Raw genomic sequence first — 56,452 nt, 5'->3', positions numbered from 1 at the left:
ACCAAGGATAGACCATGAAGGAAATCGTCAATCTGCGTCATCTGGGGATGAAGGCCCTTGTCGGCGTATGCTGGCTCATCACTATTCTGGTGCTGATCGGCAGCATGATCGCCGGTTCGGGCTTTGCCCCGGTGCTGCTGGCGCTGGCGCTGGTTGCGGTGCCGACGCTGCTGATGATGGCGGGCAAGGATGACGGCGTGGCGCGCATCGCGATCGGCGCCACGCTGCCCCTGTTCAGCGCGGTGCTGCTCTATCAATGGAGCGACGCCACATGGCAGGTCGATCTGCACATGACCTTCTTTGCGCTGATCGCCATGCTGCCCATGCTGGTCGACTGGCGCCCGATTGTCGCTGCCACGGTGGTCACCGCGCTCCACCATCTGCTGCTCAGCTATATCGCGCCTTCGCTGGTGTTTGGCGCGACGGGCGATCTCTTTCGCGTGGTGCTCCATGCGGTGATCCTGCTGGTGGAAACCGGGGTGCTGATCGCGCTTGTGCATAAATTGTCGCAGGTGATGATCCAGCAGGAGGCCGCGCAGGAGGAAAAGGAACGCGTCACCCTTGCCGCCGAGCGCGAGCGCGAAAGCGCCGAAGCCGAGCGGCGCGAGGTGGTCGAGGAAATCGGCACCGCGATGCAGGCGCTGGCACGCGGCGATCTGGGCCACCGGCTCAACCGCCGTTTCCCGCCGCAGTTCGAGGAATTGCGCGAGGACTTCAACCGTTCGGTGGGCGATCTGGCCGCGCTGGTCAGCCAGGTCTCGCGCGCATCGAGCGTCATTCAGGCAGGATCGGCCGAAATGCGCACCGCCAGCAACGATCTGGCCATGCGCACCGAGCAGCAAGCCGCCCGCGTCGAACAGGCAGGTTCGACCATGCAGCGCCTTGTCGAGGCCGCGCGCAACACCGCGCATAACGCCGCCTCGGTCAATGCCGCGCTGGATCATGCCCAGCAAAGCGCCAATGACGGCCAGCATGTCGTCAGCCGCGCCATGGCGACGATGGAACTGGTCGAAAAATCCGCGCAGGAGATTCGCCAGATCATCACCCTGATCGACGGCATCGCGTTTCAGACCAATCTGCTGGCCCTGAACGCCGGGGTCGAGGCCGCGCGTGCGGGCGATGCGGGCAAGGGCTTTGCCGTGGTCGCCAATGAAGTGCGCGCTCTGGCCCAGCGCAGCGCGGATGCGGCCAACGGCATCAAGCAATTGATCGACACATCCACCCATCAGGTTTCCGAAGGCGTGGCGCAGGTGCTGCAGACCGGCGAGGCGCTGCAGGGCATCATCGGCCAGATCGGCCAGATCGCCCAGGCGGTGGGCGCGATTGCCGATGCGGCCTACAGCAATGCCGAGGATCTTTCGGCCGTGGGCGACACGTTCCGCATCCTTGACCAGTCGACCCAGCAGAACGCCGCCATGGTCGAGGAAAGCAACGCGGCGCTGCAGGCGCTCTCGGGCGAAACCAACGTGCTGATCAACGCCGTGGGCCGGTTCAGCGGGGAGAGTTCGGAAGGGCAATCCGGAGGCCGCATGGGGCTGGCGGCGTAACGGTCGCCTGTGGAAAACTTTGAAAAGCCGGGATTTCTGCGGTTTTTTGAAAAAATGCATCGGTTTTTGAAAAAACTTGCCACTTGCCGCTTGCCAAGGTGAATACCCCCCTATATAGGCGCGCTCCTGCCCAGCGGCGCTCTTAGAGAGCCGCACCGGTCGGGGAATAGCTCAGCCTGGTAGAGCACTGTCTTCGGGAGGCAGGGGCCGGAGGTTCGAATCCTCTTTCCCCGACCATTTTCTCTCTTTTGGAGAGATACAGGATAAGGCGGCCTTCGGGCCGCCTTTTTCTTTGCGTGCAAGATATTTGCCCCGGCCACCGCACCGCCCACCTAGGCCCACCGCGACAATTATTAACGCAAATTTCACAACCTGATCCTAACTTTCATCCAATTTCGCGCTTCAGGGGCAAGCCATATCCATGTCCGTCATTGCCAAGATCCAGCGGGCCAGTTCACAACCAGACGCTCGGCCCGCCCGGTCCGCGCGCAATGACATGCTCGCGCTGGCCATTGCGGTGACGGCGACATGCATGGTCGCGGCCATCGGCGGCAAGGCGCTCTCGCAGGTCTGGGCGCGGGCCAGCGGCATCGGGCTTGGCCCGGATCAGCTTTTGACCAACGCGCTTTTGCTGAACATCGCGCTCGTCATCTTTGGCTGGCGCCGTTATCAGGATCTGCACGGCGAGGTCATGGCCCGCCGTCAGGCCGAGGATCTGGCCCGCCAGATGGAGCAGTCCGATCCGCTGACCGGCTGCCTCAATCGCCATTCCTTTGCCCCGCGCGCCAATCAACTGCTGGCCTCCTTGCGTGAGCGGGGCGAGACGGCGGCGCTGGTGATGCTCGACATCAACGACTTCAAGGTCATCAATGACAAGATCGGCACTGCCGGCGGCGACCTGCTGCTGACCGACACGGCGCGGCGGATCGAGGCGCTTTTGCCGCCCGAGGCCTTGCTGGCGCGTCTGGGCGGCGATGAATTTGCCTGCGTCATTCCCTTTGCGCCCGGTCATCCCGAGCGCGTGGACCATATTGCCGACGCCATGCTGGCCGCGATGGACCGCAAGCTGGAAAATCACCGGCTGAGCGCCAGCGTGGGGCTGGCCAGCGGCGACCGCCAGAACCGGCTGGGCAATGGGCCGATCGACGCCAATGGCCTGCTCCATCTGGCCGAGGTTGCGCTGTTCCATGCCAAGAAGCAGACGCGCCCTGCCCCGCTGTGGTTCGAGGAATCGCTGGAAACCGAATTGCGCTATCGCTGCGAACTGGAACTGGCGATCCGCGAGGCGATTCCGGCGGGCGAATTCGTGCCCTATTATGAACAACAGGTCGATCTGGCCACCGGCGAGGTCTTGGGCTTTGAAATGCTGGCGCGCTGGCATTCGCCCACTTTTGGCCTGATCGGGCCGGATGTGTTCATCCCGATTGCCGAGGAAATCGGCGTCATTGCCGACATGTCCGAATCGCTGATCCGTCAGGCCCTGCGCGATGCGCGCGAATGGGACCCGCGCCTCACGCTCTCGGTCAATATCTCGCCGCTGCAATTGCGCGATCCGTGGTTTGCGCAAAAACTGCTCAAGCTGCTGGTCGAGGCGCAATTCCCGCCCCAGCGTCTGGAGGTGGAAATCACCGAGACCAGTCTGCACCAGAACATCGCCGTGGTGCAGGCGCTCGTCACCTCGCTGCGCAATCAGGGCATCACGATCAGCCTCGATGATTTCGGCACCGGCTATTCCTCCTTTGCGCAACTGCGCAAACTGCCCTTTGATCGGATCAAGATCGACCGCAGTTTCGTATTGGCCATGCAGGAGGATTCCGACAGCCGCACGATTGTGGAAACCATCGCGCTGCTGGGCAAGGGCCTTGGCCTGCCGGTCACGGCCGAAGGGGTCGAATCGGCCGAATTGCTCGAAAGCCTGCAATCCCTGGGCAGCTTCAAGGGTCAGGGCTATCTCTACGGCAAGCCCCAGCCCGCCCAGGCCACGCGCGAATTTCTGGCGGAACGTGACCTGCTGGCACCCCACGCCCATGACGTTTCGCTAGCCGGCAGCCGCCCGGACGCCCCCGAAAGCGAAAGTGCCGATCCTGTCATGCCGCAAGAGTGGCGCCGCACCGCCTAAAAGGGTGGACCTGAGACGCCAACAGGCATAGAGCGCGGCCCATGCGCATAGGTTTTGTCAAGATGCACGGGCTGGGCAATGATTTCGTCGTCCTTGATGGGCGCAGCGAAGCCCTGCCCGAAATCACCACCACGCTGGCCGCCGCGCTGGCCAACCGCCACACCGGCATCGGCTGCGACCAGCTGGTCGTGCTGGACGGGTCGGATGTGGCCGATTTCCGCATGCGGTTTTTCAACGCCGACGGCAGCGAAAGCGGCGCCTGCGGCAATGCCAGTCGCGCCGTGGGCCTGCTGCATGGCCGCCTCGCCCGGATCGAAACACAGGGCGGCATCCTGACCACTGAGCCTAGCGAGGCGGGGATCAGCGTCGACATGGGCGTGCCGCGCTTTGACTGGGATGCGATTCCGCTGGGCTTTGCCATGGATACGCTGACCATGCCGGTGGGCTGGGAAGATTTGCAGGACCCCACGGCGGTCAATGTCGGCAATCCGCATGTGATCTTCTTTACCCCCGACACCGATGCCGTCGATCTGGCCCGCATCGGCCCGATCATCGAGCATGATCCGCTGTTTCCCGAGCGCATCAACGTCAATGTCGCCACCATCGTCTCGCGCAGCGCCATCCGCCTGCGCGTATGGGAGCGCGGCTCGGGCATTACGCTGGCCTGCGGCACGGGGGCCTGCGCAACGGCGGTGGGTGCGATGCGCCGGGGCCTTGTGGACCGCCGGGTCGAGGTCACGCTGCCGGGCGGCCGCCTGATCATCGAGTGGAATGCCGATGGCCGCATCATCATGACCGGCCCTGCCACCGAAGCCTTTCGCGGCAGCTTCGAGCTTTCCGATTTCCCTGCATGAGCGTTGAGGTCGTCTCGCGCGTTGAAGTCGTCTCCTTGGGCTGCCGGATGAATCTGGCCGAAAGCGAGCGGATGCAGGCGATGCTGGCGGGTGAAACCGATCTGGTGGTCATCAATTCCTGCGCCGTGACGGCCGAGGCGCTGCGCCAGACGCGGCAGGCCATCCGCCGCGCGCGCCGTCATCGCCCAGACGCGCGCCTGATGGTGACGGGCTGCGCCGCCGAAATCGAGCGTGAGGCGATTGCCGCCATGCCCGAGGTGGACGGTTTGATCGCCAATGCGGCCAAGCTGGATGCGCGGGCGTGGAATGTGCCCGATCTGGCCCCGGTGGCGGCGCGCTCGGCGGGCCATACGCGGGCCTTTGTCGCGGTGCAGAACGGCTGCGATCACGCCTGCACCTTCTGCGTGATCCCGCAAGGGCGCGGGCCTTCGCGTTCGCGCCTGGCGACCGATGTAATTGCCGAGGTGCGCGAACATGTCGCGGGGGGGGTTGGCGAAGTGGTGCTGACGGGGGTGGACCTCACCTCTTGGGGACAGGATTTCGGACTGCGTCTGGGCGCGCTGGTTTCCGCCATCCTGCGCGAGGTTCCCGAACTGGCGCGCCTGCGCCTGTCCTCGGTCGATGGGGTGGAGATCGACCCGGAACTCTTCGACCTGCTGGCCGGGGAAGCGCGGCTGATGCCTCATCTGCACCTCTCGCTGCAACATGGCGATGATCTGATCCTGAAACGCATGAAGCGCCGCCACAGCCGCGCCGACGCGCTCGATCTGGTGGCGCGGTTGAAGGCTCTGCGCCCCGATATGGCGATCGGGGCCGACATCATCGCCGGTTTCCCCACCGAGGATGAGGCCGCCCATCAGGCGAACCTGTCGGTCATTGTCGAACTTGCCATCGTCCATGGCCATATCTTCCCCTATTCCCCCCGCCCCGGCACGCCCGCCGCGCGTATGCCGCAGGTGGAGCGCGAGGTGGTCCAGGAGCGCGCCGCCGCCCTGCGCACAGCCGTGGCGGCCCAGCGGCAGGCATGGCAGGAAAGCCTGATCGGGCGCCCTCAAACGATTCTGGTCGAACGCGACGGCACAGGTCATGCGGAAAATTTCGCCTCCATTCGCGCGCCTGCGGGCGCACGGCGCGGGGCCATCATCACCATCACACCCACATTTTTGCTTGAAGGAATGCTGGCATGAGTGCCGATAGCTGGTCCGACCGTTTGCTGGGCGGTTTTGCCAAGACGACCGACCGCCTGACGGGCAATATCGCCGGTCTGCTGGGCGGGGCTTCGCGCCTGTCCGAGGATCAGCTCGACGATCTGGAAGATGCGCTGATCCTGTCCGACCTCGGCCCGCGCGCGGCCGCCCGCATCCGCGAGCGTCTGGCCGCCACGCGGTTTGAAAATGGCGTCGATGAAACCGCGATCCGCGAGGCCGTGGCCCAGGAAATCGCCGCAATCCTGCGCCCGGTGGCCAAGCCGCTGGATGTGACCGCCTTTCCGCGCCCGCATGTCGTGCTGGTCATCGGCGTCAATGGCAGCGGCAAAACCACGACCATCGCCAAGCTCGCCCATCTGTTTCAGGAGCAGGATTACGCGGTGATGCTGGCGGCGGGCGATACGTTCCGCGCGGCGGCCATCGGGCAGTTGGGCGTCTGGGCGGATCGTCTGGGCGTGCCCATCGTCAAGGGCCCCGAGGGCGGCGATCCGGCCAGCGTGGTGTTCGACGCGGTGAAGGCCGCGACCGACAAGGGCACCGATGCGCTGATCGTCGACACCGCAGGCCGGTTGCAGAACAAGCGCGAATTGATGGACGAACTGGCCAAGATCCGCCGCGTTCTGGGCCGGTTGAACCCGGCCGCGCCGCATGACGTGGTGCTGGTGCTGGATGCCACCAACGGCCAGAACGCCTTGGCCCAGATCGAGGTGTTCCGCGAGGTGGCGGGCGTGACCGGGCTGGTGATGACCAAGCTGGACGGCACCGCACGCGGCGGCGTTCTGGTGGCGGCGGCCGAGCAATATGGCCTGCCGATCCATGCCATTGGCGTGGGCGAAACCATCGACGATCTGCGCCCCTTCGACCCGGACCTTGTAGCCCGTGTGATCGCCGGGGTTGCGGCATGAGCGCGACGAAGAAGAAGTCAGGCTGGCTCAATATCCTTATCGATTATGGGCCGATGCTGGCCTTTTTCCTCGCCTATCGCGCGTGGCGTCCGGCGGGCAGCGAGGCGGGGATCGGCGATGTCGTGGCCATCACCAAGAGCACCGTGGTTTTTATCGGCGCCACGCTGGTCGCGCTGATCGTATCGAAATGGCGGCTGGGGCGGATCGCGCCGATGCTGTGGCTCTCCTCGGGCCTCGTCGTGTTCTTCGGCGGGCTGACAGTGCTGCTGCATGACGCCACATGGGTGCAGATCAAGCCGACCGCGATCTATGTCGCCAGCGGGCTGGCCTTGCTGATCGGGCTGATGCGCGGCCATGCGCTGCTGAAAATCCTGCTGGAGGATGCCTTTGCGGGCCTGTCCGACGAAGGATGGATGAAGCTGTCGCGCAACTGGGGCTGGTTCTTCCTCTTCCTCGCCGTGCTGAACGAGGGGCTGCGCCATTTCTACAATCAGGCGAATCACAATTTTGACACATGGCTGGCGATGAAGATCTGGCTGTTCATGCCGCTGTCCTTCCTCTTCACCTTTGCCCAGATGCCGATGCTGTTGAAGCATGGGCTGGGGGCGGAAGAGGATTCCAGAGAGGATTGAATGCGAGGGACTCGTCCCTCGCGCTCCCGCCAATGTCTGCGCGGCGCCAAGGGTTCGGCGTTAGGTGTCGGACGCGGCATTGAAAATTAAAAGGCCTGCGGCGCTGGTTGAAGGCGCCTCAGGCCTTTTTATGAAAATGGTCCCAAAGCGCGAGGCTTCAGGACCACTCCAAAATCAGTAATGGGGGTGCAGGGGGACAAGTCCCCCTGCAAAAATCCATCGCGAAGCGAAGTGATTAACCCTGCTGATCCGCGCGCGAAGCGCCTTCACCGTCGAGGTTGGCTTCGACGAACGCCCAGTTCACATGGTCGAGCAGCGCGTCGAGATAGCTGGGACGCAGATTGCGATAGTCGACGTAATAGGCGTGTTCCCAGACGTCGAGCGTGAAGAGCGGCTTGACGCCTTCATAGGCCACCGGGGTGTCGGCATCGTGATAGCTCGTCACCTTCAGCTTGCCGTCTTCGAGCACCAGCCAGCCCCAGCCGCTGGCGAAGTGGCCGGCGCTTTCCGCCTTGATCGCGGCCTTGAACGCGTCCAGCCCGCCCAGATCGGCATCGATCTTGGCCAGCAGTTCAGCGCTGGGAGCGGTCTTTTCCGGGCTCAGGCCCAGCCAGTAGAAGGTGTGGTTCCAGATCTGGGCCGAAGCGTTGAACAGCTTCTTGTTACCCGCAGCCTTGGCGGCCGCGATCACTTCGAGCAGGCTCTTGCCTTCCAGATCGGTGCCCTTGATCTGGTCGTTGGCCTGCGTGACATAGGCATTGTGGTGCTTGCCATGGTGATAATCAAAGGTTTCGGCCGAGAGGACGGTGCCAAAGGCATCCTTGGCATAGGGCAGTTCGGGAAGAGTGAAGGCCATGACTTTCTCCTGTGTTATCGCGAATCCCCGGCCCGGGGCTTGATCTGTGATATGGGCATCAAAGCGCGGATCGGCCACCGTGCAGAACGAAAAATTCTGTAGGACGGGAAAGTTTCCCCTTCCCGCCCCTTTATTTAGATCTCGACCTGGCTGCCCAGCTCGACCACGCGGTTGACGGGCAGGCGGAAGAATTCCATCGCGGAGGCCGCATTGCGCATCATCCACGCAAACAGCTTTTCGCGCCAGATCGCCATGCCCGGCTTGGACGAAGCGATCAAAGTCTGGCGCGAGAGGAAGAAGCTGGTCTTCATCATGTCGATCGGTTCGCCGTCCAGCGTCACGCCTTTAAGCGCGGAGGGCACATCGGTGTCCTCAAGGAAGCCGAACTTGATCGCCATTTTATAGAAGCCCTGACCGAAATTCTTCATCTCAATCCGCTCGCCATCCTCCAGCACCGGCACGTCCTGAATGGCGATGGTCAACACGACCACGCGCTCATGCAAGACCTTGTTGTGCTTGATATTATGCAGCAACGCCGAAGGCACCCCGCCCCGCGTCGACGACATGAAAATCGCCGTACCCGCCACGCGCTGGGCGCTGGAATGGGCGCTCTTGGCAAAGACCTCGAAGGGGATCGTGCCCTCGGCCATGCTGGCCCGCATCAGCGCGCGTCCCTTGGACCATGTGGTCAGCAGGGTGAAAATCGCCAGCCCCATCACCAGCGGCACCCAGCCGCCATCCGGGATCTTCGTCAGATTGGCCGAGAGATAGCCGAAGTCGAGCAACGTAAAGACTACCAGCAGGGGGATCGCCAGCCACTTGGCCCATTTCCAGACCACGAACAGCATCACCGCCAGCAGGAAATTGTCGATCATCATCGCGCCCGTCACCGCGATGCCATAGGCCGCCGTCAGGTTGGACGATTCCTTGAACACGAACACCAGCAGGATCACCGCGATCATCAGCGCCCAGTTGATGACGGGAATATAGATCTGCCCGGCATTCACACTGGTGTATTTGATCGACATGCGGGGGATAAAGCCCAGCTGGATCGCCTGCTGCGTGACCGAAAAAGCCCCGGTGATAACCGCCTGCGACGCAATGATCGCGGCCAGACTGGCCAGACCCAGCAAGGGCCATTGGAACCATTCGGGCGCGAGGAAATAGAACGGGCTGGCCAGAGCAGGCGCACCCACGCGCACCAGCAAGGAGGCCTGCCCCAGATAATTGAGCACCAGCGAGGGCAGCACGATGGCCAGCCACGACAAACGAATCGGCGGGCGCCCAAAATGGCCCATATCGGCATAAAGCGCCTCGGCGCCCGTCACAGCCAGCACCGCCGAACCCATCGCCAGAAACCCGCGCATCGGATCGGCCACGAACATCGCGGCGGCAAAATGGGGGGAAAGCGCGGCCATCACGCCAGGATGCTCCAGAATGCTCATCACGCCCAAGACCGCGATCACCGCGAAATAGACCAGCATGACCGGGCCGAAAAAGGCCGCAACCTTGGCCGTGCCCCGGCTCTGGATCAGGAACAGGCCGATCAGGATCACCACCACCATCGGCACGACCGCGCCATGCATCCCCGGTTCGTAAACGGCCAGACCCTCGATCGCGCCCATTACCGAAACGGCGGGGGTAATCATCGAATCGCCATAAAACAGCGAGGTGGCAAACACGCCCAGCAGCACGATGCCCGCCGACCAGCGCTTGCCCGAAATATGCTGGTTGACCAAAGCCAGCAGGGCCAGCGAACCGCCCTCGCCCCGGTTGTCCGCGCGCATGATGATCGAGACATATTTCAGCGTCACAATCACCATCATCGACCAGAACATCAGGCTGATGATGCCGTAAATATGCAATTGATCGAGAGGCAGGCGGTGATGACCGGCAAAAGTGTCGCGCATCGCGTAAAGCGGGCTGGTGCCGATATCGCCAAACACCACGCCCATCGCCCCCAGCGCCAGCTTGGGCAGGCTGCCATGCGATCCGTGATGGTTGGAAGAGTGTTCGACCTTATCGGTCTCGCCCGGCTGCGCCACTGGCTGCATCATGCCTATGCCCCTGAGTCGCCGCGAAAAGCGGCAAGGCCCGGCGATTAGCAGCGCGGCAATGCCCCGGCAACAGCCGTTTGCATCCCCGCCGCGCTGCCTGATCGCTTATTGCGGTGCGGCCATAGGAGCGGCCATGGGAGGCGCCATCGGCGCGCCTTGCGGGGCGGCGGCCTCGGCCTGCGCGCGCTGGCGCAGCATAGCCATCAATTCGTCCAAGCGCTTCAAACGCATGGCAATATCATCGCGCCACGGAGCATCGGCAGGCGCCTTGGCCACCAGATCGGCCCAAAGACTGCGCGTTTCATCAAAACGCCCCGCCCGCGCCATCGCCAGTCCAAGGAAGAAGGATGGCCCGGGCGCCTTGGGATCGGCGTTCTGCGCCTGGCGGAAGGCATAGAGCGCGGCCGGGGAGAGATTGCCCTCGGCATGGCTGACCAGCGCATTGGCAATCGCCAGCCACGCATCGCCATTCTTCGGATCGGCCTCAACCGCCCCGCGCAAAACCGTTGCCGCCTCGGCATATTGGCCATGCATCGCCAGCGCATCGCCCGGCACGACCCAGCGGTTTTTGGTCGGGTCCACGCCGGACAGCTTCTGCCGCTCCTCAACCAAGGCCTTGCCATTGCCGGCCGCCGGGTTGCTCGGCGCCTTCATGGCCGAGGGCATCGTCGGCTGTCCCTGCAGCGCGTAACCGGCAAGGCCCACCATCAGCGCGGCGGCCACCGCCTCCCAGCCCTCACGCCGCCCACGCATCAACATGAGCAAAACCGCCAGCACCAGCACCACCAGCGCGATCAACACCACCCAGGTCATGCCTCATTCTCCTGCCCGCCGGTAAATCTTTTGCGGAGCAAAAACGCCGCGAGCGCCACCAGCAGCAGAGGCGCGGCAAACAGCGGCCATGTCGCGGCGCTGACGCGCGGCTCATAGCTGACATAATCGCCATAGCGCTGGATCAGCCAAGCGCGAATCGCCTCGGGGTCCTCGCCCGCCGCGATGCGCTCGCGCACTTGGCTGCGCATATCGCCCGCGATCGAGGCATCCGAATCGGCAATCGACTGGCTCTGGCAAACCAGACAGCGCAGCGTTTCCATCAACGCCTTGGCCTTGGCCTCCTGCGCCGGGTCGGGCAATTGGCGATAGGCCCAGGGCGCTGGCGGCATCGAATCGTCGGCCCATGCGGGAGCCGCGAACATCAGCACCAAAGCAGCAAAGAACGCGCGGATCATCACTGCGCCTCCTTGAGCAGACGGATGATGTCGGGGATCTGCTCGGGGCGGATATCGCCGATATGCTGGTAACGGATCACGCCCTTGCCATCGATGACAAAGGTTTCCGGCACGCCGCTCGACCCGATGGCCAATTGCACCGCCGACACGTCATCCGCGCCGATGCGGGCATAGGGATTGCCATATTGCCCCAGGAACGCCGCCAGATCGGCCTTGTGATCGCGGATGGCGATGGCGTTGATTGTCACGCCCTGACGGCGCAATTCCTCCAGCACCGGCGCCTCGGCGCGGCATGGGATGCACCAACTGGCAAAGATGTTCAGCAACTGCGGCTTGCCGGTCTGAAAATCACCCGTGGCCAGACCGGGCCGCTCATCGGCCGCCGCGCGCAGGGTGAAGGCGGGCAAAGGCTTGCCCACCATCTGGCTGGCGATATCGGTGTTCTTGGGCTTGACCAGCCCGACCACCACCAGCGCCACGAAACCGGCAAACAGCACCAAAGGCAACCACAGCGCCCAGCGCGGGGCCTTGGCGGGACTGTCCTTACTCATGCCGCATCTCCCTTGGCCGCATCTCCATGGGCCAAAGCCGCCACTTCATCGCGGCGGTTTCCGCCCTTGGCCCGCGCCATGCGGCGCTTCAGGTCCTGCGCCACGCGGCTGAGCAAAGCCAGACCGCCGCCAAGCGCCACCAACAAGCCGCCGATCCAGATCAGCGGCACATAGGGCTTCCACCAGAGGCGCAATTGCCAGCGGCTCTCGCCCTTGTCCGACAGGGTTTCATCACCCAGCACCGTGTAAAGCTGACCATTCCAGCGGCCCTTCAGCGCCGAAACCGCATTGGTCTGCAGCGGCGCCCAGAAAGTGCGCGATTGTGGGCGCAGCGTCACCTCGGCCCCGCCATCATAGCGCGCCTTCAGAACGCCTTCCATCGCCGTCCAGTTCGGCCCGGCAATGGGCGCCACCTCGGCCAGGCGGATGCTCCACGGGCCAACCTGATTGACTTCACCCACCTTGGCGGCGACGAGCTTTTCGACCGTAAAGGCGCTGTCCGAGGCCATGCCGAACAGGGCCACGCCGATCCCGGCATGGGCAATCACCATGCCCCACAGGCTGAGCGGCGCGCGCAGCACCGAACGGCCCCGCAGCGGCAGAAAGGAAGCCACGACCAACGCAGGCCCCAGCGCCAGCCCCAGCAGCGGCAGCACATGGCGCACGCCCACCGCAAAGGCCCAGCCCCCCGCCGCAATCGCCACCACCAAAGGCAGCGCCAGCAGCGGCGAGATGCGCGAGAACTTGTCCCGCCGCCAGCGCAGCATCGGCCCAAAGATCAGCACGACAAACATCGGCACCGCAAACATCGCCGAAACCGGCGTGAAATAGGGCGGGCCAACCGAAACCTTGGTCCCCATCGCCTCCGTGAACAGCGGATAGAGCGTGCCGATCAGCGTGATGCCAAGGATCGAGGAGAGCATGACATTGTTGAACACCAGCGCGCCCTCGCGGCTGGTGATGGCAAAACGCTCACCCTCGGTCACGGTGGCGGCGCGCAGGGCGAAGAGCAACAGGGCCCCGCCGATATAGATCGCCAGCAGCGCCAGAATGAACCCACCTCGCCGCGGATCGACCGCAAACGCGTGAACCGAGGTAAGAATGCCCGAGCGCACAAGGAAGGTGCCGACCATCGACATCGAGAACGCCACCACGCCCAGCATCACCGTCCACGCCCGCAGCGCATTGCGCGCGGCCAGCACAGAGGCGCTGTGCAGCAAAGCGGTCGCGGCCAGCCACGGCATCAGCGAGGCATTCTCGACCGGGTCCCAGAACCACCAGCCGCCCCAGCCCAGCACGTAATAGGCCCAATAGCTGCCCGCCGTGATGCCCACGGTCAGGAAGATCCACGCGCCCAGCACCCAAGGCCGCATCGCACGGGCAAAATCCGGCCCGACCTGACGCGTGATCAGCGCGCCAATGGCAAAGGAGAAAGCGATCGAAAGCCCGACATAGCCCAGATAGAGCGTGGGCGGATGAAACGCGAGGCCGGGATCCTGCAGCAGCGGGTTAAGCCCATTGCCATCCTCGGGCGCCGGATAGAGGCGGGCAAAGGGATTGGAGGCAAACAGCAGGAAGGCATAGAAGCCAAGGCTGACAAAGGCCTGCCCCGCCAGCGTCGCCATCATCGTGGGTTCGGGCAGGCGGCGCTCAACCGCGGCGACAAACGCCCCGCCCAGCCCCATCACCGTCACCCAGAGCAGCATCGAGCCCTCGTGATTGCCCCAAGTGCCCGCGATCTTGAACATCAACGGCTTGGCCGAATGGCTGTTTTCCGCCACCAGCTTGACCGACAGATCGGTCTGCACAAACAGCCAGATCAGGATACCCAGCGCGGCGGCGGCCAGCACCCCCTGCACCATGGCCACCGGGCGCACGATGCCCGCCATCCCCTTGCCATTGGCCGTCAGCGACAGGCCGCCCGCCAGCAATTGCAGGCCGGCCAAAGCCGCCGCCAGCCACAACAGGCCCAAACCGATTTCAGGAAGCACGGGGGGAAATCCTCACTTGGTGTTTTCGATGGCTTTGCGGGCCTGCTGCATATCTTTCATCTCGCGCGGCACGTATTTCTCATCGTGCTTGGCCAGCAGATTGTCGGCCACGAAAGTGCCGTCGCGCCCCAGCTTGCCCTCGGCCACAACGCCGCTGCCCTCGACGAACAGGGCGGGACGGATCCCTGCAAAGCGCACCGGAATGCGCGCCTTGCCGTCGGTGACGATGAAATTGACCGTGACGCCATCGGGCGCATTCTTCATGCTGCCGCGCTCGACCATGCCGCCCAGACGCACGGCCCGATCCGCTTCCGGCGGATTGGCGGCCATATCGGCGGGCACATAGAAATAGCTGGCCTGACTGCGCAGCGCCCATGTCGCCAGCAGACCCGCCCCGATCAGCGCCACCAGCGCGATGCCCAGCAAAACCAGACGTTGATGTTTGGCCCGAACCGCCATTTAACCCTCGCGTACCTTGTCGCGGCGTGCCTCGGCCCGGCGCATTGCCAGCCAGCTATAGACCGCCAGACCCAATGTTGTCGCGCCCCCTAATGCATAGGCGGCGATCACGAATTGCCATTGGTCAAATGTCTCGGTCATTACCAAGCCTCCCCGGCGACCGGGGCCTGCGCCCGCATGGCTTTGCGGCGCAAACGCGCCTCTGCCTGTTCATCGGCCAGAATGGTGCGCATACGCGCCATCACGATGCCGCCAAAGATCAGAGAAAACCCGACCGTGGCGATCAGCAGCGGCACGAGGAAATCAGCCGCCATGGCCGACTTGCCCATCGTGATACTGGGCGGCTGATGCAGGCTGTTCCACCAGGTGACCGAATAATGGATCACCGGGATGTTAACCGCCCCCACAAGGCCGAAAATGGCGGTGATGCGGCTCTGCCCCTGCCTGGCCTGCTGGCTGCCGCGCGCGGCGGCGTCGAGCGCCATATAGCCGAAATAAAGGAACAGCAGCACCAGCATCGAGGTCAGCCGACCATCCCACACCCACCATGTGCCCCATGCCGGACGGCCCCAGATCGAACCGGTAATCAGGCACAGCGCGGTAAACACCGCGCCGGGCAGCGCCACCGCCCGAGCGGCAATCCCGGCCAGCGGATGGCGCCAGACGATTTCGGTAAAGCTGGCAATCGCAATCGCGCTCCACCCGCCCATACCCAGCCAGGCGGTGGGCACATGAAGGTAAACGATTCGCACCGTATCGCCCTGAAGCGCATCGGCGGGGGCAAAGAACACGCCCCACACCAAGGCCCCCGCAGCCAGCGCAAAGCCCAGCAACAGGCACAGCGGCGTGGCCCAGCGGGCAATACGCAGGAAACGGGCGGGATTGGCAAAACCGTGCATGACCGATCAATAACCGCAAAAGCGCCGACCCTTTCGGCGCGCGCCCTTGCTTTGGCAGGCCGCATCGCGCGCGGCAAGGGGGCCATGGGGCCAGCACCATGGTTTTTACGCGTATAGGAACGGCGGCAAAAAGCAGAAAGGGCAATAAAAAAGCGGCCCGCAAAGGCCGCTGCTGCTTGTAAAAATGGGGCGATTAATGGGGCTCGAACCCACGACCTCCGGTACCACAAACCGGCGCTCTAACCAACTGAGCTATAATCGCCACACAATTTTTGCGGGGTTTTTCAACCGCGCCGTCCCTGCCGGGAGCGGCCCTTTGCACCAGCTTGGCGAAGATGGAAAGAGTTATTTTCACTTTTCCGTGAAAATTTTTCCCACACCGCCCATTTCGCTCATACCCCAAGGCAGAGCAGGCGCGCGACAGGCCGGTGCAGGCCCGCCGCGCCCCATAAAACGCTTACTTCTTGGTGAGCGAAAGCCCGCCAAAGCGCTTGTTGAACTGCGCCACGCGGCCGCCCTGATCCAGCAGACGGGCGTTGCCGCCGGTCCATGCCGGGTGCGAGGTCGGGTCGATGTCCAGCGCCAGCGTGTCGCCTTCCTTGCCCCAGGTCGAGCGGGTCTGGAAGGTCGTGCCGTCGGTCATCTGCACGGTGATGAAGTGATAATCGGGATGGATGTTAGCCTTGGCCATGGCATTCGCTTTCACAAAAAACGACCGGTTCCGACCGGCCTGAATGAGAAGCGGCGCGCATAGCCGCGCACCGCCTGCTTGTCCAGTTGAATCAATCCTTGGGCGGGTCGGCGATCATCGCGGTAAAGTTGACCTCGCAGGTCACCTTGCCGTCAATCTCGGCCTTGCCCCAGAATTTGCACACACGCGCGCGCTTCTGGATAAAGCCCACCTTGAGATCGAGCAGCACGCCCGGCTCAACCGGAGCGCGGAACTTGGCGTCCTCGATGCTCATGAAATAGACCAGCTTGTTACTGCCGGCCAGTTCCAGAGTTTCAATGGCCAGAATGGCCGCCGCCTGCGCCAGCGCCTCGATCTGAAGCACGCCGGGCATGATCGGGCGGCCGGGAAAATGGCCCTGAAAGAACGCCTCGTTGAAAGAGACGGCCTTCACCGCATGGATGTCCTCGCCGATGTTCAGCGCGGCAACCCGATCCACCAGAAGCAAGGGGTAACGATGAGGCAGCGCCGCCAGAACCTTGCGAATATCATATGTCAGCGGCGCCGCGGCTGCGGCAATATCGTCGCTCATCCTATCCCCCTCGTCTCTTCTCAGCGGCTCTCGTTGGCCGGAGCCTGCTGCTGCTGTTGAGCGGCAGCTTCACGCGCTTCGCGCGGCTGCCAACCGGCGGGCGGCACGATCTGAACGGTGGGCAGAGCCGTGTTCAGCTCGGTCAGGATCTGCTGGTTGAGGTTATAGGCATTGGTCGCGGCCAGAATGGCTTCGGGGTTGAGCAGCAGCGTGACACCCGCCTTGCTCATCGCGGTCTGAACGGCGGCGGCGCGCTTGTCCATGATCTGCTCAAGCACATAGGCGTCCGACAGGCGAACCGGTTCGACGATCTTTTCGATCTCGGCCTTGCCCTGTTCCTGGATCTGCTGAACCTGCTGCTGGGCAGCGGCCGCCAGAGCGTTCACATTGGCGCCGGGCGCGGCGCGATCCTTCTGGAACTTGTCCACGATCGGCTTGATCTGGGCGTTGAGCGCGGCTTCCTTGGCCTTGGCGGCGTCAAGCTGCGCCTTGTAGGTCACTTCGCGGTCCGCCTGCGCCTTCTTGAAGGCCAGCGAATTGGCGACGACCGCGTCGAGGTTGGCAACCGCCACGCCGTTGACGCCGGCCGAAGCGGTCGCAGCCGGAGCGGCAGCGGCGGGCTTGGCAGCCGGAGCGGCCAGAGCAGCCTGCGAAATACCAGCCAGCGCGGCCAGAGCGATAATCTTGGCAAAAGTTTTCATCAGAACTGGGTTCCCACGTTAAATTGGAAGGTCTTGGTATCGTCGCCCACTTCGTGCAGCAGCGACTTGGCAATATCGATGCGGAACGGGCCAAAGGGCGAATTCCAGTTAAAGCCAACGCCGATCGCGATACGCGGACGCGGGCTGTCGCCGTAATAGAATTCCTTGAACGGGCTGATGTTGCTGCCGATCGCGGTATTGGCCGCACCTGTTGCAGTGTTGGTCTTGCTGGTGGTCGTGACCACGCTGCCGTCGGTGTTGGTTTGGGAATAAAGCGCGTTGCCGCTGGAATCGCGCGAAGGCACAAAGATCGAGCAGCCCACATAGCCGCAAATCGCGGTCGAATCCTGCAGATTGGGCTTGGTAATGCCCCAGACCGCGCCGGCATCCAGGAAGATCGAGGGGCGGATGCCCATTTCCTTGGCGCCCGAACCCAGCGGAATTTCCACTTCGGCGTGGAACAGATAATAATATTTGCCGCCGACCGAATCCTGCGTCCAGGAATTCTTGTCCGTGGTCAGGACATAGGTGCCCGTGCTGTCGGTGGTATAGGGCTTGCGCACCACGCGCGGACCGATGCCGCGAATGTCGAAACCGCGCATCTGCGGTTCGCCCAGATAGAAGCGGTCGGTCAGGAACACGTCGTCCACGCCGTCAATGTGGCGGCTGCTCAGCGCCTTGATCGCCCCGGCCTCGCCCTTCAGCGAGAAGATGAAGCCCTTGCCCAGCGGGTAGAACTGCGAGGCATTGGCGCGGATACGCGCATAGCGCACATCGCCGCCCAACCCGGCGAAATCGACGCCCAGCGAGCCGGAGCGGCCGCGCGTGGGACGCACGCGATTGTCCAGATTGTCATAGATCAGCGAGGCGCCGACGATCGAGGACAAACGCTTGCCTTCCGCGTCGCACAGATAGCGGCCCGCCAGCAGCGGATTACAAGCCAGAACGCCGGCCGTATTCTGCGTGTAGAATTGCGTCTTGTCCAACGACACATTGTCATAGTTGAGCGTATAACGCCCCACCAACGACATGAATTCGGTCACCGGGAAGCCAAGGCGGGCCTGAAAACCGGTGGTCGAATTGCGATACAGCGAATTCGAGTTCGAGCTGTAATAATTGTAGTTGTTATAATCGCGCCGATAGATGTCGATGCCCATCGAGACATTCTTGTCCATCAGATAAGGCTCGGTAAACGACAGCACGAGGCTCTTCGAATAGCGCGAGACCGAGCCCGACAGGCCGATCGTCTGACCGCGGCCACGGAAGTTGTTCTGGCGGATCGAAGCCTGGAAAATGAAGCTTTCAAGGCTGGAATAACCGGCTGAAAGCTGCAGTTCGCCGGTCGGCTTCTCCTCGACGTTCGCTTCCAGAATGATGCGGTCGCGCGCCGATCCGTTGACCTGCTTGACCTCGAACTTTTCCTGGAAATAGCCGAGGCTCTTGATGCGGTTGGTCGAGCGCTTCACCTGCACCGAGTTGAACGCGTCGCCCTCGGCCAGACGGAATTCGCGGCGCACCACCTTGTCCTGCGTCAGCGTGTTGCCGTTCACGTCGATCCGCTCGACATACACGCGCGGCGCTTCCTGAAGGTTGAAGGTGACGCCCATTTCCAGGTTCTTGGCGTCGCGCTGATAATCGGGGCGCGCGTCGGCAAAGGCATAGCCGAACACACCGACCGTCTCGTTCATCTTGTCGATCGTGTCTTCGACCAGCTTGGCATTGTACCACTGGCCCTTCTTCATCGGCAATTGCTTGGCCAATTGCGCGCCGTCGAAATCGCGAAGCTGGCTTTCCACCTTCACATCGCCGAACTTATAGCGCTGCCCTTCTTCGACCACATAGGTGATGATAAAGTCGCGCTTGTCCGGCGTCAGCTCGGCCACGGCGGAAACTACGCGGAAATCGGCATAGCCCTGCGTCAGGTAGAACTGGCGCAGCTTCTGCTGGTCATAGGCCAGCTTGTCCGGATCATAGGACGTGTTCGAACGGAAAATATGCAGCGGGCGCGCGGTCTTGGTGATCATCGCGGCCTCAATTTCCTTGAGGCTGAAATGCTCATTGCCGATCACGTTGATCTGGCGGACCTTGGACTTGGGCCCTTCGTTGATTTCAAAGACGATATCGACACGGTTCTGATCCAGCCGCACCATCTTGGGCTCCACCGTCGCGGCGAAACGGCCCTGACGCTTGTAGAGCTCGATGATGCGCGACACGTCCGCGCGAACCTTGGACCGGGTAAAGATCTGGCGCGGGGCCAGCTTGATTTCCGGGTTGATCTTGTCTTCTTTCAGGTGCTTGTTGCCCTCAAGCACGATGCGGTTGATGACCGGGTTTTCCTTGACCGTAATCACCACGCGGCCGCCATCATTGCGCACTGACACGTCGGCAAACAGTTCGGTGGCGTAAAGATCCTTGAGCGCCTGGTCGGCGGCGGCCTCGCTGTAGGGCTGGCCCGCGCGCATCTGGATATAGGACAGGACCGTATCGGGCTCGAGACGCTGCGCACCTTCGACCGTCAGCGACAGGATCGGCTCGGCCGCAACCGTGGCCACCGGCTGGGCAGCAATCGCCGGGGTTGCCGCAGGAGTAGCAGCAGGCTTGGCCGCCGGAGCAGCAGCCGTGGCCGCAGGGGCGGACTTTTGCGCCGGACGTTCGGCCGCAACGGCCATCTGGGGCACGCCCGCCAGGATCGTCGTGCCCAGCAAGGCCATGCCGATCTGGCCCAGGCGCGTCATCTTATCCGTATTTGCCTGCCCGAAAGCCATATTCCGATCCATCTTCGACACGGTACTTCCCATCCTTAGCAACCGTCGGTCACCCGATCGGTCAATGCGCCCCCGACAATCGACCCCCATCAGGCGGCCAGCTGCACGGTCCCCGTGTTTGCCCGTTTCATGCGCCGGACGAACCGGCCGAAACAGCATCCCTTTTTGCGCGTCATGCGCCCTCTGCCCGATGCGGGCCCAGCTTTCAAGGCATCTTGCGCCATCCGGCGATGCGGGCCGGGCAAAACCGCCCCGTCAAAGGCCGAACAGATCCGCCGGCACCAGATCGTTGATGGTGACGAACACCATCAACGCCAGCACAAAGGCAATCCCGGTGCGAAAGGCCCATTCCTGGCTCTTTGCATCCAAGGGTTTGCGCCGCACCGCTTCGGCCACGTAAAATGCCAGATGTCCACCATCCAGCGCCGGGATTGGCAGCAGATTGATGAATGCCAAATTAATTGAAATGAAAGCCGCAAAGTACACAAACGGCAACCAACCCGATTGCAGGGTCTGGCCCGAATATTGCGCCATTTTAATCGGCCCGCTCATCTCGCGCACGCTGCGCTGGCCGGTCACGATCTGTTTCAGGCCCGTGGCGATCAGCCCCATCAGATGCAGCGACTGGTCGCCCGCTGTCACAAAGGATTCGACCACGCCCATCCGGATATGGGTCACTTCCGTATCGCCCAAAGGCCGCCCCACGCCCAGCCGCCCGATCCGCGCGCTGTTGCCCAGCCCGTCCTTCATCATTTCGGCGGCCAGCGTGACCGGGATCGTCAGGCGATGGCCCGAACGTTCGACCTGCAATTGCACGGTTTCGCCCGGAAAGGGCTTTACGGCATCGGGAATCTGCTCAAACCCCGCAATCGCCTTGCCATCGATGGCCACGATCCGGTCGCCCAACTGAACGCCCGCCGCCTGCGCGGCCGAATTCTCGCTGAAGCGCCCTACCACAGGCGGCACCGTCAAACGCCCATAGGCCATATTGAAAGCGGCAAACACCAGCACGGCCACGATCAGATTGGTCGCCGGCCCCGCCAGCACGATCAGGAAACGCTGCCACAGCGGCTTGAAATGGAACCAGCCCTCGCGCTCCTTGATGTCGAGCGGAATCTTGTCAACCCCCGCCGAGGCCGGGTTCATGTCGCCTGCAAATTGCACATAGCCGCCCAGCGGCAGCATCGAGAGCTTCCAGCGCGTACCGCGCCGGTCGGTCCAGCCCGCGATTTCCCGGCCAAACCCGATCGAAAAGGCCACCACCCTCACCCCGCACCAGCGGCCCACCAGATAGTGGCCCAGCTCATGCACCAGCACCAGCGGCCCCAGCATCAGGGCAAAGGCAAGAATCGTCATCAAGATCGTCGGCTGCGCCATGGTTCAGGCCATCTCCAGCAAGGCGGCGGCGCGGCGGCGGGCCTGCGCATCCACCTCATGCACCTCGTCAATAGCAGCCGGAGGGGGCGGCGCATAGGCATTGAGCACATCCTCGACCATCGCCGGAATGCGGGTAAAGCCGATCCGCCCGTTGAGGAAGGCATCGACCGCCACCTCATTGGCCGCATTCAGCACCGCCGGAATGCCGCCACCCGCATGAGCCGCCTGCCGCGCCAGTTTCGTGGCGGGGAAACGCACCTCATCGGGCGCGCGGAAGGTCAATTCGCCGATCGCGGCCAGATCAAGCTGGCTCGAGAGCGGCGTCTCCATCCGTTCCGGCCAGGCGAGGCACGAGGCGATCGGCACGCGCATGTCGGACGGCCCCAATTGGGCCAGCGTCGAGCCATCGTGATATTCGACCATCGAATGGATGATCGATTGGGGATGCACGATGATGCGCAGCCGGTCGAGGCCCACGGGAAACAGATGATAGGCCTCGATAAATTCGAGACCCTTGTTCATCATGCTGGCCGAATCGACGCTGATCTTGGCGCCCATGCTCCAGTTGGGATGCTTGATCGCCTGCGCCGGGGTGGCGCTCTGCAATTGCTCAAGGCTCCAGTCGCGGAACGGGCCGCCGCTGGCCGTCAGCGTTATCCAGCGGACATGATCGACCTTATTGCCCGACAGGCATTGAAAGATCGCATTATGCTCGGAATCGACCGGCAACAGCGTGGTGCCATGCCGCGCCACCGCCGCGATCATCAACTCGCCCGCCGAAACCAGCGCTTCCTTATTGGCCAGCGCCACGGTGCGGCCCTGCTCGATGGCGGCCATCGTGGGCGCCAATCCGGCGCAACCGACAATCGAGGCCATCACGATATCAGCCGGGCGCCGCGCCGCATCGACCAGAGCCTCCGCCCCCGCCGTCGCTTCGATATTGGTCCCGGCCAAAGCCTCACGCAATGCAGGAAGCGCAGCGGCATCGGCGCACACCGCCACCTCGGCCTCAAACTCACGCGCCAGCGCGGCCAGAGCCTGCGCATTGCCATTGGCCGTCAGCGCGACAACCCGCCAATCCCCACGATTGCGGCGGATCAGATCCAGCGTGGAGGCGCCAATAGAACCGGTGGCGCCAAGAACGGATATTGATCGCACTTAGAATCTTCCTATTGCGCCGAATATTCCGGCAACGAACAGCACCGCGAGCAAACCGTCAACCCTGTCGAACAGTCCGCCGTGGCCCGGAATGAGATGGCCGGAATCCTTCACGCCCGCGCGGCGCTTCATCCAGCTTTCGAAAAAGTCGCCGGTCTGGGCGATGATGGCGGCCAGCACACCTGCAACGACCACCTCCAACCAGTTGATGGCCAAAGGCGATGTCGTGCTTGTAAGATGCAGTGCAGTCATTTCGCGAGCGGCCCGCCAAAGCGCATAGGCCTGAACCCCGCCCACCGCCAGGCTGGCCCCGATCGTACCACCGACCAATCCGCTCCATGTCTTGCTGGGGCTGATTTTCGGCGCGATCTTTGGTCCGCCAAAAGTGCGTCCCGCAAAATAAGCGCCAATATCGGTCGCGATCACCGCCAGCACCGGAATCAGCACAGACACCGTATCTTCAGCACGCAGCACGATCAGCATCTCGGCCGCCAGCCCGACATAGGCCACACCCGCCACCAGCCAGATCAACCGCGCCCACCAGCTTGCCGCAATCGCGCGTGAGAGCTTGCTCCATTCCCACAACACGCCCGTGGCGATCAGCAGCACGAACACCATCCAAGGCAAACCGCCCAACCAGAGCGCCCCACCCGCCACCGCCACCATCACGATGGCCGAAAGCGTGCGGGCCTTGAGATCGGAGTTTTTCTTGGGAGCCGCAGCCCCCTCGCCTTCAGCGGCCGCCAAAACGACGCTCCCGCTGGCCAAAGGCGCCAAGCGCGTGGGCCAGGTGGTCAGGCGTGAAATCAGGCCACAGGACGTCGGTGAACCACATTTCGGCATAGGCCGCCTGCCACAGCAGGAAGTTCGACAGGCGCACCTCGCCGCTGGTGCGCACCACCAGATCGAGCGGCGGCAGACAGGCGGTGTCGAGCTCGGCCTCAATGCTCTCGGCCGTGATCTCGCCCTTGGCCGCCGCTGCCGCTGCCGCGCGGGCGATTTCCTGCTGGCTGCCGTAATTCAGGGCGATGGCCAGAGTCAGCTCGCGATTGCCTGCCGTGCGCGCCATCGCACCTTCAAGCAATTCGACAATATCATTCGACAAGGCCTTGTAATCGCCGATGATTTTCAATCGCACCCCATTGGCCGCGATTTCATCGATGTCGCTGATGATAAAGCGCTTGAGCAGCCCCATCAGGTCGGACACTTCCTGTTCCGGGCGGCGCCAGTTTTCCGACGAAAACGCATAAAGCGTCACCGCCTCCAGCCCCATGCCGCGCACCCCGCGGATCAGGCGGCGCACCGCCTCGACCCCGCGCTGGTGCCCCAGCACGCGGGGCAAATGGCGCTTCTTGGCCCAGCGGCCATTTCCATCCATGATGATGGCCACATGGCGGACCCCGTGTTCGGGCCCGCCAGAAGCAGGAAGCAGCGCAGCGGTCACTTGCCCAGGATTTCCTTTTCCTTGGCCGCGGCGGCTTCGTCGGCGCCCTTGATCGCCTCGTCGGTCAGCTTCTGCACTTCGGTTTCAAAGCGCTTGCGCTCGTCTTCCGAGATCAGCTTCTTGTTCTCGTCGGCCTTGAGCGCCTCCATGCCGTCGCGGCGGACATTGCGGATCGCGATGCGCGCGCCTTCGGCATATTTGCTGGCGAGCTTCGCCAGTTCCTTGCGGCGTTCCTCGGTCAGATCGGGAATCGGCAGACGGATCGTATTACCATCGGTGATCGGGTTCAGGCCCAGACCCGCCGAACGGATCGCCTTTTCCACCGGGGTCACGCTCGAACGATCCCACACGGTTACGGTCAGCATGCGCGATTCGGGCGCGGCCACAGTGGCGCAGGCGTTGAGCGGCATGTGGCTGCCATAGATTTCGACCGTGATCGGATCGAGCAGCGCGGTATTGGCGCGGCCCGTGCGCAGACCCGACAGATCGCCCTTCAGCGATTCCACCGCGCCCTTCATCCGGCGCTCAAGATCAGCCTTGTCATATTTGGGAGCAGCCATTGGTATTCTCCTGAATTACTGCACAATCGTCTGAACGCCCTGTCCGGCCAGCACGCGGGCCAGATTGCCACGTTCGCGGATGGAAAAGACGACGATCGGAATCTTGTTGTCACGGCACAGCGCGACCGCGCTGGCATCCATTACCTTGAGGTTGTCGGCCAGAACAGTGTCATAGTCGATCGTATCGTAACGCTTCGCCGCAGGATCCTGCTTGGGATCGGCATTATAGACGCCGTCCACACTGGTGCCCTTGAACAGCGCATCGCAACGCATTTCGGCCGCGCGCAGGGCCGCGCCCGAATCCGTCGTGAAATAGGGCGCGCCAACGCCTGCGGCAAAGATCACCACGCGGCCCTTTTCCAGATGGCGCTCGGCGCGGCGGCGGATGACCGGCTCGCACACCTTGTCCATCTCGATCGCGCTTTGCACGCGGGTGGGCACGCCCAGTTGCTCGAGCGCATTCTGCATCGCCAGCGCATTCATCACTGTGGCCAGCATGCCCATATAGTCGGCCTGCGCGCGGTCCATGCCCTTGGCGGCGCCCGCCATGCCGCGGAAGATGTTGCCTCCGCCGATCACCAGACAGATTTCCAGACCGCTTTCCTTGGCCGCCTTCACCTCTGCGGCCATTTCGGCCACGAATTCCGGGTCGATGCCGAAAGGCTGGCTTCCCATCAACACTTCGCCCGAAAGTTTCAGCAAAACGCGCTTATATTGGGGCTGAGCCATGGTTTCGATCTATCCTTATGCTTCGCAAGCGCCCTTATACCGTGGCGCTGCCTGTGCCAAGGGCGCGAAAAAACTAATGTACACAGCGATAGAGAAAACAGCCGGAAGGGCCAAACAAAAAGGCCCGCCGTTTCCGACGAGCCTTCATGCTTTCCCTGAGGGAAAAGAAACTTACTTCAGGCCGGCGGCAGCAGCCACTTCGGCAGCGAAGTCGGTTTCTTCCTTTTCGATGCCCTCGCCCAGCTGGAAGCGGACATAGTCCACCAGCTTGATCGTGGCGCCGGCAGCCTTGGCGGCAGCGGCAACAACGTCGGAGACGGGGGTCTTGCCGTCCATCACGAACAGCTGCGACAGAAGGGCGTTTTCCTTGGCATACTTGGCCACGGCGCCTTCGATCATCTTGGCCTGAACGGCTTCGGGCTTACCCGATTCAGCGGCCTTTTCAGCGGCGATCTTGCGCTCACGCTCGATCAGCGAAGCGTCGAGACCTTCAGCCGACAGGGCCAGCGGAAAAGCGGCGGCAATGTGCATGCCGATCTGCTTGCCCAGCGGCTCCAGAACGTCAGCCGGAGCATTGCCTTCCAGAGCGACCAGCACGCCGATCTTGCCCAGGTTGGGGGCAGCAGCATTGTGCATGTAAGCCACGACCACGCCCTCGGAAACCGAAACGGCCTTGATGCGGCGGACCTGCTGGTTTTCACCGATGGTGGCAACATTGCTGGTCAGCTTTTCGCCAACCGTGCCGCCGTCGGGATAGGCAGCGCCTTTGAGCGCTTCGACGTCGGTGATCTCGCCGTTCAGGGCAACTTCGGTGGTCTTGCGCACGAAGTCCTGGAACTGGTCGTTCTTGGCGACGAAGTCGGTTTCCGAGTTCACTTCGACCGCGATGCCCTTGGTGCCGGCAATCGCCAGACCCACCAGACCTTCGGCAGCCGTACGGCTCGACTTCTTGGCAGCGGCAGCCAGACCCTTGGCGCGCAGCGCGTCAACGGCAGCTTCCATGTCGCCATTGGCTTCCTTGAGCGCCTTCTGGCAATCCATCATGCCAGCGCCAGTGCGTTCGCGCAGGTTCTTCACGTCGGCGGCAGTAAAGGCCATGTCCGATAGTCCTTAGACAAGAGTTTTATACAGTTGCGCCGGGCCACATGGACCCGGCGCGTTCCAATTTTGTGACGGGGCCATTTTCAGACCCCGTTCCAAAGGCTTATCAGCCTTCGATCACTTCTTCGGCAACCGGCTCGGCCATCGCGCCGATGTCCGCGCCCGAAGCGACCACAGCAGCGCGGTTGCCCTTGGTGGCAGCAGCGGCAACAGCATCGCAATACAGGCGGATGGCGCGCGAGGCGTCATCGTTGGCGGGGATCGGGAAAGCGATACCTTCGGGCGAAACGTTCGAGTCGAGGATGGCGACGACCGGGATACCCAGCACGTTGGCTTCCTTGATCGCCAGCTCTTCCTTGTTGGCGTCGATCACGAACATCACGTCGGGGATGCCGCCCATGTCGCGGATACCGCCCAGCGACAGTTCAAGCTTGTCGCGCTCGCGGGTCAACTGAAGGATTTCCTTCTTGGTCAGACCCGAAGTGGCGCTCGACAGGCGCTCTTCCAGCGTCTTGAGGCGCTTGATCGACTGGCTGATCGTCTTCCAGTTGGTGAGCATGCCGCCCAGCCAGCGGTGGTTGACGAAGTGCTGACCGGCAGCGCGAGCAGCTTCAGCGATGGGCTCCTGGGCCTGACGCTTGGTGCCGACGAACAGAACCTTGCCACCGGCCTGAACGGTCGCCGAGATGAACTCCAGAGCGCGGCTGAAGAGCGGCACGGTCTGCGACAGGTCGAGGATGTGGATGCCGTTGCGCGCGCCGAAGATATACGGCTTCATGCGCGGGTTCCAACGGTGGGTCTGGTGGCCGAAGTGGGCACCGGCTTCGATGAGCTGCTGAATCGTAACGACGGGAGCCGCCATAAATATGTCCTTCCGGTTGTTCCTCTGAGACGCTGGAACCGTGCGGCCAAGGCCATGATGGCCCGAATTCCCGCTGCGGCACCGGTGAAGATGCGTCCCATGTGGGTTGGCCCGACCTTTGTGAAACCCGCAAAGCGCGAATCCCTCCATAGATCAGGTGCCGCGCCCTTAGCCCCAGTTCGAGAAATAATCCAGCGCCATTTTGGAGGGGACCGGGCGCAATCTTCGCAAAGAATCCTCGGTTCATCGCAAAAAGCGCTTGACCGAACGGAACAGGTATGGAACAAATTGCCAACAGAACGGAACTAGGGAACATCCAGAGAGGAACCGTTCAAACTCCTACTGGTTATCCACATGTTGTACGCAAGGCCGGTCGTCAACGCAATCGACGATCCCGCCCGATGGACAAAGGACTATACCGCGATGCTGACTCTTGCGATCAATGGTATGACCGGCCTGATAGCCGCCCTCGTTATCGCCTCCCTGATCCAGAGTGCGCGGTCCTTCATGCCCGCGTGGCGTCAGCTCAGCGCCGAGGTAAAGCGGCTCGAAGCGGGTAGCGTGCTGCGCGTCACCCTGAGAGAGGCCGACGCGGCCGATTGGGAAAGACTGGCGGCCCCTGCGCAAACTGCGGCAACCCCGATCCCGGCGACGCAGGGCGAGCGCCCCGCCGTCGCACCGATCGCGCTTATTCCCCAGCCTCGCCGCGCACTTCATGCGCCTTTGCGCCACGCGGCCGCCTGACCCGCATATACATCACCAGCCCGACCGGTATCAGCATCAGATAAACAACACAGATCCCCACCAGCGTAAACCACGGCTCGCTGAGCAAAGCGGCAAAGACGATGCCGAACAGGGCAATGAGTTCAAGGCGCACCGATCGACGCGGACGCAGCGATTTCCAGCTGAGCGTGGGGATGGCCGAAATCAGCAGGAAGGCGTTGAAGGCCAACCAGACGCCAACGATACGCGGATCGCGGAAAATCGGATCGCCCGAAGCTTCGCCGCCGCTGGCAATCCAAAGATAGATCGGCAAAAAGGCCAGCCCTGCCCCCACCGGCGCGGGAACGCCAGTCAGAAAACCGGCCTGCTTGCGCGGCTCATCGGGCAGGTCGATGCGGGCGTTGAAACGGGCAAGGCGCAAGGCCATGCAGATCGCGAAAGCCAGCGCGGCAAACCAGCCAAGGCGCGGCACATCCTTGAGCGACCACAGAAATACGATCAGCGCGGGCGCCACGCCAAAGGAAATGGCATCGGCCAGACTGTCAAGTTCCGCGCCAAAGCGCGACTGTGCCTTGAGCAGGCGAGCAATACGGCCATCAATGCCGTCAAGCACCCCGGCCAGAATCACCGCCAGCACCGACTTTTCCCACTCCCCCTGAATGGCAAAGCGGATGCCGGTCAAACCGCAGCACAGCGCCGCCGAGGTAATCGCATTGGGCGCCAGCGCCCGCAACGTCAGCCCGCCGGGCATCCGCTTTTGCCGACGCTCGTCACCGCTCACTGGCCCATCGCTCACTGGCTGACGCCCTCGATCAGGCCAACGTCGCCGATTTCGGCCAGAATTGTTTCCCCGGCCACCGTGCGCTGGCCCAGCAGAACCTTGGGCTCGGTGCCTTCGGGCAGATAAACGTCAACGCGGCTGCCGAAACGAATCAGGCCGACGCGCTGGCCCGCCCCGATAATGTCGCCGGGCTTGACGAAAGGCACGATGCGACGGGCAACAAGGCCCGCGATCTGGGTAAAGCCGATCATCGTGCCATTGCCGCGATCGATCAGGATATGCTGACGCTCATTCTCTTCGCTCGCCTTGTCGAGGTCGGCGTTCAGGAACTTGCCCGGAATGTAGATGACGCGCGAAACGGTGCCGTTGATGGGCGCGCGGTTGATATGAACGTCAAACACGCTCATGAAAATCGACACGCGGGTAACCAGGGCATCGGGCAGTCCTGGCGTTCCGGTGCCGTCCTCCATCACCAGTTCACGCGGCGGGGCCACCTTCTGGATCAGCGTGATGAGGCCATCGGCGGGCGCTACGACATAGCGGTCGCCGCGCGGCGTCACGCGCAGGGGATCGCGGAAAAACGCGCAAATCCCATAGGTTAAAATACCGAGCGGCCATGCCAGCAAGCTCCACCCCATCAGCGCCGCCATCAGGCAGGCAAGGGCAGAAACCGCAGCGAATTTGCGCGCTTCGGGGTGTACGGCGGGCCAGTGCCATCCGGCAGTGCCACGCCCCTGGTTATCAAGAATTTCTCCGGGCATAGCCTGTGTCTCTAGGCGCAGGAAGGCGGCGCTGCAAGCATCGCGTCGCGCCTACCCCCAGTTGTCTGCCCCGGCTGCACTATTCGCCCACCGGTTCCTCGACCAGTTCGGCGATTTCGAACACATAGCTTTTCCAGCCCCGCATCCGCGCCCCATCGCCCGCCGCCGCCTTCAGCCGCGTGGCATCGCCCAGCGAGCGCGTATGGCCCCAGAACACCTCGGTCTTGCCATTGGCCAGCTCGGCCACGATGCGCCAGTAATGGGTAAAGCGGTCGCTGGTCGGACCGATCCGCTTGACATAGCCGTCGGGCATGGTGGCGGTCAGATATCGCTTTTTCTTGGCCATGCCTGCGCGCCTAGAGCGTTTTCGAACCAGATGAAACATCTGGTGCCTTGCGAAAACGCGCCAAAACAGAAGTCGAGATCAATCAGTCCTCGTCATCGCCAATCCACAGGTGATGGCTGTCGATACGCAGCCGGGTAATGGCGGCATGGGCGTCACCGCGCGCGATGCTTTCGGCCCGCGCGGCGTCCTGCGTCTGACGCTCGGCCAGCAGCAGTTCGGACAGGTCGAGCGCGCCCGCCTGAAACCCGCGGCGCACCTTGACCAGCGCGGCCTCCTGCGCACGGCGGCTCGCATCAGCGCGCTCCCATGCGTGCAAAGCGGCCTGCGCGGCGGCCAGATCGGAATCGGCGGTTTCCTGCAAAGTCCGGCGCACAGCCTGCAGATCGGCCCCGGCGGCGGCGGCATTGGCCCCGGCCTGATCGGCCAGAGCGCTGCGCCGCCCATTGCCAAAGGGCATGATGAAAATCAGCCCTGCCCCGCGCTCGATCCCGCCCTTGTCGGAAAAGACGCGCACGCCCACCTGCGGATCGGCAATCCGGTCGGCGCGGGCGCGTTCGGCGCTGGCGTCTGCCATATGGGCGGTTGCCTCGGCGGCGGCGATCTCATGGCTGCGCGCAAAGACCAGATCCCGCAGATGCGTCAGCCCTCCATCAGGCTCATGGGGTACCGGTATTGCCTCGGCATGGTCGGGCAGCGTCATGGCGGGAAACTGGGCCTGCAACCGGCTGCGCGCGACCTTCTCACGCCCGCTCGACCTTTCGGCGGCCAGCCGCGCCGCTTCCAGCGCCGCCACCGTCTGATCTGCCTCCAGCACCGAGGCATCGCGCAATTCCACCCGGCGCTTCACCGCCGACAGCAGCGTCTGGTAATTGGCCACGCTCTGCCGGTCCACCTCGGCCTCGCCCGCGGCCGAGAGCCACGCCCACCAGTAATCGGCCAGCATCAGCGCGGTCTGGTGGCGGGTATCCTCGGCGCGATTCTTTTGCGCGGTCAGGCCATATTGGCCGATCTCGCGGTCCAGCCGCACCTTGCCCGGCCAGCGCACGCCTTTGGTCAATTGGGCCTCAAACTCGTCATAGACGCTTTCCTGAACAATCGAGCGCCTATTGTACGAAGTCTGCAGATTGTAATCATAAGGCCCGCGCTCCAGCACGCGCAATTCGGCCTCGGCGGCGCGGGTGCGGGCATTGGCGGCCTCGACGCCGGGGTGGCTGGCTAGAGCCTGCGCCACGGCGGCCGGATCGGGCAGGCCCGGTTCCGGCGCCGCCGCCAGCACGGGAAGCGGCATCAGGCAAAGGGCGAGAGAGAAAAACTTACGCATCGGCTTTCTCCGCGCGGGTTTCGCCAAACCGTTCATACAGGATCGGCAGCAGCACCAGCGTGAGCAGAGTGGAGGTGATCAGCCCGCCGATCACCACGATGGCCAGCGGCTTTTGAATTTCCGAGCCCGGCCCGGTGGCGAACAGCAAGGGCACAAGGCCAAAGGCGGCAATCGTGGCGGTCATCATCACCGGGCGCAGGCGGCGCTTTGCCCCCACCCGCACCGCCTGGGCCAGATCGAGACCGCCATCGCGCAATTGGCGAAAATAGCTGACCATCACCAGGCCGTTGAGCACGGCGATGCCCAACAGCGCGATGAAGCCGACCGAGGCGGGCACCGAGAGATACTCGCCCGAGGCAGCCAGCGAAACCATGCCGCCCACCAGCGCAAAAGGAATGTTGACCAGAATGAGCAACGAGGCCCGCACCGAGGCCAAAGTCGCGTAAAGCACGACAAAGATCATCAGCAAGGCAATCGGCAGCACCACCATCAGCCGGGCCGAGGCGCGCTGCTGGTTTTCAAACTGTCCGCCCCAGACGATGCGATAGCCCTGCGGCAGTTTCACATTGGCGCCGATATCGGCCTTGGCCTGCTGCACATAGCCCACCAGATCGCGCCCACCGACAAAGGCCTGCACCATGGCAAAGCGCGAGCCGTTTTCATGCTCGACCTTGACCGGGCCTTCAGTGCGCTCAACCTTGGCCACGTCGCTGGCGCGCACCAGTTGGCCGGTGGGGCTGCGATAGAGGCGGTCGGCAAAGCCGGCGGGATTGGCAGCCTCGCCCTCGCCCCGGATCAGGATCGGCACCCGGCGCAGCCCTTCGGCCACCACGCCCGAACGCACACCCTCCAGTTCGGAACGCATCGCGTCCTGAAGCGTGTCGATGGGCATGCCCACGCGGCCCGCCGCCGTGCGGTCGATGTCGATCTGCAGATAGTCCACCTTGTCATTGGCCACGGTCAGCGCCTCGCTGGTGCCGGGAATGGCGCGGAGCCGCCGCTGGACCTCACCCGCAAGGCGGCCCAGTTCGGCGCTGTCGGGACCAAAGATCTTAATCGCCAGATCGCCGCGCGCGCCCGTCAGCATTTCGGAAATGCGCATCTCGATGGGCTGGGTAAAGCTGGTCTGGACGCCGGGCAGATTGGCCACCGCCTTGCGGATCTCATTGACCACCCATTCCTTGTCGCCCACACGCCATTCGCTGCGCGGTTTCAGGGTGATGAAACTGTCCGTCTCGTTCAGCCCCATCGGGTCGAGGCCCAGTTCGTCCGACCCCGTGCGCGAGATGACATTGGTCACCTCGGGCACTTTGGACATGATCGCCTTTTGCGCGGCATGGTCGATTTCCATACTGTGCCGCAGCGAGATCGAGGGCAGCTTGGTGAGCTGAACAATGGCCGAGCCTTCGTCCATCGTCGGCAAAAAGGTCTTGCCGGTCGATTGATAGGCCACCACCGCCAGCACCAGCGACAGGCCCGCCGTGATGAACACCGGCAACCGATGCGCAAAGGCCCAGTCGAGCAGCCGCCCATAACGCGGCGACAATTGCCGCATCAGCCAAGGTTCATGATGGGCATCCCCCGGTTTCAAACCAAAGAAAGACAGCACCGGCACCAGGGTCAGCGCCAGCAGCAACGCCGAGAGCAGCGCCAGCACGATGGTCAGCGCCACAGGGGCAAACAGCTTGCCTTCCAGCCCTTCCAGCGTCAGCAGCGGCAGGAACACCAGCGCGATGATGGCAAGGCCGCTGGCAACAGGCGTGGCGACCTCGGCGGCGGCGACGAACACATTGTGCAGGCGCCCCGCCCCGGCATGGCGCGGATCATTCATCCGCTCCACCACATTTTCGACCACCACGACCGCGCCATCGACCAGCATACCCACCGCAATGGCAAGGCCGCCAAGGCTCATCAGATTGGCAGTCAGCCCCACCGCGCGCATCGCGATAAAGGTCAGCAGCACCGCCATGGGCAGCGCCAGCGCCACGATCACCGAGGCGCGCACATCGCCAAGGAACAGCAGCAGCAGCACGACCACCAGCAAGGTCGCCTCGATCAGCGCCTCTTCGACCGTGCCCACTGCGCGCTCGATCAGGTCGGACCGGTCATAGAAGGTTGCGATCTTCATGCCCTTGGGCAGGCTGGGTTTCAATTCCTCGATCCGCGCCTTCACGCCATCGACGATCTTGGCCGCATCCACGCCGCGCAGGCCGATGACAATGCCCTCGACCGCCTCGCCGCGCGCGCCCTGGCTGACCGCGCCATAGCGGGTGAGCGCGCCGATCCGCACCTTGGCAACGTCTCCCACGCGCACCACGCGGCCCGTCGAACTCTTAACCACCACCGCCGAGAGATCCGCCACATTGCGGATCGCGCCAGAAGAACGCACGATCAGGGCCTCCTCGCCCGCGACCAGACGCCCCGCGCCATCATTGCGATTCGACGTGTTGATGGCGGCCGACAGATCGCTGACCGTCAGGCCCGCCGCGGCCAGCGCCTGATTGTCGGGCACCACCTCATAGCTTTCGGCCAGACCGCCCAGCGCGTTCACATCGGCCACCCCCGGCACCGTGCGCAGCGCAGGCCGGATCACCCAGTCCAGCACCCGGCGCTTTTCGGCCAGATCCTGCGGACCTTCGATAGTAAACATGAACATGTCGGTCAAAGGCGTGGCAATCGGGGCCAGACCGCCGCTGACCGTCGAGGGCAGATTGCCCATCACGCCCGTCAGCCGCTCGTTTACCTGATTGCGCGCCCAGTAAATATCGGTGCTGTCGTCGAAATTGATCGTGACGTCGGCAATCGCATATTTGGCCACAGAGCGCAGCACGGTCTGATGCGGAATGCCCAGCATTTCCATTTCGATGGGGGCCACCACGCGGCTCTCCACCTCTTCGGGCGTCATGCCGGGGGCCTTCAGGATCACCTTGACCTGGGTTGAGGAAATATCGGGAAAGGCGTCAATCGGCAGGTTGAGAAAGGACCAGATGCCCGTTCCCGCCAGCGCCAGCGCGATCGCCAGCACCGCCATCCGCGCAGTCAGCGCCCGTTCGACCAGTTTGCGCAGCATGGATCAGGCCCCTGCGAAAATGGCTTTGAGTTCGGCCACGCCCTTGGTGACCACCTGCGCATGGGCGTCGAGCCCGCTGCCGATCACCATCCGCCCGCTGCTTTCGCCCGCGACCTTGACCACCTGACGGCGGAAATTCTTGCCGTCGCGGACAAAGACCACATCTTTGCCATCGACATTGGCCACCGCCGTGCGCGGAACGCTGACGCCCTTGGTCGTTTCGCCTGCTGCCTCGATGATCGCCGTCACGCCCTTGCCCGGCACCAGCCCCGCATCGCCCGCCACGCTGGCCCGCGCGACCAGAGAACGCGTGACCGGGTCGAGCGAGGCGCCCACGGAGAGCAATTTGCCCGTCACGCGCCGCCCGTCCTGCTCCACCGCCACCGGCATGCCGGGGCGCAATTGCCCCGCCAGCCTTTGCGGCAATTGCAGATCGAGCCGCAGCGCCGCGATATTTTCCACCACAAAGGGCGCGCCATCGGTGCTGACCGCGCCGCCGGTTTCCACGCTGACGCTGGCCACGCGGCCCGCGATGGGCGAGCGCAAAGTCACCGTGCCGTCGCGCGAGGCGCCGCCCAGCGCCAGCAGACGCCGGTTTTCCGCCAAGGTCGCCTGAACCGCGCGCAGGTTCGCCACCGCTTCCTCGGCGCGCGAGGGGGCGATCACGCCCTCCTTGGCCAATTGGCTGAGGCGGGCGGCATTGGCCTGCGCCACGGGCAATTCGGCCTGCGAACGCGCCATCGCCCCGCTGAACTGCACCGATTCGGCCGCCTTGACCACGCCCAGCACCGCGCCGCGCGCCACCTCCTGCCCCGGAATCACCAGCACCTTGACCGCCGTGCCGCCAAAGGGAGACGTCACCGCCACCCGCGCCTCAGGCGGAAGGGACACCGTGCCCGGCACGCTGGCCAGCGGGATCGGCGCATCGCCCTGCGCGGGCTCGACCGTAATGCCCAGTTCCTTGACCTGCGCATCGCTGAGCGCGACCAGATCGCCCTTGGGGCTGGGCGCTTCGGGCGCGGCCTCTTCGGCGCTACGCGAACAGGCGGAAAGCAGGGCGAGTGCGGCACCAGCGGCCAACAGGGAGTTTTTGCGCATCATGGCCGCCGCCATGGCGCACAAAGCTGACAGGAACTTGTCAGTTTCGTGTGGCAGGTCCAATAGTCATGAAACATACAGACATGGGGACTCGCGGCTTGCGGCTGTTGTTGATCGAGGATGACGGCGAATTGGCAAGCCGCCTGAGCAATCGCCTGCGCGATGCGGGCTTTGCCGTGGATGTCGCCGGGTCGCAGGCCGATGGCGAAGGCTGGCCCGATCTGGACAAGATCGCCGCGATCATCCTCGACCTTGGCCTGCCCGACGGCAACGGGCTGGATCTGCTGCGCTATTGGCGGGGGCGGCGGGTCGATTGCCCGGTGCTGATCCTGACCGCGCGCGGCAGTTGGCAGGACAAGGTGGAGGGGTTGAACGCCGGGGCCGACGATTTCGTGGTGAAACCGGTGCGGTTCGAGGAATTGCTGGCGCGGCTCCATGCGCTGCTGCGCCGCCACAGCGGCCAGCGCGCGCAATGGATCGAGGCAGGCGGCGTGCGGCTCGATCCGGTGGGGCGCAATGCCGAGGTGGATGGGGAAGCTCTAGCGCTGTCCAAACAGGAATTCCGCCTGCTGCAACTCTTTGTCCGCCGCCCCGGACAGGTGCTCTCGCAAGGCGACATTCTCGAACATCTCTATGACCTTGACGCCCAGCGCGACCTGAACGCCATCGAGGTCTTGGTCAGCCGTTTGCGGCGCAAGGTGGGCACGGCGCGGATCAAGACCCTGCGCGGGCTTGGCTACAGGTTTGAGGCATGAAGCGCGTGCTGATCCCCGCCCGCTTTGCCGCGCACAGTCTGCGGCTGCGGTTTCTTTTGGCGATCCTGCTGTGGGTGGCGCTGGGCATCGGCGGTATCTGGTATTCGGCCACGCGCGTGTTCACCCGCCATATCGAGGCACAATATCATGACGAACTCTATGGCCATGTGCGCGAACTGGCCGGATTGGTGAACATTTCAAAGGACAGCCATCTCTCGCTCTCGCGCCCGCTGTCCGATCCGCGCTATCTGGAGCCCATGTCCGGCTATTACTGGCAGGTTTCGGTGCATAAGGGCGACCGCATCCATTCGGCCTCGATGGTGCGCGGCGTGATTGACGAGGACATCGCCCATTCGCCGGAGATTTTCCATTCCATCGACAATGGCCCCACCGGCAAGACCATCGCCTATGGCTTTACCGGGTTCACCCCCGACGGGCGGATCGTCCATTACGTCATCGCGGTCGACAAGCGCTATCTGGATCAGGCCATCGCCAGTTTCACCCGCGAGCTGACGCTGTGGCTGACCGCGCTGGCGGCTGCATTGTTGATCACCGGCTATGCGGTGGTGATGTTCGGCCTGCGCCCGCTCAACCGTCTGGCCACGGCCATCGGTCAATTGCGCGAAGGCACCAGTGCCCGGCTTGAAGGCGCCTATCCTTCGGAAATCGCGCCTCTGGTCGAGGATCTCAACGCCTATATCGCGGGCAATGAGGCGGTGATCGAACGCGCGCGGGTCGAGGCGGGCAATCTGGCCCATGGGCTGCGCACGCCGCTGGCCGTCATCACCGACGAGGCCGAAAGGCTCGCCCGCCAGCCCGAGAGCGCCAGAGCCGCGCGCGCGCTGCTCGATCAGGCGCATGTGATGGTGCAGCAGATCGACTTTCGCCTGGCGCGCACGCGTTCGGCGGCGGGCGCCCGCGCCTCGCTGCGGGTCAGCCATTTGCCCGAGGCGGTGCTGCCCATTCTCTCGGCCATGCGCAAATTGCATCCGGACTGCGCCTTTGACCTGTCGGCCCCCGCGCCCGTGCGTATGGCGATCGACCCGGTGGACCTGTCCGAACTGGTATCCAACCTGCTGGACAATGCCGGGAAATGGGCTCGGCGCCGCGTGGTGCTGACCATCGCCGAAGGGCCGCGCATCCGCGTGGAAGACGACGGCCCCGGGATGAGCGAGGAGCAGATCGCCCGCGCCTGCGAGATCGGCAGCCGGTTCGACGCCGATATGCCGGGCAGCGGCCTTGGCCTTGCCATCGCCCGCGACATTGCCGAAGCCTATGGATTGCGGCTCAGGCTTTCTTCGCCGCCCGGCGGCGGCCTGGTGGCAGAACTGACATGAGGACTATCTGGCAAATTGCTCTGATCATGGCTTTTTATGGCGCTGGCGAATTCACCGCCCGCCTGACCCATGCCCCCCTGCCCGCCAGTGTGATCGGTCTGGCGCTGATCCTGATCGCGCTGCATCGGCGCTGGATCAAACCGGGGCAGTTGCGCGATGGGGCGCAAGGCCTGCTGGGGCGGATGCTGTTGTTTTTCGTACCCGCCGTGCCGGTTCTGATCGAGCATCGCGAATTTGTCAGCATGTTGGGGGTCCGCCTGATGCTGGCAGTGGCCATTGGCACCGTTTTGGTGATGGTCGTGACCGGCGCGGTGGTGCAGATGGTGGCACGCGCCGATGATTGATTGGGCCGCAACTGCCCTGTGGTCAGCCATCACGCTGGCCAGTTTTGCGGTAACCCGCGCCGTGCATCGGCGGCGGCCGCGCTGGTGGCTGATGCCGCTGATCACGGCGCCGCTGGGGATCGCGCTGATTTTGCTGGTGTTTCATGTGCCCTATTCCACTTACCGCGCCGGAGCGGGATGGCTGTTGTGGATGCTGGGCCCGGCGGTCACGGCCTTTGCGGTGCCGATCTATGACCAGCGCGCGATGATCCGCCGCTATTGGCGTTCATTGCTGGCCGGGATGATTACGGGCAGCGCTACATCGTTCATCTCGGGCTGGGCGCTGGCGGGCGTGTTGGGCATTGATGGGCCGCTGCGCCTCTCGCTGCTGCCCCGCTCGGTCAGCACGCCTTTTGCCATGGCGATTTCGGCGGAAATCGGCGGCATGCCGGATATCACCGCCGTTTTTGTGATCGCCACCGGCATCCTCGGCGCGCTGTTGGGCGAAGCAGCGGTGAAGCGCGGCATCCCCTCGGGGCGAACGGCACAAGGGGCCATGATCGGCGTGGCCGCCCATGCCATCGGCACCGCACAGGTCCAACCGCTCAACCCGCGCGTGGGGGCCGTGGCGGGGCTGGCGATGGTGTTGACCGGACTGCTCAATCTGGCGCTCGCGCCATTGGCTCTTTGGTTTCTGCGTGGTTAATTTTTTCCCGGCAGTTGCTGCCAAAACCGAGGCGAACCGAGCGGGCGCGCGGTAAAACTTTCCGCCCTATTAACTTATTACGCCTATCATCCGGCGCGCGATGGAGGCTGATTTTCGTGAATAGACAAGGTTATCATAATTTTGGAAAATCGGATTCCGGCGGCAAGGGCGGCCGCGGAGACAATCAGCGCGTCGATTTGACCGCCGTTTGCGAAGTGCGACAGGGCATGGCCGAATGGCGCCGTGTTACGCTGGACGAACTGTCACCGGGTGGCTTTCGCATTAACCGTTTTGGCGAGGCGGACCCCAGTCAGCCCCTGCGCATCCGCATTCCCGGCCTGCAAATGCTCTCGGCGCGGATCGTCTGGCAAAAGGATGGCGCGATCGGCTGCGCCTTTGCCGCGCCGCTGCACGAGGCGGTGTTCGCCCATGTCACGCGCAGCCTGACGCGCTGAATTATCGGGTCTTGCGGCCAAATCGGCGCGTCGGAAGCGGGTGTCGCACCGCGCGAGGCACCGCCACCGGCCGCGGCATCATACTGGAACGGCGCGCCAGATGGCAGGCGATGATCTGATCCGGGTCCCAATCGCCTGCCTCATCGGCCCTGCTCTGCGATGCCGCCGCCCTGTGGCGCCCGCGATCGCGCAGATGCAGGATCAGCGCGACAAAGCCGACGAACAGCCCGGCCCCCACCAGCCCCAGAACCAGCAGCATTCCCCCCGTCGAGGCCCAGGCCATATCCGCAATCTGTTTGAGATCGAACATCATCGAAGAGATGCCCCAGAACGCGGCAAAGCCCAGCGCAAACAGATTGCGCAGCATCGAACCCACAGTATCGAACAGGCTGAACATCACTAGCACCTCGCCCGCAAGGTCTAACAAGGCTTGGTTAATGACGCGCTAACCCTAAACGGCAAACCTCGTAAAAATACGGTGAGCAACAAAAAAGGGGCAGAAAGCCTTCGCTTCCCGCCCCTTTTGCCAATGGTGATGCCCGCGATCAGATATGCAGCGCCCGGCCATAGGCGGCCAGCGTCGCCTCATGCATCATTTCCGACAGGGTCGGATGCGGGAAGACGGTGTTCATCAATTCCTGCTCGGTGGTTTCCAGCGTCTTGCCGACCACATAGCCCTGAATCAACTCGGTCACTTCCGCGCCGATCATATGCGCGCCCAGCAATTCGCCGGTCTTGGCATCGAACACGGTCTTGATGAAGCCTTCCGGCTCACCCAGGGCGATGGCCTTGCCATTGCCGATGAAGGGGAAATTGCCGACCTTGAGCGTGTAACCGGCTTCCTTGGCCTTGGCCTCGGTCAGGCCGACGCTGGCCACCTGCGGGTGGCAATAGGTGCAGCCCGGAATGTTGCGGCGGTCAAGACCATGCGGATGCACGTCCTTGTTGCCCAGTTCCTGCGCGATGGCTTCGGCCGCCGTCACGCCCTCGTGGCTGGCCTTGTGCGCCAGCCAGGGACCGGGCGTTACGTCGCCGATCGCCCAAACGCCCTTGACGCCGGTGCGGCCATAGGGGTCGGTGGAAATGATGCCGCGGTCGGTCTTGATGCCCAGCGTTTCCAGACCGATGTTCTCGGTATTGGCGACAACGCCCACGGCCACGATCACATGGCTGAACTCTTCCTCGGTCACCTTGCCGTCGGGGGCCTTGATCTTGGCCTTCACGCCCTTGGCGTCGGCGACCAGACCTTCCAGACCCGTCTTGGTGCGGATCTTGAAGCCCTGCTTGGTCAGCGACTTTTCAAGGAAGGCCGAGACATCGGCGTCCTCGGCCGGAACAATGCGGTCGGCCATTTCGACCACCGTGACGTCCGCGCCCAGATCATTGTAGAAGCTGGCAAATTCGATGCCGATCGCGCCCGAACCGATGACCAGCAGCTTGGTCGGCATTTCCTTGGGCGTCATCGCATGGCGATAGGTCCAGATGCGATTGCCGTCGGCAGGCGCAAAGGGCAGATCGCGCGCACGCGCGCCGGTCGCCACGATGATATGCTTGGCGGTCAGCGTCTCGGCGCCCTTCTCGCCGGTCACTTCCAGCTTGCCGGGGGCCAGCAGCTTGCCGGTCCCCATGTGGACGGCAACCTTGTTCTTCTTCATCAGATGCGTGACGCCCTGATTGAGCTGCTTGGCCACACCGCGCGAACGGGCCACCACAGCGGCCAGATCGGCGGCAACGCCCGTGGCCGATAGGCCATAAGCCTTGGCATGCTGCATCTGGTGAAACACCTCGGCGCTGCGCAGCAGAGCCTTGGTCGGGATACAGCCCCAGTTGAGGCAGATGCCGCCCAGATTTTCGCGTTCCACAATCGCGGTCTTGAGGCCCAGTTGCGCGCAGCGGATCGCCGCGACATAGCCACCGGGGCCCGAACCCAGAACAATCACATCATACGCTTCAGCCACGTTGTTTACTCCTGAACCACCGGGCGGGGCCGCCCGGCGTCATCGACAGCCACAAAGGTGAAGCTCGCTTCGGTCACCTTTTGCGCCTCGTGTTGAAAACGGTCGCGCCGCCATGCCTCGATGGCAATCGTCATCGAGGAGCGGCCCACCTTGCGGATTTCACCATAGACCGAAACCTCATCGCCGACCTTGACCGGCTTGAGGAATTGCACGCCATTCATGGCGATGGTCACGGCCCGGCCGCGCGAATGCCGCGCGGCCAGCAGCCCTGCCCCCATATCCATCTGACACAGCAGCCACCCGCCGAAAATATCGCCATAGGCGTTGGCATCGGCGGGCATCGCGGTGACCCGGATTACCGGTTCAGTGGCGGGGCGCAGGGTCAAGGCCTCCATCTCAGGCCAGCAGGCCCAGCGGATTTTCGACCAGTTCGCGGAAGGCGGCCATCAGTTGCGCGCCATCGGCGCCGTCAATGGCGCGGTGGTCAAAGCTGCCCGTGGCGCACATCGCCGTGGCCACGCCCAGGCTGCCGTCTTCCAGCACCCAGGGGCGCTTTTCACCGGCGCCAATGGCCATGATCATGCCCTGCGGCGGGTTGATGACGGCTTCGAACTGCTTGATGCCCATCATGCCCATGTTCGACAGGCTGGCGGTGCCGCCGATGAACTCGGTCGGGGCCAGCTTGCCTTCCTTGGCGCGCTTGGCCAGATCGGCCATGCCGGTGCTGATCGCGGCCAGACCCTTGCCCGAAGCGTCGGTGATGATCGGCGTGATCAGGCCATTGGGGATCGAGACCGCCACCGACACGTCGGCGCGGGCATATTGGCGCAGCGTGTCGCCCGCAAAGGCCACGTTGCACTGGGGCACCTGCGTCAGGGCAACGCCCAGCGCCTTGATCAGCATGTCATTGACCGACAGCTTGACCCCGCGCGCGGCCAGCGCCGCATTCAGTTCGCCGCGCAGCTTGAGCAGAGCATCTAGGCGGATATCCACGGTCAGGTAGATATGCGGCACCTGCTGCTTCGATTCCGTCAGGCGGCGCGCAATGGTCTTGCGCATGGTCGAGAGCGGCAGATCCTCATGCGGGATGCCAAAGTCGGGCAGGGCAGCGGGCGCCGAGGGAGCCGGAGCCGCCACAGGCGCGGGAGCAGCAGCCGGAGCCGCCGCCGCAACAGGCGCCGCCGCGCCGGGCTGCGCGCCCTCGACGTCGGCCTTGACGATGCGACCATTGGGGCCGGTGCCCTTGACGGCGGCCAGATCGACGCCCTTCTGTGCGGCAATCCGCTTGGCCAGCGGCGAGGCGATCACGCGGTCGCCGCTCTTGACCGGAGCAGCAGCCGGGGCCGGGGCGGCCGCGACCGGTGCGGGCGCCGCAGCAGCGGGAGCCGCCGGAGCAGCAGCAGCAGGCTTGGCCACCGGAGCCGAGGCATCTTCGCCTTCACCGGCCAGCTGGGCGATCACGGTGCCGACCTTAACATTGTCGGTGCCTTCGGGGATTTCGATGGCGACAATCGTGCCTTCGTCCACCGCTTCGAATTCCATCGTAGCCTTATCGGTTTCAATCTCGGCCATGATATCGCCAGCGCTAACCGTATCACCAACTTTAACCAGCCAGCGGGCCAGTTTCCCCTGCTCCATCGTGGGAGACAGAGCGGGCATCTTGATCGAGATCGGCATGAGGGCTTCTCGTCCTTATGGCTAATTTTAGAATCGGTCTGCTTCTGCCGGGGATTGCACCAATCGGCAAGATGCTTAGGCCGAATAGGAATGTGCTTGATGGCTTAACCCACAAAACTTATGCCCTGCAGGCCCCCGGCGACAAGCCCAAAAGCGACCCTTCGCGCTTCCTGCGCGGTCAAATTGCGTCGCGCGCGCGTTTGTGTCATCACCGTGCATCACGGGATTTCCGGTTCAAACAGCCAGGAATTCGGTTCAAGGGGCCGGAAATTCGGTTCAAGAGGATTGTGCGATGCGTGTCTATCTGGTGATCGTGGATGAAACCGACGAAGCGCGCGTGGCCCTGCGCTTTGCCACGCGGCGCGCGATCAAGACCCAGGGACAGGTCCATATTCTGGCCCTTGTGCCACCCCAGCCCTTTTCGGCCTTTGGCGGCATTCAGGCCACCATCGAGGAAGAGGCCCGCGCGCGCGCCGAAACCATCGCCGCCGCCGCCGCGGGCAGCGTCCTGTCGCAGGCGGGCCATATGCCGGTGATCGCGGTGGTGGCGGGCGAGCCGGTCAAGGCGGTGCGCGAATATCTTTCGCAACACAGCGAAGTGGCCGCCCTCGTGCTGGGCGCGCCTGCGGGCGCCGGGGCATCCGGCACAGGTCAGGGGCCGCTGATCGGCCACTTTACCGGGGCCGGGCTGGGCGCCCTGTCCTGCCCGTTGTTCATCGTGCCGGGCGGCATGGATGAGGCGGAGATCGACCGCCTCAGTTAACGCCTTTTGCCCTGATGGCGGATATTGGCGGGTCGCCCGCGATGGCCCACGAGATGGCTGCCGCGGCGCTTCAGCCCGGCCTTGTCCGGCAGAGGCACACCGCCCCGCTTCTCGATCCGGCCCTGCCCTTCCTCCGGCTCGAGCTTCAACGCGCCCGTCAGCGCATTGGCCTCGGCCAGACGCAGGCGGACCCGATCGCCGATGGCAAAGACCGTGCCGGTGGATTCACCCACCATCCGCTGGCCCTTTTCATCATGGTGGAACCTCTCGTCGCCCAGCACCGAGACCGGCACCAATCCATCGCCGCCCAGCCCGATGATCGTGGCAAACAGGCCGAAACGCTGGACCCCGGTGATCCGGCAATCGAACATTTCGCCCACATGCATCGAGAGCCATGCCGCGACATAGCGGTCCACAGTCTCGCGCTCGGCCACCATGGCGCGGCGTTCGGCGGTCGAAATCGCATCGCAGATCCGCGCCAGATCCGAACGGTCGCGCCCATGCAGGCCCGAGAGCGCGGGCAGATCGCCCGATGGCGCGGGCTGCTCCAGATGGAACGCATCGACCAGCGCGCGATGCACCAGCAAATCCGAATAGCGGCGGATGGGCGAGGTGAAATGGGCATAGGACCCCAGCCCCAGCCCAAAGTGCCCGGCATTGCGCGGGCCATAATAGGCCTGCGTCTGGCTGCGCAGCACCGCCTCCATGATGAGAGCCTTTTCGATCTCATCATCAATGCTTTTCAGCATCCGGTTAAACAGCGCGGGCGTAATCACCTGCCCCAGCGCCAGCTTGCGCTCGAACGTGGCGAGGTAATCCTTGAGCGCGATCAGCTTTTCGCGGTTTGGCGGCTCGTGGATGCGATAGACCACCGGGGCGGCCTTGCTTTCCAGCGCCTTGGCCGCCGCGACATTGGCCGCGATCATGAAATCCTCGACCACGCGATGCGCGTCCAGCCTTTCGCGCACCGCCACCGAAGCCACCCGGCCCATCTCGTCCAGCACCACGCGGCGCTCGGGCAGATCGAGTTCGAGCGGGTCGCGGCTTTCGCGCGCCTTGGTCAGCGCCTTCCAAGCACCCCACAGGTTGACCAGATGAGGCGCGGCCTCGCTCTCGTCGATGCGGCGCTGGGCCTCCTCATAGGTGATCACTTCGGCGATCCGCACAATCGCGCGGGTAAAGCGGAAGGAGGTCATCCGCCCTTCGGCATCAAAGGTCAGATGGCAGGCCATGGCCGCGCGGGGCGCGCCGGCCTTGAGCGAGCAAACGTCCGCCGAAAGCACCTCGGGCAGCATCGGCACCACGCGGTCGGGAAAATAGACCGAATTGCCGCGCTTGCGAGCCTCGCGGTCCAGCGCGCCGCCGGGGCGGACATAGAAGGAGACGTCGGCAATTGCCACCACCGCGCGCCAACCGCCCTCACCATCGGGTTCGGCCCAGATCGCATCGTCATGGTCGCGCGCGTCCACCGGGTCGATGGCCACGATGGGCAGATGAGTCACATCCTCGCGCTGCTCCTGGCTCAACGCCTGGCGCGCCGACAGTTCGGCCTCGGCGATCACCTCGCTGGAGAAGATATGCGGCAGGCCATGCTTGTGGATCGCGATCAGGCTGAAGCTCTTGGGCGCCAGCGGATCGCCCAGCACGGCCACCACGCGCACACCCGCGCGCGGGCTGCGCCCGGCCGGTTCGGCCATGACCAATTGACCCTCGACCGCCCCGCCCAGATCGGAGATCTGCACCGCATGGCGCTCGCGCTTGTCGATGGGGGCCAGCCAGCCTTTGCCCGCGCCGTCGATCTCGACCACGCCCATGATGCCCTCGGCATCATTGGGCAGCTTCTTCATCGGAAAGGCCAGCCAGCCTTCGGTCGTTTCCTCGGTGCGGCTCAAAATCCTGTCGCCGGGCTTGAGCGCGCCCACGCCGCGCATCTGCGGCCCCTTCTTCTGGGCCACGCGCTGTTCCACCACGGTCAGGCGCGGCGGAGCGCCGGCATCGTCCGGCTCCCACTTGTCGGGCACGGCAATCGGCAGGCCATCCTCGACGCCCACCACGCGCAAAACGGTCACCTTGGGCACGCCGCCCATGCGGTGATAGGCGGTGCGCTTGCCGTCGATCAGGCCCTCCTCGGCCATATCCTTGAGCAGCGCCTTCAGCTCGATCTTCTCCGCACCCTTCAGGCCAAATGCCTTGGCAATCTCGCGCTTGCCCACCTCATCGGCGGCGTTGGCGATAAAGTCCAGCACCTGCTGGCGGGTGGGCATGCCCGGCTCCATCTTGCGGACGGAAAGTTTGCCGGGTTTGCGCGGGGGTCGTTTGTCAAAGGCCATATCGGATGCCTTGGCCCCAAAGCGCGCGCATTACAAGCCTAGGGCGCCGGGCGCTCATACGAACCGCCGGGCAGAGCGCTGGCAATCGGGCTTTGCGCGCCATTGGCCCCGACCGCCGAAACACCAAGGAACCAGTCATCGCCGCGCAGGCCTTTGAACGTCATCGCGGTGTTGCCGGTGGTGGCAAAGGGCTTGGCCTCCCACCCAGCGGCATCGGTCCGGCGGCGCCAGATGGCGTAAGAAGTCGCGCCGGGAACCGCGCTCCATTTCAGATCAGTGTCGGGCGAAACGGCAATTTTCTGGGAAACCGTCGGCGGCATGGGCGCCGCGGCAATAGCGCTGGCCGCACGGATATTAAGCGCCGTCACGCGGGCCAGATAGGGAAAGTCCATGAACTCGATCGTGTCGCCATACTGGACGGCCCCTTCCCGGCGGATATCCTGATGCTGGTGATCATAATTTTCGACCGCCACGGTGAGGCGCACGGCGGGAAAGCCCTTCTCCTCAAAGGGCAGATGATCGCCCCCGCGCCCCACCCTGTCGGCGCGCCACACCTGCCGCACGGCCAGATCTTTGGCGGACAGCCCGGCGATAAAGCGCGAAAGGTTGCGGCTGGGGCTGTCATTCTCGCCCCCTTCGCGGCGCTGGGCGGCGGTCAGTTTCGCATCGGCATTGGCGCGCGGCCCTTCGGAAAAGACGCGGATATGCGTGTCATCCACCAGCCCGTCCGACCCGCGCGTATTACCGACAATGTCATTGTTGAGCACCGCCTTGACCTTCCACCCCCGCTCTGCCGCGACATCGGCCAACAAGCGGCCGCCCAGCAGGCCCTGCTCCTCGCCCGAAAGCACCGCGTAAACCACGGTGGTGGGGAATTTGCGCTGCGCCATGATCCGCGCCGCCTCCAGCACCAGCGCCACGCCCGAGCCGTCATCATTGGCGCCCGGCGCATCGGCGGTGGCGTTCATCACATCCGAGACGCGCGTGTCGATATGGGCCTGAATGATGGTCACTTCGTCGGGCCGCTCAGTGCCCTTTTGAATGGCCACGACATTGACCAGACGCGCGGGCGTGGGAATCCGGGCGCTGGTCACCATGCGTTCGGGCAATTCGATGGAGAGGCAGCCGCCGCATTGCGCCCCGATGGCGCGGAATTGGTCCTCGGCCCATTTGCGCGCCGCGCCGATCCCCCGTTTGGGATCATCCTGAGCGGACAAAGTATGGCGCGTGCCAAAGCCCACCAGCGAAGTCACCGTGGCGCGCAGGCGATCAGGCGAAGGCGCCGCGTTTTGGGCGAAAGCGGCGGCGGGCAGCAGGGCGGCGGCGATGAGCGTGTGGCGGATCATGGCGGCGAATGTGCCATGCCCACGCCCCCGCGCAAGGGGGCAAACTAGCGTAGTTTTTCCAGCCAGATGGTGCGGCGGATCGTCTCGTCCACCATGCAGGAGCTATATTCGATGGCCTCCAGCGAACCGCCCTCGGCTTCCTTGGATTGCAGCAGGCAATGCTTTTGCCGCTCGGCAATCCATGCGCGCTCGGCGCTGCGCAACGCGGTCTGGCGCGCGGGCGGCAGGCGTTTGAACATCACCGCCCATGTTGCGTTCAAACGCGCATCCTGCCGCTTCATCTCTTGCGCATTGCACTGGTCATGCAGGATCGTGTTGAGATCGCGGCGCGCCAGGCACCGCCGATAGGGCGACGAATAGCGCGCGTCGATTTCCGGATGGCTGGGCGCCGGATCGGCCAGCGTCAGGATCGGCCCAAAGGAATAGGCCGGAACCGTTGCCGCGAGAACCAGCGCCAGCAGCATCAATAGGCCCGCGCGACGTAGATGCGCTCAACCGCCGCTTCGCCGGTGAAGGGGCAGAGACCTTCGGCGGGCGCGGCGTCGAGCGCGGTGTTGCGGATGGTGAGCTTCAGCGCCTTCAACTGCTCGACCACCTTTTCCAGCGCATCGCCGGTCGGGCGGCTCCAGTTGAGTTCGACCCAGCCCGGATAGCGCTTGTCCTCGGCAAAGAACTCGGCCACCTGATCCAGCGTGGTCAGGCCGCGCGTGATATTGGCGTCGCGCTTCTCGGTCGCTTCGCGGTGCAGGCTTGCTTGAATATCCTCCAGCAGCGCGGCGGCCCCGGCAACGAATTCCTCGCGGCTCTGACCCACGAAATTGGTCTTGGCGTCCTCGCGCCAGATGCGGTCGCGGCGCAGCGCGGACACCATGCCGCCCGCCGCATCGCGCCCGCCGATTTCCAAAATGATCGGCGCGCCCTTCTTGACCCAGGCCCAGCGCTTTTGCGTCGCCTTGCCGGGGCGCTTGTCGAGCAGCACGCGGATCGGTTCGCCCAGGGCCGAGAGCTTGAGCAATTCGCGGCGGATTTCCTCGCAATAGGCGAGCAGCGCCTCGTCGCCGTCATCCTCGCGCAGCATGGGCAGGATGATGATCTGATGCGGGGCAATCGCGGGCGGCACCCGCAGACCGTCATCATCGCCATGCGTCATAATGACGCCGCCGATCATGCGGGTCGAAACGCCCCACGAGGTGGTGTGCGCCAGTTCCTGCGCGCCTTCCTTGCTCTGATAGCGAATGCCCGCCGCCTCGGCAAAACCGGTGCCGAGGTAATGGCTGGTCCCGGCCTGCAGCGCCTTGCCATCCTGCATCATCGCTTCGATGGAATAGGTCGCCACGGCGCCGGGGAAACGCTCGTTCTCCGGCTTTTCGCCCGCCACCACCGGCATGGCCAGTACGTTTTCGGCAAAGCTGCGATACATTTCAAGCGCGCGCAGCGTTTCTTTCATTGCATCATCGCGGTCGGCATGGGCGGTATGCCCTTCCTGCCACAGAAATTCGCTGGTGCGCAGGAACATGCGGGTGCGCATTTCCCAGCGCACGACATTGGCCCATTGGTTCACCATCAGCGGCAAATCGCGCCACGATTGCACCCAGCGCGCCATGGCCGCGCCGATCACCGTTTCCGACGTGGGGCGCACGATCAGCGGTTCTTCCAGCTTGGCCTCGGGATCGGGGATCAGCCCGCCCTTGCCGTCGCCGATCAGGCGGTGATGGGTGACGACCGCCATTTCCTTGGCGAAACCCTCAACGTGATCGGCTTCCTTGGAAAAATAGCTGAGCGGAATAAATAGCGGGAAATAGCAATTGTCGACGCCCGCTTCCTTGATCGCGGCATCCATGATCTTCTGGATGCGTTCCCAGATGCCATAGCCCCACGGCTTGATGACCATGCAGCCGCGCACGCCGCTTTCCTCGGCCATCTCGCCTTCGGAGACGACTTGCTGATACCATGCGGCGAAATCATCTTCGCGCTTCACGGTCAGGGCGTGGCGGATCTGGGCGGGCTTTTGCGTTTTCTGATTCATGGCGCGCAGCGTTTAAGCAAGGCGCCGAAAAACGGGAACCGGTTTTTTGCAAAAAACGCCGGGATGGGCGAAATTCCCTGCCCCGGCCCCGCAATATGCCCGGCGCAGCCACCGCTGCGCCCGGCGAAATGCTTACTTGGCCAGCTTGTCGAGCATCTTCTGCATTTCCAGCATCTGGTTGCGCAGCGCGTCGATTTCCGATTTCGTGCCGGTTTCGGCCTCCGGCTCGCGCGCGGGTTCGGCGGGCTTGGGCGGCGTGCCGTCGGTGCCGGGCATGAAGGCGGCGGCGGCGGCCTGGAACATGGCGATGTTCTGCTGGGCCAGACGGGCCAGCGGATTGCTCTCCATACTGTCCTCAAACGCCTTGCGCAGCTTCATCTGGTTGGCGCGGAACTGCTCCATGCTGGCTTCGAGATAATGCGGGATCAGGCCCTGCATCGAATTGCCATACATGCCGATCAACTGGCGCAGGAAATTGACCGGCAGCATCTGCTCGCCGCTGGCCTCTTCCTCCATGATGATCTGTGTCAGGATCTGATGCGTGATATCAGCGCCCGACTTGGCGTCCAGCACACGGAATTCGACGCCTTCGCGCGTCATCTTGGACAGGTGATCGAGCGTGATATAGCTCGACGACTGGGTATTATAGAGACGCCGGTTAGCGTATTTCTTGATGATAACCGTGTCGCTTTTGCCTTCTGCCTTTTCGGTCATGCGCCCTCGCTCCTCCCAGAGTTGTAGCGCACGCTAACACCGTATGGCGGTGCGGTGCAACATATTGCTGCTGCGCGGCAGTGGTTTGTCACAATTGCATTTATGCGATTTCGCCTTCGCCATTTGCAAAGCTGGAAAATGCCTGCAACACAGCGCGCCAGCCCAGCAAAATCGCCCCGTGGCGGCCCGGAAATGCGCGCGCCGGGGCGATGGCGGCAAGGCCCGGCCAGTCAGGCAGATCCCCCTCGCCCGCCAGCCAGCGCATGAGATCGGCCTCGGCGCGGGCAAAATCACTTTCGCCGCGCCCGATGGCGGCATCGGCCATGATTGCGCCTGCCGCCTGCCCGATCGCGCAGGCCTGCGCGGCAAGACCGATCCGCGCGATCCGGCCCTCGGTGTCCAGATCGATCCCCACCTTCATCGTGCTGCCGCAACTCGCCGAGCGCGCCGCGCCTTGCAGGGTCAGCGCATCATCCCAGCGATGTCGGACCAGCCCTGTCGCCAGCATCAACACCTCAGGCGTATAGAGAGCGGCAACCGAGGCCATCTCAATCGACCGCGCGATGCGTCTTGCGCCTGGCGTGAGTCGTCGGCGTGTGAGTCGGCCCGGGACTGGGCTCGACCTCGTCCTTGGCGCGATCCTCGGCGGCCTCGCGGCGGCGCTGCGAGATCATCTTGACCATCGCCTCGCTGCTGGCATCAATGAAATTATACGTGCGCGAGTGGGTGATCCAGCCGGGCCGCCCCTTCGGGCCCCAGATCGTGTCATAGGCCAGAATCAGCACCGAATAGCCCAGCACGATAATCAGCGTGCCCTTGACCGCGCCAAAGCCGAAACCCAAAACCCGGTCCACCGGCGCCAGCGCCGAGGCGCGGCTGGCTGTGCCCAGATAGCGCGCCACCGCCCGTACCAGCACATAAGGCACGATCAGCAGCAAAAAGAACGCCAGCACGCTGGCCCCGCTTTCCGTACCGATATGGGGCGTCAGCACCTCGGCCAGCGGCGTGTGCAGCGTATGGATCGCAACAATCGCCACCGCGCCAGCGAAAAGCGAGATCGCCTCCTGCACAAAACCGCGCAGAAAGCCGAAGGTGGCGGCAAGGCCGACCACCACAAGCACAAGAATATCAAATCCGGTCATAGCCCAAGGGGGTTATTCGTCCCCCACGATGCGGTCAACGAGATTTGGCAGCAGGTTGATAGCGCTGTGCCGCATTTCGCAAGGCGTTTCCCCCGAACCGCCGCTTTCCTCCGGCCCATAGGCCCGCTCAAACCCCAGCTTGGCCCCCTCGCGCAGGCGCAGGCCGCCATGGGCCACCGGGCGGATTTCCCCCGCCAGCGACACTTCACCAAACCATATCGCCCGCGCGGGCAAAGGCTTGTCCGCCAGCGCCGAAACCAGCGCCGCCGCCACGGCCAGATCCGCAGCCGGATCGGCCAGACGATAGCCCCCCGCCACATTCAAATAGACCTCGCAGGCCGAAAAATTCAGCCCGCAGCGCGCCTCCAGCACCGCCAGCAGCATGGCAAGACGCCCATTGTCCCAACCCACCACCGCGCGCCGGGGCGTGGCCCCCGACTGCAACCGCACGATCAGCGCCTGAATTTCCACCAGTACCGGACGTGTACCCTCGATGGCGGGGAACACCGCGCTGCCCGGCACCGGATTTTCGCGGCCCGACAGGAACAGCATCGAAGGATTCGACACTTCCTCCAAACCCTTGCCTGCCATGGCGAAAACTCCGATTTCATCGACCGGGCCAAAGCGGTTTTTCAGGTTGCGCAGGATGCGATATTGATGGCTGCGCTCGCCCTCAAAGGCCATCACCACATCGACCATATGCTCCAGCACACGCGGGCCCGCGATATTGCCGTCCTTGGTCACATGGCCCACCAGCACCAGCGCCGCGCCATTCTCCTTGGCATAGCGGATCAGTTCGAAGGCGCATCCACGCACCTGGCTGACCGTGCCTGGTGCGCCCTCGATCTGGTCGGAATGCATGCACTGGATCGAATCGATCACCAACAGCGCGGGCGCCTCCATCCCGCCCAGCGTGGTCAGAATATCGCGCACAGAGGTTGAGGAAGCGAGCCGAATCGGGGCACTCTGCAAGCCGAGCCGCTCAGCGCGCAGACGGATCTGGCCCGGCGCTTCCTCCCCGCTGATATAGACCGCCAAGCCACCGGCCTGCGCCACTCTGGCGCTGGCCTGAAGCAAGAGCGTCGATTTGCCGATGCCCGGATCGCCGCCCATCAAAATCGCGCTGCCCGGCACAAGGCCACCGCCCAGCGCGCGGTCAAACTCGGCAATCCCCGTGCTGCGCCGCACCAGCCGGTCATCGGCCTTGTCCAGCGGTTCAAACAGGATCGCCCGACCGCCGCTCGACAGATCATGCTTGGCCGAAAACACCGTCTGGGGCGCTTCCTCGCTCAACGTGTTCCATTCGCCGCAATCGACGCATTGTCCCTGCCAACGGGTGGTGACGCTGCCACAGGAGGAGCAGACGAAGCGGCGTTTCGGTTTGGCCATGGGACGCATCGTAGGGAGAACAAAAGGGGAAATCAAGGGAGGAAAGTGGGCCTCCGGCGGGCCAAGGGTCTCGACCCTTGGCAATTCCATTGTTGGGGTGGTGTTTCAGAGGCAACCGAGAGCCACACCAAAAATAAAACCTGCGGCGCCGTTATGCTGCGCCGCAGGCTTTAAAATTCAAACACCGCGCCAGCCCCAAAGGCCGAACCACAACGCGACTTAGACAATAACGGGATTGCAAAGGGACCGAGTCCCTTTGCCCGCCGGAGGCAAAAACCCCCAGCCCTACTCCGTCAAATCGCTCCAGGCATCCTTCAACCGGTCAAAGAAACCCTTGGCTTCGGGACATTCCTCGCCCGTTTCGGTCGCCTGAAACTCGCGCAGCAATTCCTTCTGGCGCGCGGTCAACTTGGTCGGCGTTTCCACCGCCACCTCGACCACCAGATCGCCCATCCCGCGCCCGTTCAGCACCGGCATACCGGCGCCGCGCTTGCGCAATTGCTTGCCGGTCTGGATGCCTGCGGGAATGTCGATGACATGCCTGACGCCATCCATACCCGGAATCTCGATCTGCCCGCCCAGAGCCGCCGTGGTAAAGCTGATCGGCGCGCGGGTCAGCAGCGTCGTGCTTTCGCGGTCGAACACCGGATGGCGCTTGATGTGCAGGAAGATGTAGAGATCGCCCGGCGGCGAACCATTAGGCCCGGCCTCACCCTTGCCCGACAGGCGGATGCGGTTGCCATTGTCCACGCCCTTGGGGATCGCGACTTCCAGCTTCTGGCGCTGATCGACGCGGCCTTCGCCATGACATTTCTTGCACGGCTTTTCGATGACCTCGCCCCGGCCATGACAGGTCGGGCAGGTCCGCTCGACCATGAAGAAGCCCTGCTGCGCGCGCACCTTGCCATGCCCGCCGCACAGGTTGCAGCGGCGCTTGCCCGTGCCCGGCTCCGCGCCCGATCCCTTGCAGGGTTCGCAGCCCGTGGCCACTTCGACCTCGATTTCCACGGTCTTGCCATGAAACGCATCGTCCAGCCCGATTTCGAGATCATAGCGCAGATCAGCCCCGCGCCGCGCCTGTTGACGCCCGCCGCCGCCGCCAAAGGCGTTGCCGAAGATGCTCTCAAAAATATCGCCGATGTCGCCGAAATCGCCGCCGCCCTGAAAGCCGCCAGCGCCCGGTCCGCCATTTTGAAACGCGGCATGGCCGAAACGGTCATAGGCCGCGCGCTTTTGCGGGTCCTTCAGGCAATCATAGGCTTCGCTGATCTGTTTGAATTTGGCCTCGGATTCCTTGCAACCGGGGTTGCGATCCGGGTGAAATTTCATCGCCAGTTTGCGATAGGAAGATTTCAGCGTCGCCTCATTGGCATCGCGCGAAACTTCCAGCAGTTCGTAATAGTCGATTTCAGCCGACATTGCACATTTCCCCTGAAGAGAGGCCCGCCCCGTTCAGAGCGGGCCTCTTTCATCGCAACATCAGGCCTTCTTGTCGTCCACTTCCGAGAACTCGGCGTCGACCACATCGTCCTGCGCCGGAGCAGCGCCCGGAGAGGCCGCAGCAGCCTGTTCCTTCTCATAGATCGCCTGACCCATCTTCATGGCCTTTTCGGTCAGGGCCTGGGTCTTGGCGGTCATTTCGGCCGGATCATTGCCTTCGATGGCGGCCTTGGCATCGGCAATGGCGGCTTCGATTTCAGCCTTCAGCGAGGCATCGATCTTGTCGCCATTTTCCGCCAGCTGCTGCTCGGTGGCATGGACGAGGCTGTCGGCGTTGTTCTTGGCCTCGGCGGCCTCACGACGCTTCTTGTCCTCTTCGGCAAACTTTTCGGCATCCTTGACCATCTGGTCGATGTCATTGTCCGAAAGGCCGCCGCTGGCCTGGATCTTGATCTGCTGTTCCTTGCCGGTGCCCTTGTCCTTGGCCGACACGTTCACGATGCCGTTGGCGTCAATGTCGAAGGTCACCTCGATCTGGGGCACACCGCGACGCGCCGGCGGAATGCCGATCAGGTCGAAATTGCCCAGCATCTTGTTGTCCGCAGCCATTTCGCGCTCGCCCTGGAAGACGCGGATGGTCACGGCCTGCTGATTGTCATCAGCGGTCGAGAAGACCTGCGACTTCTTGGTCGGGATCGTGGTGTTGCGGTCGATCATGCGGGTGAACACGCCGCCCAGCGTTTCGATGCCCAGCGAGAGCGGGGTCACGTCGAGCAGCAGCACGTCCTTGACGTCGCCCTGCAGCACGCCCGCCTGAATGGCCGCGCCCATGGCAACCACTTCGTCAGGGTTGACGCCCGTGTGGGGTTCCTTGCCGAAGAATTCCTTCACGGCTTCGCGCACCTTGGGCATGCGGGTCATGCCGCCCACCAGCACCACGTCGTCGATCTGCGCGGCGGTCACGCCCGCGTCCTGCAGCGCCTTGCGGCAGGGTTCCATCGTGCGCGCGATCAGATCGGCCACCAGACGTTCGAGATCCGAACGGGTGATCGTTTCGACCAGATGCAGCGGCGTGGTCGCCCCTGCTTCCATGCGGGCGGTGATGAAGGGCAGGTTGATTTCGGTGGTCTGCGCGCTCGACAGCTCGATCTTGGCCTTTTCGGCCGCTTCCTTCAGGCGCTGAAGCGCCAGACGGTCGCCGCGCAGGTCCAGACCTTCCTTGGCCTTGAACTTGTCGGCCAGATATTCGACGACCTTGGTGTCGAAATCTTCACCGCCAAGGAAGGTGTCGCCGTTGGTCGACTTCACCTCGAACACGCCGTCGCCGATTTCGAGGATCGAGACGTCGAACGTGCCGCCGCCAAGGTCGTAAACAGCGATGGTCTTGCCATCGTTCTTTTCCAGACCATAGGCCAGCGCGGCCGCCGTGGGCTCGTTGATGATGCGCAGCACTTCAAGGCCCGCGATCTGACCCGCGTCCTTGGTGGCCTGACGCTGGGCGTCATTGAAGTAGGCGGGCACGGTGATGACGGCCTGCGTCACGGTTTCGCCCAGATACGATTCGGCCGTTTCCTTCATCTTCTGAAGGGTGAAGGCGGAAATCTGCGAAGGCGAATAGTCGGTGCCACCGGCTGCAACCCATGCATCGCCATTCTTGCCCTTGGCGATGGCATAGGGAACCAGTTCCATATCCTTCTGGGTCATCGGATCGTCAAAACGACGGCCGATGAGGCGCTTCACAGCAAAAATCGTGTTGTCGGGGTTGGTCACCGCCTGACGCTTGGCGGGCTGGCCGATCAGGCGCTCGCCATCCTTGGTGAAGGCCACGATCGAGGGCGTGGTGCGCGCGCCTTCCGAATTTTCGATAACCTTGGGCTTGCCCCCATCCATAACAGCAACGCAGCTGTTGGTGGTGCCAAGGTCAATACCGATTACTTTACCCATATCGTCGATCCCTAAGTCCAGTGTTGACACCACCCTTTGGCTTCCCGAAAAATCCGGCAAAGCGGCTCGATGGCTCGTTTGACTTGGCGGCATATAGGTGGGCTTTTGCGCCTAACAAGGGCCTTGGCGCGCGAAGCATCACTTCATCCACGACCTTGGCGCATTTTGCCGCTCATTTTCGGCGCGATCGGCATGGTTTTCCTTTTTGGATGGCCCGCCCGGCCCGTGATATTTTTGCTCCCCTGCGCCGCATTCGCGCGCGGGCCTGCGCGGTGATGCTTGGAAAGGCGCGCAAAATTGCCTAAACCTGCGCTCCGCAGCGATCCGCAAGCCGGACGTGCCGCCGCCCTTTGTGTCGCATCATGATCCAGAACCCAAGGATTGCCACCGGATGAAAAAGATCGCTTTGGCCCTTTGCCTGCCCCTCGCCCTGGGTGCCCTGTCGGCATGCAAGGGCGAGAAAAAGGCGCAGCCCCCCGCCGGTCTTTCGGCCATGGACGGCATGTTGGTCCATGATGGCCGCCTCGTCCTGCCTGCGGTCAAGGGGCGCCCGGCGGCGGGCTATTTCACCGTCTCCAATCAAAGCGGTTCGGTCGCCACCCTCACCGGGGTCAGCGTGGCCCATACCGGCAAGGCCGAGATGCATGTCACGCTCGACGGCATCATGGAGGCCGTGCCCCGGCTCGACATCGGTTCGGGCCAGAGCGTGGCCTTTGGTCCGGGCGGCAAACATGCGATGGTCTTCGACGTCTCGCCCGATCTCAAGGCCGGGGGAGCGACC

Annotated in this window: 57 protein-coding genes and 2 tRNA genes (2 of these 59 only partly in view); 17 read left to right on the top strand and 42 right to left on the bottom strand. The window is 63.7% G+C overall.

All coding sequences use genetic code 11. The features are described 5' to 3' along the window. From FHW92_RS07685 to FHW92_RS07650, 8 genes are all read left to right on the top strand, one after another. Positions 1-11, top strand: the end of a protein-coding gene (locus tag FHW92_RS07685) for a hypothetical protein (protein WP_168602649.1). The gene continues 322 nt to the left of window position 1, outside the view; the window shows 11 of its 333 coding nt (coding positions 323-333); its start codon lies off the left edge, out of view; its stop codon occupies positions 9-11. Positions 12-14: 3 nt separating this feature from the next. Then, positions 15-1,547 carry a methyl-accepting chemotaxis protein gene (locus FHW92_RS07680; RefSeq protein ID WP_168602648.1) on the top strand — a complete coding sequence of 511 codons (1,533 nt, stop codon included), beginning with the start codon at positions 15-17 and terminating at the stop codon, positions 1,545-1,547. A gap of 160 nt (positions 1,548-1,707) precedes the next feature. Beyond that, positions 1,708-1,784: transfer RNA gene (locus tag FHW92_RS07675), tRNA-Pro, on the top strand. 184 nt (positions 1,785-1,968) lie between these two features. Next, positions 1,969-3,666 (top strand): EAL domain-containing protein, encoded by a 1,698-nt coding sequence (locus FHW92_RS07670; protein ID WP_168602647.1) that lies wholly within the window; start codon positions 1,969-1,971, stop codon positions 3,664-3,666. 41 nt (positions 3,667-3,707) lie between these two features. Next, the gene (dapF, locus tag FHW92_RS07665) at positions 3,708-4,520 is read left to right on the top strand and encodes a diaminopimelate epimerase (RefSeq protein WP_168602646.1); all 813 of its coding nucleotides are present in this window, start codon (positions 3,708-3,710) and stop codon (positions 4,518-4,520) included. Beyond that, complete coding sequence (mtaB, locus tag FHW92_RS07660; protein ID WP_168602645.1) at positions 4,517-5,707, top strand: tRNA (N(6)-L-threonylcarbamoyladenosine(37)-C(2))-methylthiotransferase MtaB; 1,191 nt, start codon at positions 4,517-4,519, stop codon at positions 5,705-5,707. The genes dapF and mtaB overlap by 4 nt, the downstream gene beginning before the upstream one ends. Further along, positions 5,704-6,633, top strand: a complete 930-nt coding sequence (ftsY, locus tag FHW92_RS07655; RefSeq protein WP_168602644.1) for a signal recognition particle-docking protein FtsY — start codon at positions 5,704-5,706, stop codon at positions 6,631-6,633. The genes mtaB and ftsY overlap by 4 nt, the downstream gene beginning before the upstream one ends. Beyond that, entirely contained in the window at positions 6,630-7,265 is a 636-nt protein-coding gene (locus FHW92_RS07650) for an inner membrane-spanning protein YciB (RefSeq protein ID WP_168602643.1), read from the top strand. Before ftsY ends, FHW92_RS07650 begins: the two co-directional genes overlap by 4 nt. Before the next feature lie 235 nt (positions 7,266-7,500). Here the strand turns inward: FHW92_RS07650 and FHW92_RS07645 are convergent, their stop codons facing one another. From FHW92_RS07645 to rpsB, 22 genes are all read right to left on the bottom strand, one after another. Then, positions 7,501-8,121: a superoxide dismutase gene (locus FHW92_RS07645; RefSeq protein WP_168602642.1), complete on the bottom strand. Its 621-nt coding sequence runs from the start codon at positions 8,119-8,121 to the stop codon at positions 7,501-7,503. A gap of 134 nt (positions 8,122-8,255) precedes the next feature. After that, positions 8,256-10,076, bottom strand: coding sequence for a potassium transporter Kup (locus FHW92_RS07640; protein WP_168602895.1), 1,821 nt, complete (start codon positions 10,074-10,076; stop codon positions 8,256-8,258). 207 nt (positions 10,077-10,283) lie between these two features. After that, entirely contained in the window at positions 10,284-10,991 is a 708-nt protein-coding gene (locus FHW92_RS07635) for a tetratricopeptide repeat protein (protein ID WP_210428397.1), read from the bottom strand. Then, positions 10,988-11,407, bottom strand: coding sequence for a cytochrome c-type biogenesis protein (locus FHW92_RS07630; protein ID WP_168602641.1), 420 nt, complete (start codon positions 11,405-11,407; stop codon positions 10,988-10,990). The genes FHW92_RS07635 and FHW92_RS07630 overlap by 4 nt, the downstream gene beginning before the upstream one ends. Beyond that, positions 11,407-11,958: a DsbE family thiol:disulfide interchange protein gene (locus FHW92_RS07625; protein WP_168602640.1), complete on the bottom strand. Its 552-nt coding sequence runs from the start codon at positions 11,956-11,958 to the stop codon at positions 11,407-11,409. The genes FHW92_RS07630 and FHW92_RS07625 overlap by 1 nt, the downstream gene beginning before the upstream one ends. After that, positions 11,955-13,949, bottom strand: coding sequence for a heme lyase CcmF/NrfE family subunit (locus FHW92_RS07620; RefSeq protein ID WP_168602639.1), 1,995 nt, complete (start codon positions 13,947-13,949; stop codon positions 11,955-11,957). The genes FHW92_RS07625 and FHW92_RS07620 overlap by 4 nt, the downstream gene beginning before the upstream one ends. A gap of 12 nt (positions 13,950-13,961) precedes the next feature. Further along, a complete protein-coding gene (gene ccmE, locus FHW92_RS07615; protein ID WP_168602638.1) occupies positions 13,962-14,408 on the bottom strand; it encodes a cytochrome c maturation protein CcmE in 447 nt (148 codons plus the stop codon). Continuing rightward, on the bottom strand, positions 14,409-14,549 hold the full coding sequence (locus FHW92_RS07610; protein WP_168602637.1) for a hypothetical protein: 141 nt from the start codon (positions 14,547-14,549) through the stop codon (positions 14,409-14,411). Continuing rightward, positions 14,549-15,307 (bottom strand): heme ABC transporter permease CcmC, encoded by a 759-nt coding sequence (gene ccmC / locus FHW92_RS07605; RefSeq protein WP_168602636.1) that lies wholly within the window; start codon positions 15,305-15,307, stop codon positions 14,549-14,551. Before ccmC ends, FHW92_RS07610 begins: the two co-directional genes overlap by 1 nt. A gap of 185 nt (positions 15,308-15,492) precedes the next feature. Beyond that, positions 15,493-15,569, bottom strand: a tRNA-His gene (locus FHW92_RS07600). A 195-nt stretch (positions 15,570-15,764) separates the two neighbouring features. Further along, on the bottom strand, positions 15,765-15,998 hold the full coding sequence (gene rpmE / locus FHW92_RS07595) for a 50S ribosomal protein L31 (RefSeq protein ID WP_168602635.1): 234 nt from the start codon (positions 15,996-15,998) through the stop codon (positions 15,765-15,767). Between the two features lie 91 nt (positions 15,999-16,089). Beyond that, positions 16,090-16,569, bottom strand: coding sequence for a 3-hydroxyacyl-ACP dehydratase FabZ (gene fabZ, locus FHW92_RS07590; protein WP_168602634.1), 480 nt, complete (start codon positions 16,567-16,569; stop codon positions 16,090-16,092). 20 nt (positions 16,570-16,589) lie between these two features. Next, positions 16,590-17,270 (bottom strand): OmpH family outer membrane protein, encoded by a 681-nt coding sequence (locus FHW92_RS07585; RefSeq protein WP_168602633.1) that lies wholly within the window; start codon positions 17,268-17,270, stop codon positions 16,590-16,592. Then, a complete protein-coding gene (gene bamA, locus FHW92_RS07580) occupies positions 17,270-20,005 on the bottom strand; it encodes an outer membrane protein assembly factor BamA (protein ID WP_168602632.1) in 2,736 nt (911 codons plus the stop codon). The genes FHW92_RS07585 and bamA overlap by 1 nt, the downstream gene beginning before the upstream one ends. Positions 20,006-20,290: 285 nt before the next feature. Then, positions 20,291-21,391 carry an RIP metalloprotease RseP gene (gene rseP / locus FHW92_RS07575; RefSeq protein ID WP_168602631.1) on the bottom strand — a complete coding sequence of 367 codons (1,101 nt, stop codon included), beginning with the start codon at positions 21,389-21,391 and terminating at the stop codon, positions 20,291-20,293. A 24-nt stretch (positions 21,392-21,415) separates the two neighbouring features. After that, on the bottom strand, positions 21,416-22,570 hold the full coding sequence (locus FHW92_RS07570) for a 1-deoxy-D-xylulose-5-phosphate reductoisomerase (protein ID WP_168602630.1): 1,155 nt from the start codon (positions 22,568-22,570) through the stop codon (positions 21,416-21,418). Then, entirely contained in the window at positions 22,571-23,317 is a 747-nt protein-coding gene (locus FHW92_RS07565; protein ID WP_246869995.1) for a phosphatidate cytidylyltransferase, read from the bottom strand. Further along, positions 23,304-23,948: a polyprenyl diphosphate synthase gene (uppS, locus tag FHW92_RS07560; protein ID WP_168602894.1), complete on the bottom strand. Its 645-nt coding sequence runs from the start codon at positions 23,946-23,948 to the stop codon at positions 23,304-23,306. Before uppS ends, FHW92_RS07565 begins: the two co-directional genes overlap by 14 nt. Positions 23,949-24,010: 62 nt before the next feature. After that, a complete protein-coding gene (frr, locus tag FHW92_RS07555) occupies positions 24,011-24,574 on the bottom strand; it encodes a ribosome recycling factor (RefSeq protein ID WP_168602628.1) in 564 nt (187 codons plus the stop codon). Between the two features lie 15 nt (positions 24,575-24,589). Further along, a complete protein-coding gene (pyrH, locus tag FHW92_RS07550; protein WP_168602627.1) occupies positions 24,590-25,303 on the bottom strand; it encodes a UMP kinase in 714 nt (237 codons plus the stop codon). Positions 25,304-25,474: 171 nt separating this feature from the next. Continuing rightward, positions 25,475-26,401, bottom strand: coding sequence for a translation elongation factor Ts (gene tsf, locus FHW92_RS07545; RefSeq protein ID WP_168602626.1), 927 nt, complete (start codon positions 26,399-26,401; stop codon positions 25,475-25,477). A gap of 109 nt (positions 26,402-26,510) precedes the next feature. After that, positions 26,511-27,266 (bottom strand): 30S ribosomal protein S2, encoded by a 756-nt coding sequence (gene rpsB, locus FHW92_RS07540; RefSeq protein ID WP_168602625.1) that lies wholly within the window; start codon positions 27,264-27,266, stop codon positions 26,511-26,513. 423 nt (positions 27,267-27,689) lie between these two features. Between rpsB and FHW92_RS07535 the strand changes: the two genes are divergently transcribed. Then, positions 27,690-28,010 carry a hypothetical protein gene (locus FHW92_RS07535; RefSeq protein WP_168602624.1) on the top strand — a complete coding sequence of 107 codons (321 nt, stop codon included), beginning with the start codon at positions 27,690-27,692 and terminating at the stop codon, positions 28,008-28,010. Here FHW92_RS07535 and FHW92_RS07530 read toward each other — a convergent pair. The 6 genes from FHW92_RS07530 to FHW92_RS07505 form a co-directional block, all read right to left on the bottom strand. Then, positions 27,955-28,740 carry a phosphatidylcholine/phosphatidylserine synthase gene (locus FHW92_RS07530; protein WP_168602893.1) on the bottom strand — a complete coding sequence of 262 codons (786 nt, stop codon included), beginning with the start codon at positions 28,738-28,740 and terminating at the stop codon, positions 27,955-27,957. The genes FHW92_RS07535 and FHW92_RS07530 overlap by 56 nt on opposite strands. Positions 28,741-28,781: 41 nt before the next feature. Further along, positions 28,782-29,531 carry a phosphatidylserine decarboxylase gene (locus FHW92_RS07525; protein ID WP_168602623.1) on the bottom strand — a complete coding sequence of 250 codons (750 nt, stop codon included), beginning with the start codon at positions 29,529-29,531 and terminating at the stop codon, positions 28,782-28,784. Between the two features lie 79 nt (positions 29,532-29,610). Continuing rightward, positions 29,611-29,877 (bottom strand): hypothetical protein, encoded by a 267-nt coding sequence (locus FHW92_RS07520; protein WP_168602622.1) that lies wholly within the window; start codon positions 29,875-29,877, stop codon positions 29,611-29,613. Between the two features lie 82 nt (positions 29,878-29,959). Further along, positions 29,960-31,198: a TolC family protein gene (locus FHW92_RS07515; RefSeq protein ID WP_168602621.1), complete on the bottom strand. Its 1,239-nt coding sequence runs from the start codon at positions 31,196-31,198 to the stop codon at positions 29,960-29,962. Beyond that, a complete protein-coding gene (locus FHW92_RS07510) occupies positions 31,191-34,268 on the bottom strand; it encodes a CusA/CzcA family heavy metal efflux RND transporter (protein ID WP_168602620.1) in 3,078 nt (1,025 codons plus the stop codon). The genes FHW92_RS07515 and FHW92_RS07510 overlap by 8 nt, the downstream gene beginning before the upstream one ends. Positions 34,269-34,271: 3 nt before the next feature. Beyond that, complete coding sequence (locus tag FHW92_RS07505) at positions 34,272-35,369, bottom strand: efflux RND transporter periplasmic adaptor subunit (protein ID WP_246869994.1); 1,098 nt, start codon at positions 35,367-35,369, stop codon at positions 34,272-34,274. Positions 35,370-35,434: 65 nt separating this feature from the next. Between FHW92_RS07505 and FHW92_RS07500 the strand changes: the two genes are divergently transcribed. The 5 genes from FHW92_RS07500 (at position 35,435) to FHW92_RS07480 (ending at position 38,942) form a co-directional block, all read left to right on the top strand. Further along, positions 35,435-36,121 carry a response regulator transcription factor gene (locus FHW92_RS07500; protein WP_246869993.1) on the top strand — a complete coding sequence of 229 codons (687 nt, stop codon included), beginning with the start codon at positions 35,435-35,437 and terminating at the stop codon, positions 36,119-36,121. Further along, complete coding sequence (locus FHW92_RS07495; RefSeq protein ID WP_168602618.1) at positions 36,118-37,458, top strand: HAMP domain-containing sensor histidine kinase; 1,341 nt, start codon at positions 36,118-36,120, stop codon at positions 37,456-37,458. Before FHW92_RS07500 ends, FHW92_RS07495 begins: the two co-directional genes overlap by 4 nt. 26 nt (positions 37,459-37,484) lie before the next feature. Continuing rightward, positions 37,485-37,802, top strand: a complete 318-nt coding sequence (locus tag FHW92_RS07490) for a CidA/LrgA family protein (RefSeq protein ID WP_168602617.1) — start codon at positions 37,485-37,487, stop codon at positions 37,800-37,802. Further along, positions 37,795-38,487, top strand: a complete 693-nt coding sequence (locus FHW92_RS07485; protein WP_168602616.1) for an LrgB family protein — start codon at positions 37,795-37,797, stop codon at positions 38,485-38,487. Before FHW92_RS07490 ends, FHW92_RS07485 begins: the two co-directional genes overlap by 8 nt. Positions 38,488-38,603: 116 nt before the next feature. Beyond that, entirely contained in the window at positions 38,604-38,942 is a 339-nt protein-coding gene (locus FHW92_RS07480; RefSeq protein WP_349237655.1) for a PilZ domain-containing protein, read from the top strand. A gap of 1 nt (position 38,943) precedes the next feature. Here FHW92_RS07480 and FHW92_RS07475 read toward each other — a convergent pair whose 3' ends face one another. The 4 genes from FHW92_RS07475 to FHW92_RS07460 all read right to left on the bottom strand — a co-directional run bounded on the left by FHW92_RS07475 (position 38,944) and on the right by FHW92_RS07460 (position 42,577). After that, positions 38,944-39,369, bottom strand: coding sequence for a hypothetical protein (locus FHW92_RS07475; RefSeq protein WP_168602615.1), 426 nt, complete (start codon positions 39,367-39,369; stop codon positions 38,944-38,946). A 118-nt stretch (positions 39,370-39,487) separates the two neighbouring features. Next, entirely contained in the window at positions 39,488-40,900 is a 1,413-nt protein-coding gene (gene lpdA, locus FHW92_RS07470; protein ID WP_168602614.1) for a dihydrolipoyl dehydrogenase, read from the bottom strand. Positions 40,901-40,905: 5 nt separating this feature from the next. Next, positions 40,906-41,295: an acyl-CoA thioesterase gene (locus FHW92_RS07465; protein WP_168602613.1), complete on the bottom strand. Its 390-nt coding sequence runs from the start codon at positions 41,293-41,295 to the stop codon at positions 40,906-40,908. Position 41,296: 1 nt separating this feature from the next. Further along, entirely contained in the window at positions 41,297-42,577 is a 1,281-nt protein-coding gene (locus FHW92_RS07460) for a pyruvate dehydrogenase complex dihydrolipoamide acetyltransferase (RefSeq protein ID WP_168602612.1), read from the bottom strand. Between the two features lie 292 nt (positions 42,578-42,869). On the opposite strand from FHW92_RS07460, the gene FHW92_RS07455 reads away from it, so the two are divergent. After that, positions 42,870-43,340 carry a universal stress protein gene (locus tag FHW92_RS07455; protein ID WP_168602611.1) on the top strand — a complete coding sequence of 157 codons (471 nt, stop codon included), beginning with the start codon at positions 42,870-42,872 and terminating at the stop codon, positions 43,338-43,340. Here the strand turns inward: FHW92_RS07455 and FHW92_RS07450 are convergent. The 10 genes from FHW92_RS07450 to dnaK form a co-directional block, all read right to left on the bottom strand. After that, positions 43,337-45,604, bottom strand: a complete 2,268-nt coding sequence (locus FHW92_RS07450) for a VacB/RNase II family 3'-5' exoribonuclease (protein ID WP_168602610.1) — start codon at positions 45,602-45,604, stop codon at positions 43,337-43,339. The genes FHW92_RS07455 and FHW92_RS07450 overlap by 4 nt on opposite strands. A gap of 104 nt (positions 45,605-45,708) precedes the next feature. Further along, on the bottom strand, positions 45,709-47,016 hold the full coding sequence (locus FHW92_RS07445) for a M20/M25/M40 family metallo-hydrolase (RefSeq protein WP_168602609.1): 1,308 nt from the start codon (positions 47,014-47,016) through the stop codon (positions 45,709-45,711). A gap of 44 nt (positions 47,017-47,060) precedes the next feature. Then, complete coding sequence (locus FHW92_RS07440; protein WP_168602608.1) at positions 47,061-47,480, bottom strand: lysozyme inhibitor LprI family protein; 420 nt, start codon at positions 47,478-47,480, stop codon at positions 47,061-47,063. Beyond that, a complete protein-coding gene (proS, locus tag FHW92_RS07435) occupies positions 47,480-49,042 on the bottom strand; it encodes a proline--tRNA ligase (RefSeq protein ID WP_168602607.1) in 1,563 nt (520 codons plus the stop codon). Before proS ends, FHW92_RS07440 begins: the two co-directional genes overlap by 1 nt. A gap of 132 nt (positions 49,043-49,174) precedes the next feature. Further along, complete coding sequence (gene phaR / locus FHW92_RS07430) at positions 49,175-49,756, bottom strand: polyhydroxyalkanoate synthesis repressor PhaR (protein WP_168602606.1); 582 nt, start codon at positions 49,754-49,756, stop codon at positions 49,175-49,177. A 100-nt stretch (positions 49,757-49,856) separates the two neighbouring features. After that, positions 49,857-50,303, bottom strand: coding sequence for an iron-sulfur cluster assembly scaffold protein (locus FHW92_RS07425; RefSeq protein WP_172249227.1), 447 nt, complete (start codon positions 50,301-50,303; stop codon positions 49,857-49,859). Position 50,304: 1 nt separating this feature from the next. After that, entirely contained in the window at positions 50,305-50,898 is a 594-nt protein-coding gene (locus FHW92_RS07420) for a CvpA family protein (protein WP_168602605.1), read from the bottom strand. Between the two features lie 12 nt (positions 50,899-50,910). After that, positions 50,911-52,287 (bottom strand): DNA repair protein RadA, encoded by a 1,377-nt coding sequence (radA, locus tag FHW92_RS07415; RefSeq protein ID WP_168602604.1) that lies wholly within the window; start codon positions 52,285-52,287, stop codon positions 50,911-50,913. A gap of 285 nt (positions 52,288-52,572) precedes the next feature. Next, entirely contained in the window at positions 52,573-53,706 is a 1,134-nt protein-coding gene (gene dnaJ, locus FHW92_RS07410; RefSeq protein ID WP_168602603.1) for a molecular chaperone DnaJ, read from the bottom strand. A 60-nt stretch (positions 53,707-53,766) separates the two neighbouring features. Then, a complete protein-coding gene (dnaK, locus tag FHW92_RS07405) occupies positions 53,767-55,671 on the bottom strand; it encodes a molecular chaperone DnaK (protein WP_168602602.1) in 1,905 nt (634 codons plus the stop codon). A gap of 23 nt (positions 55,672-55,694) precedes the next feature. On the opposite strand from dnaK, the gene FHW92_RS07400 reads away from it, so the two are divergent. Both FHW92_RS07400 and FHW92_RS07395 read left to right on the top strand, forming a co-directional pair. Next, a complete protein-coding gene (locus FHW92_RS07400; RefSeq protein WP_168602601.1) occupies positions 55,695-55,976 on the top strand; it encodes a hypothetical protein in 282 nt (93 codons plus the stop codon). Between the two features lie 86 nt (positions 55,977-56,062). After that, a protein-coding gene (locus tag FHW92_RS07395) for a copper chaperone PCu(A)C (protein WP_246869991.1) crosses the window boundary here: on the top strand, positions 56,063-56,452 show its 5' portion. Its footprint extends 117 nt past the window's final position; only the first 390 of its 507 coding nucleotides appear in the window; it begins with the start codon at positions 56,063-56,065; the stop codon falls past the right edge of the window.

The organism is Novosphingobium sp. SG707, assembly GCF_012275515.1.
GTDB lineage: Bacteria > Pseudomonadota > Alphaproteobacteria > Sphingomonadales > Sphingomonadaceae > Novosphingobium.
This window is presented reverse-complemented; position numbering and strand designations above follow the sequence as displayed.

Coding starts and splice junctions, on each gene's coding strand:
- FHW92_RS07680 (WP_168602648.1), top strand. CDS start 15: ATGAAGGAAATCGTCAATCTGCGTCATCTGGGGATGAAGGCCCTTGTC.
- FHW92_RS07670 (WP_168602647.1), top strand. CDS start 1,969: ATGTCCGTCATTGCCAAGATCCAGCGGGCCAGTTCACAACCAGACGCT.
- dapF (WP_168602646.1), top strand. CDS start 3,708: ATGCGCATAGGTTTTGTCAAGATGCACGGGCTGGGCAATGATTTCGTC.
- mtaB (WP_168602645.1), top strand. CDS start 4,517: ATGAGCGTTGAGGTCGTCTCGCGCGTTGAAGTCGTCTCCTTGGGCTGC.
- ftsY (WP_168602644.1), top strand. CDS start 5,704: ATGAGTGCCGATAGCTGGTCCGACCGTTTGCTGGGCGGTTTTGCCAAG.
- FHW92_RS07650 (WP_168602643.1), top strand. CDS start 6,630: ATGAGCGCGACGAAGAAGAAGTCAGGCTGGCTCAATATCCTTATCGAT.
- FHW92_RS07645 (WP_168602642.1), bottom strand. CDS start 8,121: ATGGCCTTCACTCTTCCCGAACTGCCCTATGCCAAGGATGCCTTTGGC.
- FHW92_RS07640 (WP_168602895.1), bottom strand. CDS start 10,076: ATGGGCGTGGTGTTTGGCGATATCGGCACCAGCCCGCTTTACGCGATG.
- FHW92_RS07635 (WP_210428397.1), bottom strand. CDS start 10,991: ATGACCTGGGTGGTGTTGATCGCGCTGGTGGTGCTGGTGCTGGCGGTT.
- FHW92_RS07630 (WP_168602641.1), bottom strand. CDS start 11,407: ATGATCCGCGCGTTCTTTGCTGCTTTGGTGCTGATGTTCGCGGCTCCC.
- FHW92_RS07625 (WP_168602640.1), bottom strand. CDS start 11,958: ATGAGTAAGGACAGTCCCGCCAAGGCCCCGCGCTGGGCGCTGTGGTTG.
- ccmE (WP_168602638.1), bottom strand. CDS start 14,408: ATGGCGGTTCGGGCCAAACATCAACGTCTGGTTTTGCTGGGCATCGCG.
- FHW92_RS07610 (WP_168602637.1), bottom strand. CDS start 14,549: ATGACCGAGACATTTGACCAATGGCAATTCGTGATCGCCGCCTATGCA.
- ccmC (WP_168602636.1), bottom strand. CDS start 15,307: ATGCACGGTTTTGCCAATCCCGCCCGTTTCCTGCGTATTGCCCGCTGG.
- rpmE (WP_168602635.1), bottom strand. CDS start 15,998: ATGGCCAAGGCTAACATCCATCCCGATTATCACTTCATCACCGTGCAG.
- fabZ (WP_168602634.1), bottom strand. CDS start 16,569: ATGAGCGACGATATTGCCGCAGCCGCGGCGCCGCTGACATATGATATT.
- FHW92_RS07585 (WP_168602633.1), bottom strand. CDS start 17,270: ATGAAAACTTTTGCCAAGATTATCGCTCTGGCCGCGCTGGCTGGTATT.
- bamA (WP_168602632.1), bottom strand. CDS start 20,005: ATGACGCGCCTGGGCCAGATCGGCATGGCCTTGCTGGGCACGACGATC.
- rseP (WP_168602631.1), bottom strand. CDS start 21,391: ATGACGATTCTTGCCTTTGCCCTGATGCTGGGGCCGCTGGTGCTGGTG.
- uppS (WP_168602894.1), bottom strand. CDS start 23,948: ATGGATGGAAATGGCCGCTGGGCCAAGAAGCGCCATTTGCCCCGCGTG.
- frr (WP_168602628.1), bottom strand. CDS start 24,574: ATGGCTGCTCCCAAATATGACAAGGCTGATCTTGAGCGCCGGATGAAG.
- pyrH (WP_168602627.1), bottom strand. CDS start 25,303: ATGGCTCAGCCCCAATATAAGCGCGTTTTGCTGAAACTTTCGGGCGAA.
- tsf (WP_168602626.1), bottom strand. CDS start 26,401: ATGGCCTTTACTGCCGCCGACGTGAAGAACCTGCGCGAACGCACTGGC.
- rpsB (WP_168602625.1), bottom strand. CDS start 27,266: ATGGCGGCTCCCGTCGTTACGATTCAGCAGCTCATCGAAGCCGGTGCC.
- FHW92_RS07535 (WP_168602624.1), top strand. CDS start 27,690: ATGCTGACTCTTGCGATCAATGGTATGACCGGCCTGATAGCCGCCCTC.
- FHW92_RS07530 (WP_168602893.1), bottom strand. CDS start 28,740: ATGCCCGGCGGGCTGACGTTGCGGGCGCTGGCGCCCAATGCGATTACC.
- FHW92_RS07525 (WP_168602623.1), bottom strand. CDS start 29,531: ATGCCCGGAGAAATTCTTGATAACCAGGGGCGTGGCACTGCCGGATGG.
- FHW92_RS07520 (WP_168602622.1), bottom strand. CDS start 29,877: ATGGCCAAGAAAAAGCGATATCTGACCGCCACCATGCCCGACGGCTAT.
- FHW92_RS07515 (WP_168602621.1), bottom strand. CDS start 31,198: ATGCGTAAGTTTTTCTCTCTCGCCCTTTGCCTGATGCCGCTTCCCGTG.
- FHW92_RS07510 (WP_168602620.1), bottom strand. CDS start 34,268: ATGCTGCGCAAACTGGTCGAACGGGCGCTGACTGCGCGGATGGCGGTG.
- FHW92_RS07505 (WP_246869994.1), bottom strand. CDS start 35,369: ATGATGCGCAAAAACTCCCTGTTGGCCGCTGGTGCCGCACTCGCCCTG.
- FHW92_RS07500 (WP_246869993.1), top strand. CDS start 35,435: ATGAAACATACAGACATGGGGACTCGCGGCTTGCGGCTGTTGTTGATC.
- FHW92_RS07495 (WP_168602618.1), top strand. CDS start 36,118: ATGAAGCGCGTGCTGATCCCCGCCCGCTTTGCCGCGCACAGTCTGCGG.
- FHW92_RS07490 (WP_168602617.1), top strand. CDS start 37,485: ATGGCTTTTTATGGCGCTGGCGAATTCACCGCCCGCCTGACCCATGCC.
- FHW92_RS07485 (WP_168602616.1), top strand. CDS start 37,795: ATGATTGATTGGGCCGCAACTGCCCTGTGGTCAGCCATCACGCTGGCC.
- FHW92_RS07465 (WP_168602613.1), bottom strand. CDS start 41,295: ATGGAGGCCTTGACCCTGCGCCCCGCCACTGAACCGGTAATCCGGGTC.
- FHW92_RS07460 (WP_168602612.1), bottom strand. CDS start 42,577: ATGCCGATCTCGATCAAGATGCCCGCTCTGTCTCCCACGATGGAGCAG.
- FHW92_RS07455 (WP_168602611.1), top strand. CDS start 42,870: ATGCGTGTCTATCTGGTGATCGTGGATGAAACCGACGAAGCGCGCGTG.
- FHW92_RS07450 (WP_168602610.1), bottom strand. CDS start 45,604: ATGCCCACCCGCCAGCAGGTGCTGGACTTTATCGCCAACGCCGCCGAT.
- FHW92_RS07445 (WP_168602609.1), bottom strand. CDS start 47,016: ATGATCCGCCACACGCTCATCGCCGCCGCCCTGCTGCCCGCCGCCGCT.
- FHW92_RS07440 (WP_168602608.1), bottom strand. CDS start 47,480: ATGCTGCTGGCGCTGGTTCTCGCGGCAACGGTTCCGGCCTATTCCTTT.
- proS (WP_168602607.1), bottom strand. CDS start 49,042: ATGAATCAGAAAACGCAAAAGCCCGCCCAGATCCGCCACGCCCTGACC.
- phaR (WP_168602606.1), bottom strand. CDS start 49,756: ATGACCGAAAAGGCAGAAGGCAAAAGCGACACGGTTATCATCAAGAAA.
- FHW92_RS07425 (WP_172249227.1), bottom strand. CDS start 50,303: ATGGCCTCGGTTGCCGCTCTCTATACGCCTGAGGTGTTGATGCTGGCG.
- FHW92_RS07420 (WP_168602605.1), bottom strand. CDS start 50,898: ATGACCGGATTTGATATTCTTGTGCTTGTGGTGGTCGGCCTTGCCGCC.
- radA (WP_168602604.1), bottom strand. CDS start 52,287: ATGGCCAAACCGAAACGCCGCTTCGTCTGCTCCTCCTGTGGCAGCGTC.
- dnaJ (WP_168602603.1), bottom strand. CDS start 53,706: ATGTCGGCTGAAATCGACTATTACGAACTGCTGGAAGTTTCGCGCGAT.
- dnaK (WP_168602602.1), bottom strand. CDS start 55,671: ATGGGTAAAGTAATCGGTATTGACCTTGGCACCACCAACAGCTGCGTT.